General features: G+C 62.1%; 47 protein-coding genes (1 of these 47 running past the window's edge). 18 read left to right on the top strand and 29 right to left on the bottom strand.

Annotation, left to right across the window (positions count from 1 at the left end; translation table 11 throughout):
* From CNQ84_RS11900 to CNQ84_RS11910, 3 genes are all read left to right on the top strand, one after another.
* The coding region (locus tag CNQ84_RS11900; protein WP_165771284.1) for an MMPL family transporter at positions 1–758 on the top strand (758 nt) is incomplete at its 5' end.
* Positions 759–988: 230 nt separating this feature from the next.
* Complete coding sequence (locus CNQ84_RS11905; RefSeq protein WP_096005091.1) at positions 989–2,113, top strand: WD40/YVTN/BNR-like repeat-containing protein; 1,125 nt, start codon at positions 989–991, stop codon at positions 2,111–2,113.
* Between the two features lie 24 nt (positions 2,114–2,137).
* Positions 2,138–4,492 (top strand): efflux RND transporter permease subunit, encoded by a 2,355-nt coding sequence (locus CNQ84_RS11910; RefSeq protein ID WP_096005092.1) that lies wholly within the window; start codon positions 2,138–2,140, stop codon positions 4,490–4,492.
* 546 nt (positions 4,493–5,038) lie between these two features.
* Here the strand turns inward: CNQ84_RS11910 and CNQ84_RS11915 are convergent.
* The 6 genes from CNQ84_RS11915 to CNQ84_RS11940 are packed head-to-tail and all read right to left on the bottom strand — an operon-like array spanning position 5,039 to position 11,862.
* Complete coding sequence (locus CNQ84_RS11915; protein ID WP_165771285.1) at positions 5,039–6,700, bottom strand: BatD family protein; 1,662 nt, start codon at positions 6,698–6,700, stop codon at positions 5,039–5,041.
* The gene (locus CNQ84_RS11920; protein WP_165771286.1) at positions 6,700–8,508 is read right to left on the bottom strand and encodes a vWA domain-containing protein; all 1,809 of its coding nucleotides are present in this window, start codon (positions 8,506–8,508) and stop codon (positions 6,700–6,702) included. Before CNQ84_RS11920 ends, CNQ84_RS11915 begins: the two co-directional genes overlap by 1 nt.
* Positions 8,501–9,496, bottom strand: coding sequence for a vWA domain-containing protein (locus CNQ84_RS11925; protein WP_096005095.1), 996 nt, complete (start codon positions 9,494–9,496; stop codon positions 8,501–8,503). Before CNQ84_RS11925 ends, CNQ84_RS11920 begins: the two co-directional genes overlap by 8 nt.
* Entirely contained in the window at positions 9,489–9,950 is a 462-nt protein-coding gene (locus tag CNQ84_RS11930; protein ID WP_096005096.1) for a DUF4381 domain-containing protein, read from the bottom strand. The genes CNQ84_RS11925 and CNQ84_RS11930 overlap by 8 nt, the downstream gene beginning before the upstream one ends.
* Positions 9,947–10,897, bottom strand: a complete 951-nt coding sequence (locus CNQ84_RS11935) for a DUF58 domain-containing protein (RefSeq protein WP_096005097.1) — start codon at positions 10,895–10,897, stop codon at positions 9,947–9,949. The genes CNQ84_RS11930 and CNQ84_RS11935 overlap by 4 nt, the downstream gene beginning before the upstream one ends.
* A 5-nt stretch (positions 10,898–10,902) precedes the next feature.
* A complete protein-coding gene (locus CNQ84_RS11940) occupies positions 10,903–11,862 on the bottom strand; it encodes an AAA family ATPase (RefSeq protein WP_096005098.1) in 960 nt (319 codons plus the stop codon).
* Between the two features lie 155 nt (positions 11,863–12,017).
* On the opposite strand from CNQ84_RS11940, the gene CNQ84_RS11945 reads away from it, so the two are divergent.
* The 3 genes from CNQ84_RS11945 to CNQ84_RS11955 all read left to right on the top strand — a co-directional run bounded on the left by CNQ84_RS11945 (position 12,018) and on the right by CNQ84_RS11955 (position 18,272).
* Positions 12,018–16,886 (top strand): NAD-glutamate dehydrogenase, encoded by a 4,869-nt coding sequence (locus tag CNQ84_RS11945; protein ID WP_096005099.1) that lies wholly within the window; start codon positions 12,018–12,020, stop codon positions 16,884–16,886.
* A gap of 91 nt (positions 16,887–16,977) precedes the next feature.
* Entirely contained in the window at positions 16,978–17,202 is a 225-nt protein-coding gene (locus tag CNQ84_RS11950) for a DUF2835 domain-containing protein (RefSeq protein WP_096005100.1), read from the top strand.
* Between the two features lie 44 nt (positions 17,203–17,246).
* Positions 17,247–18,272: a quinone-dependent dihydroorotate dehydrogenase gene (locus CNQ84_RS11955; RefSeq protein ID WP_096005101.1), complete on the top strand. Its 1,026-nt coding sequence runs from the start codon at positions 17,247–17,249 to the stop codon at positions 18,270–18,272.
* Between the two features lie 98 nt (positions 18,273–18,370).
* On the opposite strand, the gene rmf is transcribed toward CNQ84_RS11955, so the two are convergent.
* Complete coding sequence (gene rmf, locus CNQ84_RS11960) at positions 18,371–18,586, bottom strand: ribosome modulation factor (protein ID WP_083724237.1); 216 nt, start codon at positions 18,584–18,586, stop codon at positions 18,371–18,373.
* 265 nt (positions 18,587–18,851) lie between these two features.
* Here rmf and rlmKL point away from each other — a divergent pair, with 265 nt between their 5' ends.
* Positions 18,852–21,023 (top strand): bifunctional 23S rRNA (guanine(2069)-N(7))-methyltransferase RlmK/23S rRNA (guanine(2445)-N(2))-methyltransferase RlmL, encoded by a 2,172-nt coding sequence (gene rlmKL, locus CNQ84_RS11965; protein ID WP_096005102.1) that lies wholly within the window; start codon positions 18,852–18,854, stop codon positions 21,021–21,023.
* A gap of 58 nt (positions 21,024–21,081) precedes the next feature.
* Here rlmKL and dacB read toward each other — a convergent pair whose 3' ends face one another.
* The 4 genes from dacB to CNQ84_RS11985 form a co-directional block, all read right to left on the bottom strand.
* Positions 21,082–22,554, bottom strand: a complete 1,473-nt coding sequence (gene dacB / locus CNQ84_RS11970; RefSeq protein ID WP_245841362.1) for a D-alanyl-D-alanine carboxypeptidase/D-alanyl-D-alanine endopeptidase — start codon at positions 22,552–22,554, stop codon at positions 21,082–21,084.
* 120 nt (positions 22,555–22,674) lie between these two features.
* Positions 22,675–23,796, bottom strand: coding sequence for a PDC sensor domain-containing protein (locus CNQ84_RS11975; RefSeq protein ID WP_096005103.1), 1,122 nt, complete (start codon positions 23,794–23,796; stop codon positions 22,675–22,677).
* Between the two features lie 64 nt (positions 23,797–23,860).
* Positions 23,861–24,649: a TatD family hydrolase gene (locus CNQ84_RS11980; protein ID WP_096005104.1), complete on the bottom strand. Its 789-nt coding sequence runs from the start codon at positions 24,647–24,649 to the stop codon at positions 23,861–23,863.
* 18 nt (positions 24,650–24,667) lie between these two features.
* Positions 24,668–26,371 carry a DEAD/DEAH box helicase gene (locus tag CNQ84_RS11985; protein WP_096005105.1) on the bottom strand — a complete coding sequence of 568 codons (1,704 nt, stop codon included), beginning with the start codon at positions 26,369–26,371 and terminating at the stop codon, positions 24,668–24,670.
* Between the two features lie 172 nt (positions 26,372–26,543).
* On the opposite strand from CNQ84_RS11985, the gene CNQ84_RS11990 reads away from it, so the two are divergent.
* Together CNQ84_RS11990 and CNQ84_RS11995 are read left to right on the top strand one after the other, a co-directional pair.
* Positions 26,544–27,482, top strand: a complete 939-nt coding sequence (locus CNQ84_RS11990; RefSeq protein ID WP_096005106.1) for a glutathione S-transferase family protein — start codon at positions 26,544–26,546, stop codon at positions 27,480–27,482.
* 45 nt (positions 27,483–27,527) lie between these two features.
* On the top strand, positions 27,528–29,387 hold the full coding sequence (locus CNQ84_RS11995; protein ID WP_245841367.1) for a cation:proton antiporter: 1,860 nt from the start codon (positions 27,528–27,530) through the stop codon (positions 29,385–29,387).
* A gap of 27 nt (positions 29,388–29,414) precedes the next feature.
* Here CNQ84_RS11995 and CNQ84_RS12000 read toward each other — a convergent pair whose 3' ends face one another.
* From CNQ84_RS12000 to CNQ84_RS12060, 13 genes are all read right to left on the bottom strand, one after another.
* Complete coding sequence (locus tag CNQ84_RS12000; protein WP_096005107.1) at positions 29,415–30,533, bottom strand: ABC transporter permease; 1,119 nt, start codon at positions 30,531–30,533, stop codon at positions 29,415–29,417.
* 1 nt (position 30,534) lies between these two features.
* Complete coding sequence (gene rbbA / locus CNQ84_RS12005) at positions 30,535–33,264, bottom strand: ribosome-associated ATPase/putative transporter RbbA (protein WP_096005108.1); 2,730 nt, start codon at positions 33,262–33,264, stop codon at positions 30,535–30,537.
* A 2-nt stretch (positions 33,265–33,266) separates the two neighbouring features.
* Positions 33,267–34,343 carry an HlyD family secretion protein gene (locus tag CNQ84_RS12010; RefSeq protein WP_425439967.1) on the bottom strand — a complete coding sequence of 359 codons (1,077 nt, stop codon included), beginning with the start codon at positions 34,341–34,343 and terminating at the stop codon, positions 33,267–33,269.
* Positions 34,344–34,552: 209 nt separating this feature from the next.
* Positions 34,553–35,578 (bottom strand): AAA family ATPase, encoded by a 1,026-nt coding sequence (locus tag CNQ84_RS12015; protein ID WP_096005110.1) that lies wholly within the window; start codon positions 35,576–35,578, stop codon positions 34,553–34,555.
* On the bottom strand, positions 35,551–36,135 hold the full coding sequence (pnuC, locus tag CNQ84_RS12020; protein WP_096005111.1) for a nicotinamide riboside transporter PnuC: 585 nt from the start codon (positions 36,133–36,135) through the stop codon (positions 35,551–35,553). Before pnuC ends, CNQ84_RS12015 begins: the two co-directional genes overlap by 28 nt.
* Positions 36,132–37,475 carry a phenylacetate--CoA ligase family protein gene (locus tag CNQ84_RS12025; RefSeq protein ID WP_096005112.1) on the bottom strand — a complete coding sequence of 448 codons (1,344 nt, stop codon included), beginning with the start codon at positions 37,473–37,475 and terminating at the stop codon, positions 36,132–36,134. Before CNQ84_RS12025 ends, pnuC begins: the two co-directional genes overlap by 4 nt.
* Positions 37,472–38,014 carry a hypothetical protein gene (locus tag CNQ84_RS12030; protein ID WP_096005113.1) on the bottom strand — a complete coding sequence of 181 codons (543 nt, stop codon included), beginning with the start codon at positions 38,012–38,014 and terminating at the stop codon, positions 37,472–37,474. The genes CNQ84_RS12025 and CNQ84_RS12030 overlap by 4 nt, the downstream gene beginning before the upstream one ends.
* 23 nt (positions 38,015–38,037) lie before the next feature.
* Positions 38,038–39,810 carry a hypothetical protein gene (locus tag CNQ84_RS12035; protein WP_096005114.1) on the bottom strand — a complete coding sequence of 591 codons (1,773 nt, stop codon included), beginning with the start codon at positions 39,808–39,810 and terminating at the stop codon, positions 38,038–38,040.
* On the bottom strand, positions 39,807–40,739 hold the full coding sequence (locus tag CNQ84_RS12040) for a hypothetical protein (RefSeq protein WP_096005115.1): 933 nt from the start codon (positions 40,737–40,739) through the stop codon (positions 39,807–39,809). The genes CNQ84_RS12035 and CNQ84_RS12040 overlap by 4 nt, the downstream gene beginning before the upstream one ends.
* A 1-nt stretch (position 40,740) precedes the next feature.
* Positions 40,741–42,330: an AAA family ATPase gene (locus CNQ84_RS12045; protein WP_096005116.1), complete on the bottom strand. Its 1,590-nt coding sequence runs from the start codon at positions 42,328–42,330 to the stop codon at positions 40,741–40,743.
* A 97-nt stretch (positions 42,331–42,427) separates the two neighbouring features.
* On the bottom strand, positions 42,428–42,922 hold the full coding sequence (gene greB, locus CNQ84_RS12050; RefSeq protein WP_096005117.1) for a transcription elongation factor GreB: 495 nt from the start codon (positions 42,920–42,922) through the stop codon (positions 42,428–42,430).
* A gap of 4 nt (positions 42,923–42,926) precedes the next feature.
* Positions 42,927–45,455, bottom strand: a complete 2,529-nt coding sequence (locus tag CNQ84_RS12055; protein WP_096005118.1) for an ABC transporter permease — start codon at positions 45,453–45,455, stop codon at positions 42,927–42,929.
* Entirely contained in the window at positions 45,452–46,135 is a 684-nt protein-coding gene (locus tag CNQ84_RS12060; protein ID WP_096005119.1) for an ABC transporter ATP-binding protein, read from the bottom strand. Before CNQ84_RS12060 ends, CNQ84_RS12055 begins: the two co-directional genes overlap by 4 nt.
* 13 nt (positions 46,136–46,148) lie before the next feature.
* On the opposite strand from CNQ84_RS12060, the gene CNQ84_RS12065 reads away from it, so the two are divergent.
* The 3 genes from CNQ84_RS12065 to CNQ84_RS12075 are packed head-to-tail and all read left to right on the top strand — an operon-like array spanning position 46,149 to position 48,057.
* Positions 46,149–46,790, top strand: a complete 642-nt coding sequence (locus CNQ84_RS12065; protein WP_217350094.1) for an arylesterase — start codon at positions 46,149–46,151, stop codon at positions 46,788–46,790.
* The gene (locus CNQ84_RS20595) at positions 46,787–47,119 is read left to right on the top strand and encodes a hypothetical protein (protein ID WP_174704261.1); all 333 of its coding nucleotides are present in this window, start codon (positions 46,787–46,789) and stop codon (positions 47,117–47,119) included. The genes CNQ84_RS12065 and CNQ84_RS20595 overlap by 4 nt, the downstream gene beginning before the upstream one ends.
* A complete protein-coding gene (locus tag CNQ84_RS12075; RefSeq protein ID WP_425220532.1) occupies positions 47,119–48,057 on the top strand; it encodes a L,D-transpeptidase family protein in 939 nt (312 codons plus the stop codon). The genes CNQ84_RS20595 and CNQ84_RS12075 overlap by 1 nt, the downstream gene beginning before the upstream one ends.
* A 25-nt stretch (positions 48,058–48,082) precedes the next feature.
* Here CNQ84_RS12075 and CNQ84_RS12080 read toward each other — a convergent pair whose 3' ends face one another.
* Complete coding sequence (locus CNQ84_RS12080; protein ID WP_083724281.1) at positions 48,083–48,337, bottom strand: Lpp/OprI family alanine-zipper lipoprotein; 255 nt, start codon at positions 48,335–48,337, stop codon at positions 48,083–48,085.
* A 266-nt stretch (positions 48,338–48,603) separates the two neighbouring features.
* Here CNQ84_RS12080 and CNQ84_RS12085 point away from each other — a divergent pair, with 266 nt between their 5' ends.
* Positions 48,604–49,998, top strand: a complete 1,395-nt coding sequence (locus tag CNQ84_RS12085; RefSeq protein WP_096005122.1) for a GntP family permease — start codon at positions 48,604–48,606, stop codon at positions 49,996–49,998.
* 140 nt (positions 49,999–50,138) lie between these two features.
* On the top strand, positions 50,139–50,414 hold the full coding sequence (locus CNQ84_RS12090) for a GNAT family N-acetyltransferase (protein WP_096005123.1): 276 nt from the start codon (positions 50,139–50,141) through the stop codon (positions 50,412–50,414).
* A 56-nt stretch (positions 50,415–50,470) separates the two neighbouring features.
* Here the strand turns inward: CNQ84_RS12090 and CNQ84_RS12095 are convergent, their stop codons facing one another.
* Positions 50,471–51,553: a 3-deoxy-7-phosphoheptulonate synthase gene (locus tag CNQ84_RS12095; protein ID WP_096005124.1), complete on the bottom strand. Its 1,083-nt coding sequence runs from the start codon at positions 51,551–51,553 to the stop codon at positions 50,471–50,473.
* Between the two features lie 238 nt (positions 51,554–51,791).
* Here CNQ84_RS12095 and CNQ84_RS12100 point away from each other — a divergent pair, with 238 nt between their 5' ends.
* From CNQ84_RS12100 to cysB, 3 genes are all read left to right on the top strand, one after another.
* A complete protein-coding gene (locus CNQ84_RS12100) occupies positions 51,792–52,748 on the top strand; it encodes a putative 2-dehydropantoate 2-reductase (RefSeq protein ID WP_096005125.1) in 957 nt (318 codons plus the stop codon).
* A 9-nt stretch (positions 52,749–52,757) separates the two neighbouring features.
* Complete coding sequence (locus CNQ84_RS12105) at positions 52,758–53,675, top strand: 5'-nucleotidase (RefSeq protein WP_096005126.1); 918 nt, start codon at positions 52,758–52,760, stop codon at positions 53,673–53,675.
* A 158-nt stretch (positions 53,676–53,833) separates the two neighbouring features.
* On the top strand, positions 53,834–54,808 hold the full coding sequence (cysB, locus tag CNQ84_RS12110; RefSeq protein WP_096005127.1) for an HTH-type transcriptional regulator CysB: 975 nt from the start codon (positions 53,834–53,836) through the stop codon (positions 54,806–54,808).
* Positions 54,809–54,855: 47 nt separating this feature from the next.
* On the opposite strand, the gene CNQ84_RS12115 is transcribed toward cysB, so the two are convergent.
* Positions 54,856–55,581, bottom strand: coding sequence for a phosphoadenylyl-sulfate reductase (locus tag CNQ84_RS12115; RefSeq protein ID WP_096005128.1), 726 nt, complete (start codon positions 55,579–55,581; stop codon positions 54,856–54,858).
* A gap of 223 nt (positions 55,582–55,804) precedes the next feature.
* Here CNQ84_RS12115 and thrH point away from each other — a divergent pair, with 223 nt between their 5' ends.
* Entirely contained in the window at positions 55,805–56,422 is a 618-nt protein-coding gene (gene thrH, locus CNQ84_RS12120; RefSeq protein WP_096005129.1) for a bifunctional phosphoserine phosphatase/homoserine phosphotransferase ThrH, read from the top strand.
* Positions 56,423–56,503: 81 nt separating this feature from the next.
* Here thrH and CNQ84_RS12125 read toward each other — a convergent pair whose 3' ends face one another.
* Positions 56,504–57,454 (bottom strand): serine/threonine-protein kinase, encoded by a 951-nt coding sequence (locus CNQ84_RS12125; protein ID WP_245841363.1) that lies wholly within the window; start codon positions 57,452–57,454, stop codon positions 56,504–56,506.
* Positions 57,451–57,671: the end of a PP2C family protein-serine/threonine phosphatase gene (locus CNQ84_RS12130; RefSeq protein WP_096005131.1), read on the bottom strand. The gene runs 517 nt beyond the window's last position; only the last 221 of its 738 coding nucleotides appear in the window; its start codon lies off the right edge, out of view; its stop codon occupies positions 57,451–57,453. Before CNQ84_RS12130 ends, CNQ84_RS12125 begins: the two co-directional genes overlap by 4 nt.

Raw genomic sequence — 57,671 nt, forward strand, 5'->3', positions numbered from 1 at the left:
GCCTGTCGCGTAACCAGGACGTACTGAACAACGCCATCAGCCGCGCGCCATCCGGCATGTTCAACGCGGCCTGTTCGCTGGCGCCGGTGATGATCTTCCTGGATGACCACAAAGCCGACACCCTGACCCGCGCCACCGATGCGGTCAAGGAGTTCGCGGCCGAGTACAACACCGACGATATGACCTTCAAGCTGGCTGCAGGCAACGCCGGTATCGAAGCGGCCACCAACGAGATCATTTCCAGCTCGGAGGCGACCATCCTGGTGTTGGTGTATATCTGGGTAGGCGTGATGTGCATGATCACCTTCCGCTCGCTGCCGGCAACCATCTGCATCGTGCTGCCGCTGGTCCTTACCTCGGTGATGGGGAACGCGCTGATGGCCTTCCTCGGCATTGGCATGAAGGTGGCAACGCTGCCGGTGATCGCGTTGGGTGTAGGTATTGGTGTGGACTACGGCATCTACATCTACAGCCGCCTGGAGACCTTCCTGCGTCAGGGTATGCCGCTGCAGGAGGCGTACTACGAGACCCTGCGCTCGACGGGTAAGGCGGTACTCTTTACCGGCCTGTGTCTGGCGATCGGCGTAGCGACCTGGATTTTCTCGGCTATCAAGTTCCAGGCCGACATGGGGTTGATGCTGACCTTCATGTTCCTGGTCAACATGATCGGTGCGATGCTGCTGCTGCCGGCACTGGCGCGCTTCCTGATCAACCCGGAGAAGGTCCGCCGCTCCAAGGGCAGCAAGCTGTCTCACTGAGGCACATTGCTGCGCTGCAGGGCCCGCCAGATCGGCGGGCCTTGTTGTTTTTGGGCAGGTTAAAGTGCGATTACCGGGACAATATTGCAGCTAAAAGTGGTGATTCCGCATCAATATTGTGATTAACAAAAGATAACCGTCAGCCGTTGGCGCTGGCCCCCTTGCCTCGTTACCATGATCTACTCAGCGCACCAGCGCAGAAGATTGATAACAATAAGGGGGATTGGTGTATGCGTGAGCCCACTCGTCGGCGCACTCAAACGACTCTGCCGGCCGTGTCCGGCCACCGGGCGCAGTTACGCAAACTGTTCTTTTCAATTCGCATGCTGTCTGCTGCCAGTCTCAGTGCCGCACTCTGTGCTGCACCGGTAGCGCTCGCTGCTGACACCGTTGCCGAGGCACCCAAACCGGCTGTCAAATCCGAGCTGGCCAGTCACACGCTGCTGCTCGATGTCGCTGCCGCGGGTGATCGCCTGGTCGCTGTGGGTAGCCGTGGCCATATCGTCTATTCAGATGACCAGGGTGCCAGCTGGACTCAGGCCGAGGTTCCGGCCCGTCAACTGCTGACCTCGGTTTTCTTCGTCGATGCCAACAACGGCTGGGCGGTAGGCCATGACTCCGTCATCCTGCACACCTCGGATGCCGGCACGAACTGGGAGATGCAATACCGCGACCCCGAGCTGGACATGCCTGAAGATCCCAACGGCCCCGGCCTGCTGGAACGCCCCCTGATGGACGTCTGGTTCCGTGATGCCAGCACCGGGTTCGCCTTTGGTGCCTACGGCATCTATCTGCGCACCGATGATGGCGGCGAGACCTGGGAAGACCTGTCTTTCGACATCGACAACCCCGATGGCTTCCACTACAACGCGGTCACTCCGGTGAAAGGCGCCGGCCTGTTCCTGGCTGGTGAAATGGGCACCCTGTATCGCTCGCCTGATTACGGCGACACCTGGGAAACCCTGCAGAACTCTCCCTACGATGGCACCTGGTTCGGCGCTGCCGGCAACGGTGAGGCCAGCCAGGTGCTGGTCTGGGGCCTGCGCGGCAACATGTTCCGCTCTACCGACTTTGGCGACAGCTGGGAGCAGGTCGAGCTTCATACACCGAATAACGGTCCGCTGGAAGCCACGCTGCTTGGCGGCACCCTGTCTGCCGGCGACAGCCTGGCAGTGGTCGGTGCCGGCGGCGTAGTGCTGACCAGCAACAACCACGGTGAGAGCTTCGACGTGGCTGTACGCCCCGACCGCGTAGCGCTGGCAACCGCCAAGTATCTGCCTGATGGCCAGATGCTGCTGGTCGGTCAGCACGGTGTGGTCAAGGCATCCCCCAAGGGTCTGCCCAACATTCAATAAGAATTAGCTGCCAGGAGAGTCTGGATGTCCAAGCATCATCAGGAGACGAGCGCTCCCTTTGTGGAGCGGTTGATCTTCAATAACCGCATTGTCGTATTGCTACTGTTTTCGCTGCTGACCCTGTTCTTCGGGTATCAGGCCGCGCAGGTTAAGCCCGACACCAGCTTCGAGAAGATGATTCCTCTCAAGCACCCCTACATCGCCAACATGATCGAGCACCAGAATGATCTGCCGAACCTCGGCAACACCATTCGTATTGCGGTGGCGATCAAGGACGGCGACATCTTCTCCACCGAGTACATGGAAACCCTCAAGCGCATCAACGATGAGGTGTTCTTCCTGCCGGGTGTAGACCGTTCCAACCTGCGTTCGCTGTGGACGCCGAATGTGCGCTGGACCGAGGTGACCGAGTACGGCTTTGACGGCGGCCCGGTGGCCAATCGTCCGGCGTACCTGAGTGAAGCGGATCTGGACGAGCTGCGGGAAAACGTACTCAAGTCCGGTGAAATCGGTCGTCTGGTGGCGAACAACTTCAAGTCGACCATCATCGACATCCCGCTGCAGGAAGCCTATCCCAACCCGGAAAACCAGGGTGAGCTGATCCAGCTGGATTACGGCGATTTCTCGCGTCAGCTGGAAGAGAAGATTCGTACCGAGTTCCAGGGCGAAAACCCGAACATCCAGATCCACATTGTCGGTTTTGCCAAGAAGGTCGGTGACCTGATCGACGGCATCATCAAGGTGGTGATGTTCTTCGGTGCTGCGCTGCTGATCACCTTCGTGCTGCTGCTGATCTTTACCCGCTGCTTCAAGAGCTCGCTGACGACACTGGTTTGCTCGGTGATTGCAGTGGTATGGCAGCTTGGTTTGCTGCGCACGCTTGGCTTTGGTCTGGACCCGTACTCGATTCTGGTGCCGTTCCTGGTGTTCGCCATCGGTATCTCTCACGGTGTGCAGATCATCAATGGTATGGCGATCGAATACACCGGGGCCGACGACGCGCAAACCGCTGCCCGCCGAGCCTTCCGTGCGTTGTACATTCCGGGCATCGTGGCGCTGATCTCTGACGCCGTGGGTTTTGTGACCCTGCTGCTGATCGAGATCGAGGTTATTCGCGAGCTGGGTATCGCGGCCTCTGTCGGTGTGGGTGTGATCATCCTGACCAACCTGATGCTGCTGCCGATTCTGATGTCCTACATCGGTATCAGCCGCGGCGCTGTTGAGCGTAACCGTAACCTGGCCAACCGTCCGCAGAAGCTGTGGCTGACGATCTCGCGCTTTGCCCACCCGACCGTCGCGCCGATCTCCATTGTGCTGGCCATTGGTGCCTTTGCCTTCGGTATCTACCACGGCAAGAACGTCGCCATCGGTGACCTTGATCCGGGTGCGCCGGAGCTGCGTGCCGACTCGCGTTACAACCTCGACAACCAGTTCATCATCGAAAACTACTCCACCAGCTCCGATATTCTGGTGGTCATGGTCAAGACGCCGGCAGAGCGCTGCTCCGCCTACGAGACCATGGAAGCCATCGATCAGCTGGAGTGGCGCATGAACAACCTGGACGGCGTGCAATCAGCAGTATCGCTGGTGACCGTCGCCAAACAGGTGATCATGGGTAACAACGAGGGCAACCTGAAGTGGCAGACCCTGTCGCGCAACCAGGACAATCTGAACAACGCCATCAGCCGCGCGCCGTCTGGCATGTTCAACTCGGCCTGTTCGCTGGCACCGGTCATGATCTTCCTGGATGACCACAAGGCCGAAACCCTGCAGCGCGCAACCGCCGCAGTGGAAGAGTTTGCTGCCGAGTACAACACCGACGACATGCAGTTCCTGCTGGCGGCCGGTAACGCCGGTATCGAAGCGGCGACCAACGTCGTGATCGAAGCGTCGCAGACCAAAATGCTGCTGACCGTGTACGCGGTGGTGATCCTGATGTGTCTGATCACCTTCCGTTCGATCCGTGCGGTGCTGTGTATCATCATCCCGCTGGCGTTGACCTCGGTGCTGGCCAACGCACTGATGGCCTTCCTCGGCATTGGTGTGAAGGTAGCAACCCTGCCGGTAATCGCCTTGGGTGTGGGTATCGGGGTGGACTACGGCATCTATATCTACAGCCGTCTGGAAACCTATCTGCGTCAGGGCCTGCCGCTGCAGGAAGCCTACTATGAAACCCTGAAGACCACGGGTAAGGCAGTGACCTTCACCGGCTTTACCCTGGCCATCGGTGTTGCCACCTGGATCTTCTCCGCGATCAAGTTCCAGGCTGACATGGGTATCCTGCTGACCTTTATGTTCCTGTGGAACATGTTCGGCGCCCTGTGGCTGCTGCCGGCGCTGGCTCGCTTCTTGATCCGTCCGGACAAGCTGCGTAGCTGAGTGAATTGAGCTGCACAAAAAAACCGCCTTCGGGCGGTTTTTTTGTGGGCGATATTTAGGGGGCGGTACGGAGTTTCAGGGTGCGTGTGCTGCTTGGCGCGTCAATGGGGTGGTGGAGTGTGCACCCGGGGTTCGTCCCGTTTACGCGGGCGAGTAGCGCAGGGCTGGCGGGAAAAAGGACGGCAGCCTGTTTGAGGAGCGTAGCGACGAGTTCTGCCGGCCCCCGTCAGACCGAGCAACGCAGCGAACCCGAAGGGCCGCGTAGTCGGGTGCCCGGGGGGATTGCCAAGGGGGGCTGGGCAAGCAGCCCCCCTTGGCTCGCCGTGAAGGCGAAAAGAGGACAAGACGGCAGCGCGTCCGCGACTTGAGCAACCAGAGACAATACGTGAAAACGGCTTGCCAGAAACTGACTGTTCCGGCTTGCCATCGTAGAGGTATGAAAGAGCCTTGCTAGAGCCGGTGTTCAATGCGTGGTTTGAAATGTTTTCGACGCTGGAGCAATGCCAGGCAGCCGTTCAGAGCCGCTGTTGTGCGGATAACCAACGCTCACACATCCGGATACAACGGCTCAATCCCGCCTTCGCCGAGGGCTTCGGCTTCGCGCTGGCGGGTCTGGGTGACTTTGCGGACTGCGCGCCAGAGGGTTTTGCCGCGCCAGGTGCTGTCGATCTGGCCGAACAGGCAGGCGTTGAGTTCGTCTAGCGCGTCGGCCAGCACCGGGTAGGCGTGGCTGAGGGCGATCAGGTCGCTGTCCTGACGCCTGGCCCAGTGTTCCAGTGCCTTGCGGGCGTCGGCAGGGCGGTTGTGGCGGCAGGCGGTCTGCAGGTCGGCCAGCGGATTGTCGGGCTGGTCGCTTTCCAGGCTGACGCTGTCTTCGTCCAGTTGCTGCAACGCATTGAGTTCGCGGCGGGCAGTGCGCAGCAGATGCAGCGCGGCGAGCAGAGCGCAGAACAGCACCGCGCTGAGCAGTTGCCACGGCCAGTGGGGGGAAGCATCTGCGCCCGGGGGCAGGTTCCAGTCCGGCGGTGGTGGCGGGGCGGTGCCGTTGCCGCGTACGTTCAGTTGTACGGCGGCCAGTTCGGAGGTTTCCAGTTGATCTGTCTGGGTGTTCCACCACTGGACTCGGATCGCAGGGATCTCGAAGCGGCCGGCATGACGGGTGACGACTGCAGAGCTTTCCTGACGCAGGCCAAGAATGCCAGCGTCGGACAGCTGATTCTCCAACTGCGGCTGGTCACTGTACTGACGCAGATCGTCGTCGCTGCCACTTAGGGCGCTGAGTTCCGGCAACTGGCTGGCGGTGAGGCCGTCGGCCTGGATCGACAGGGTACGGGTCAGCGGCTCGCCGCGTTGCAGTTCTTGGCTGGGGTCGGGCTGCCAGTTCTGGCTCAGGCGCACCTGACGCGCCGGCAGCCATGGCGTGTCGGCGGGATAGCTGTCCGGTACAGGGCGCACCTCCAGCTGCAGGCTGGGTGAGCGCAGCTGCACAAAACGGGCATTGTGGCCGCTGCCACTGCTACCTGCCTCGCGGGGCTGCAGGGCGGTCGCGCTGAAGAGTTGTGAGGGAATTTCCAACGGACCGCTGCGCTGCGGGTAGATGGCGTAGCGAATTTCGATGACGCCGTGTACCACGCCATCGAGCGTGCGTTCGTAGGTTTTCGGCGCGCTCAGCGCCTCGACCCGGGCATCGGGGATATCCAGCCCGCTGAGGGTAGAGTCATCGTACAGCGAGACCGAATGGAAGATACGCAGGGTCAGCAGCACCTGAGCCTGAACATAAGGGGTGAGGGTGTCGACCTCGGCATCGATAAACACGGGTGCCTGGTTGGCAGGATCGGCGTTGGCCAGTTGTTCGGCAGTGAGCACGCGCAGGCTGACGGGCTCGCTATGGTCGCCGCGCAGGGTCAGGGGCGGGATGACGACAAAGCCGCTCCGTAACGGCCGCAACTCGATGACCCAGCGGGTGACCGGCACGGTGCGGCCGTTGATCTGGCTGACCAGACTCAGGCGACGGTTGCCGAGCACATCAAAGTGTTCGTACAGTGGTGTCAGATCGAGTTGGTCGTCGCGGCTGGCCAGGGTGCTTTCCAGCGTCAGCTCAAGGGTCTGTTCCGGCTCCAGCTGAGTGCGGTTGACGCTTGCCTGCAGCGCCGCCTGCAGCGGCGCGCTGGCGCATAACAGCACGAGGATGAGAAACAGCTGGCGCATTATCGTGGGCGTCCGTCCGGTTGTTGCAGGTGCTGATAGAGAAACTTGCGGCGCAGCAGTTCTGCCGGGTTGTCGTGAATATCGCGCAACCATTGTTGCACAGCCTGCTGCTGTTCTATCTCATGTCGACTGCTACCGCCACCGATGCTGCCGCTTTCACTGCTACTGGCGCTGCTGTCGTCAGGGCTGTTGACCAGCTCACCCGACAAGGCTGCGCCCTGTTCGCCTGGCTGGCCGGTGTCGCTGCCGCCTTGCCCTGTTGCGCTGTTGCTGGCGGCGCTGCTGTTGTCAACGGCCTCCGGGTTGGGGTTTTGCGGGCCTGCGTTGGCGTTGGACTCGGGCTGGCCGTCCTCGGCGCTGCCGGTCTGGTCTGGCTCGCCGTCGCTGCCGGCGCCTGACTGCTCGCTGCCCGAGGCGCTAGAGGCGTCAGCCTGGTCCTCAAGACTGGCCAGATAGGCTTCAACCAATTGGCGGTTGTGACGGGCGGCGGTGTGGTCCGGCGCCTGGGTAAGGGCGGCCTCAAAGGCCTGGAGGGCGGCCCGGTAGTCTTCGGCGAGTGCCAGTGCCGTGCCCTGACTGAAGTGGTAGTTGGCGTTGCTCGGCTCTGCGCTGGCGAGCGCCCCCCAGGCGTCCGCGGCGGCCTGGTAATCACCGCTTTGCAACAATGCCCAAGCGCGCCACTGCGGATCTTCAAAGCGGCTGGCGGCTTCAGCGCTTTTGCCTTCTTGCAGCAGCCGGCTGGCCTGCTGGTCCGGCCGTTGCCACAAATCCTGCCAGCTCATGGCGCTGGCCGGTGGCGGCAGCCATAGCGCCACCAGCAACACCAGCAACCACCCGCGGCGCGCGCCCAGGGCTGCCAGCGGCAACAGCAATAGCAGCAGCCAGTGTCCCTGATCCTGCCGTTGCACGGCCGCGGGGCCGCTGGTGGACTGGCTGTCGGGCGCTGAGAGTAAGTGTTGCAGATCGCTGTCGTCGGCGCTTAGCCGGCGATAGTCGCCGCCCTCGGTGCGGGCGAAGGCGAGCATTGCCGACTCATCCAGGCGCGGTAGCATGATGCGACCCTGTTCGTCGCGCATGAAGCCGCCCTCGGCCAGTGGAATGGGCGCGCCGTCGGCCGTGCCGATGCCGATCACCCGCAGCGCATTGCCCAGTTCCCGCCGGGCAGAGGATGCCAAGGCGTTATCCGCGTCTTCAATGCCGCTGGTCAGCAGCAGCACCTGTGTGCGGCTGTCACCGCGCGAGGCGCGCATGTCTGCGGCCAGCTGCAGGGCCTGATCGAGCTGCTGACCACGGACCGGCATGATGTCAGGGTGCAGCGCGTCGAGCAGGTTGCTCAGGGTCTCGTGGTCGCGGGTCAGCGGCGCAACCAGGTGTGCGCTGCCGGCGTAGGCAATCAGCGCCACACGCCGGTCCGGGTAGGTGCGCAGCAGGTCGCGAATCTTACGCTTGGCCTGCTCCAGGCGAGTCGGTGGCAGGTCATTGGAGAGCATGCTGCGCGAGACCTGCAGCACGATGATCAGGCTGCCGCTGTCCTCGCGTCGCTGGGTGTTGTCTGCCTCCCACGCTGGCCCGGCGAGGATCAGCAAGGCCAGCGTCCAGACGCTGGCCAGCAACAGATAGCGGCCAAGGTAGTGGCGACCGCTGTGCTGCTGCAGCAGTACGCGCCGCAGGTTGGCTGGCAGCAGCGCATCCCAGCCTGAGTGCTGACGCCGGTGGCGGTACAGATACCAGCACAGCAGCAACGCCGGGGCGATGCCGAGTAACCACAGTGGGCGCAGGAAGGTAAAGGGCAGCAGCAATTCAGGCATGCAGCCTCCGGCGCATCGGCCGGCTGCTCCACAAGGCACTGAGCAGCAAGGCGGCCGCGAGCGGCCAGGGATACAGCGGCTGAGCTTCGCGGCTGCTGCGGTCTGCCCGCTGGCTGGGTTCGAGCTGCTCGATACGCTCCAGCATCTGCTCCAGCGAGGTTTCATCACTGACCCGGAAGTAGGCGCCGCCGGTCAGCTGGGCGATTTCCTGCAGGCTGGCCTCGTCCAGGTCGCTGGCGGGGTCGGTATTACCCTCCAGTATGCTCAACAGGTCGGACTGACCGCTGGCCTGAGCGCCGACGCCAACAGTAAATATACGGATCTGCTCCTTGGCAGCGACCCTGGCAGCCTGGATCGGCGACATGCCTCCGGCCGTGTTGGCGCCGTCGGTCACCAGCAGCAGCACTCGGCTATTGGCCGGCTGGGCGCTGAGTCGCTTGATCGCCAGGCCGATGGCGTCACCGATCGCGGTGTCCCGGCCGGCCAGGCCGATAAAGGCTTCATTCAACCACAGGCTGACGCTATCGAGGTCGTAGGTCAGTGGTGACTGCACGTAAGCCTTGCTGCCAAACAGAATCAGTCCGAGGCGGTCGCCGCTGCGTTGGGCGATGAACTCGCTGAGCCAGTGTTTGACCACGCTGAGGCGGTCGCTGGCGGCGCCTTCGAGCTGCAGGTCACGGGTATCCATGCTGGCGGAAAGATCGATGGCCAGCATCATGTCGCGGCCGCTGCTCAGCGGTGGCAGTGGCGCGCCCAGTAACTGAGGGCGCGCCAAGGCACACAGCAGTAACAGCCAGATCAGGATTAGCGGCGCGGCATTGCGCGTTGTTCGCCCCAGCGGTTCCTGCTCCGCCTGAAGTCGCTTGAGACGTGGCATAAAGGCGATCTGCAGCGCGCGGGCCGGGCGCTCGGCCGGTGGCAACAACCAGCGCACTATCCATGGCAGAGGTGCAAGCAGGAGGGCGGCGGGCCAGGCGAACTCAAGCATGGTTGTACCTGATCCAGCGCAGCAGCTCGCGCTGCAGGCTGCGTCGTTGCCGGGGGCTGAGCTCCAGTTCCGCCTGGTAGAGGGCCTGACCAAGCGGCGCCAGCAAGTCGCTGCGGGGGCGGGGATAATGACGGCAGAGATAGTCGATCCAGGCCTGTCCGTACAGGCGGGTGGCAGCCACCTCGCCGCGCGCTTTGAGATGCCGTTTCAGCTGGGTATTGAGGGCGGCCAGCCAATCCTGGTCCGGCAGGTTGTCGCTTACCTCCCAGATGATGCGCTGGGCCTTGAGGCGGTGGCGCTGCCGTTTGCGGTTGAGCAGCAGCAGTAGTGGAACCAACACTACAAGAGTGACCAGCAGGGCGGCCAGCAACAGCCAGCCGGGGGCTGGTGGCCACCAGCTGATCGGCGGCGGTGCGCCCGGCATCAGCAGGCTGCCTTGCAATGCGCTGCTCATGCGCCGACCGCACGCGATGAGCCGCTCAGCGTGTCGCGCAGCTGCTCGTGGGCTGGTTGCCGCGTGTCCAGCGGCAGCAGGCTGCAGCGCAGGCGTCGCGCCAGCCGCAGCCAGGCCTGGCGCTGCGCGATGAACTGGTTGGCGTATCCCTCGCGCACGTTGTCCTGTTGCGTGTCGAGGGTCAGGTGGCGCTCGCCCTGGACAAAATCCAGCGGACCAAAGCGGGGCAACTCGGCGTCCAGCGGATCAAACACCGGCAGCAGAATCAGATCATTGTGTCCGGCCAGCGGCACCAGCAGGCTCTGATTGAGCCCCTCGATAGCGGCGTGATCACAGACGATATAGAGAATGCTGCCCGGACGAATAATCTCGCGGCTGTGGCGCAGCGCCATGTTCAACGGCTCGTTACTCGGCTCGGACGGATCCTGTGATTCGGGCGTCAGTGCCTGGTTGGCATCGACCAGCAACTGCAACAGCTTGAGCAGCGCCTGGCGATCGCGCCGGGGACGCACTTCGTGGCACTCGCGGCTGCCAAACACCATGCCGCCCACCCGGTCGTGATGCGCCAGCGCGGTCCAGGCGATAAGTGCGCAGGTTTCGGCGGCCAGCACCGATTTGAAGCAGCGCTGGCTGCCAAAAAACAGCCTCGGGCTCTGCTCCCCGATCAGAAACACCGGACGCTCGCGCTCCTCGTTAAATACCTTGGTATGTACCTTTTGGCTGCGTGCGGTAACGCGCCAGTCGATGTTGCGGATATCGTCACCGGGCAGATAGGCACGTACCTGATCAAAGTCCACACCGCGGCCGCGCAGGCGAGAGTTCTGCTGGCCGGTCTGCCGACTGTTGCGTACCGGCCGGCTGAACAGCGGCAGCTCGTGACAGTGTCTGCGGGTGGCAAGCAGACTCTCCAGCGTGCTGTGGATGGCCGGGTCGGTTGCAGCACTCATGGCGTTCAGACCACCGGCACCGAGTCGATCAGCAGGTTGATCGCCTGATCGCTGTCGATGCCTGCCGCTTCGGCTTCAAAGCTCAGCAGCACGCGGTGACGCAGTACGTCGTGGGCGATGGCCTGCACGTCTTCGGGGCTGACAAAGTCGCGCCCGGCCAACCAGGCATGGGCACGGGCACAGCGATCCAGGGCGATGGTGCCGCGCGGGCTGGCACCCATCTCCAGCCATTCGGCCAGCTGCGGGTTGTACTGGTCAGGGCGGCGGGTGGCCATCACCAGCTGGATCAGGTACTCCTCCACCGCGTCTGCCATGAATAGTTCAAGCACTTCCTGCCGGGCTGCGAGAATGCACTCTTGGCTGATACGCTCGGCGATACGCGGTTCCTCGCCGCGCGCCTCGCCTCGGGCCAGTTGCAGGATTTGGCGTTCCAGCGCTGCATCGGGAAAGCCGATACGGACATGCATCAGAAAGCGGTCGAGTTGCGCTTCGGGCAGCGGATAGGTGCCTTCCTGTTCGATCGGGTTCTGGGTGGCCATCACCATGAACAGCTCCGGCAGACCATAGGTTTCGCGGCCGATACTGACTTGCCGCTCGGCCATCGCCTCAAGCAGGGCCGATTGCACTTTCGCTGGTGCCCGGTTGATCTCGTCGGCCAGCACCAGATGGTGAAAGATGGGACCCTGCTGGAAACTGAACGTGGCGGTTTCCGGATGGTAGACCTCGGTGCCGGTGATGTCGGCGGGCAGCAGGTCGGGGGTGAACTGAATGCGGTGGAAGTCCGCCTCGATGCCCTCGGACAGCGCTTTGATCGCCTTGGTCTTGGCCAGGCCGGGAGCGCCTTCGACCAGTACGTGACCGCCGGCCAACAAGCTGATAAGCATGCGATCGATCAGATGTTCCTGACCAAAAATGTGTTGGCCCATAAAGGCTTTCAACTGCAGCAGGGAATCCCGGTGGGTCATGTGGTGTCCGTTGTTCTGAGGCACGGGCTGGAATCAGTGGATGTCACTGTAACGAAAAGCCCTTGGTCTAGACTATCCTCACAGACAAAAAACAGTGCGCCCGCAAGGGCCCAAGCCGCCGGTTCAATACACCCAATCCCTAGGAGGGAGGCAAGATGGCGCTGATTACGGCCAGTTCCAAGCAGGCGTTTATCGAGCAATTGCAGGTCCGTTTGCAGGATCTGGTTCCAGGTTGCGACCACAATGCCGTGGCGCAGTTTTGCAGCCAGTTCTTTGGTATCGCCACGCTGGCAGAGCTGGAGGTTCGACAGGATGCAGACCTGCTGGGCTGTACTCTGTCTGCCTGGCGCTTTGTGCAGCAGATGCCGGGGGGCGACGTGAAGTTGCGCGTGTTCAACCCCGACACCGAGCAGCATGGCTGGCAAAGTACGCACAGCATCGTCGAGGTGCTGCACCGCGACTTGCCGTTTCTGGTCGATTCGGTGCGTATGGAACTGACCCGGCAGGGCTATGCCATTCACAACCTGTACAACAGCATTGTGCATGTCGAACGCGACCAGAGCGGCAATCTCAAGAAGCTGCTGGCGCCGGGTGCGCAGGCCGCCGATGCCCGCGCTGAGTCGGTCATGTACATCGAGATCGACCGCGCGACCAACGCCTCCGACCTGAGCGCGCTGCAGAGCGGCCTGCTGGCCGCGCTGGATAACGTGCGTGCCACCGTGCAGGATTTTGCTGCGATGCGTGAGCGGGTACAGGCGCTGATCAGCCAGCTCAACAGCCGTCGCAAGCAATACTTCCCGCGCGACGAGCGGGCGGAGGCCGTCGCCTTTCTGGAATGGCTGCTGGATGATCATTTCACCTTCCTGGGTTACGAGTGCTTCGCCATCAACGAAGGCTTGCCCGAGCAGCGCCTTGGTCTGCGCACCGACGCCAGTCTTGGCGCACTGGCACTGAATCCGCGTGACGAGAATCTCCAGGGCCTGCCGGAGACCGTCACGGCCTATCTGCAGGCGCCGCTGCTGCTGTCCTTCGCCAAGGCCTCTCAGCTGAGCCGCGTACACCGACCGGCTTATCCGGATTATGTCTCGGTGCGTGAGGTGGACGCCGACGGCAATGTGCTGCTGGAACATCGCTTCATGGGGTTGTACACCTCGCGGGTGTATTCCGCGCTGGTCGATCATATCCCTCATGTGCGGCGCAAGGTGGCGCATGTGCGCGAGGTGTCCGGCTTTATCCCGCGCAGTCACCTGGCCAAGGAGCTGGAGCAGGTGCTGCAGGTGCTACCGCGCGATGACCTGTTCCAGACGCCGGTCGACGAACTGGCGCAAACCGCGATCGCCATCGTGCAGATGCAGGAGCGCAACCAGATTCGGGTGTTCCTGCGCCGCGGCAACTATGGGCGCTTCTACTATTGCCTTGCCTTTGTGCCGCGGGATATCTACTCCACGGATATCCGTCGCACCATTCAGGAGGTGCTGACGCGCCGCGTGGAAGCCAGTGAAAGCGAATTCTGGACCTACTTTTCCGAATCCACCCTGGCGCGCACCCAGTTCATCCTGCGCGTTGACCCGACCAAAACCCTGGATATCGACCCCGTGAAAATTGAACAGGAAGTGGTGCGCGCTTGCCGCAACTGGCAGGACGAGTTTCGTGATCGCCTGCTGGAGAGCCTCGGTGAGGCGCGCGCGACCGATGTGCTGGCGCATCTGGGCGATGGTTTTCCGCCGGGTTACAGCGATCGCTTCACCCCGGCTACAGGGGTGGTCGATCTGCAGACGTTGCTGGGCCTGAGCGAGGCCGAGCCGCTGGCCATGAGCTTTTACCAGCCATTGGCGCAGAAGCCGGGCGTACTGCATTGCAAGCTGTACCACTTGAATGAATCGCTGCCACTGTCGGACGTGATCCCAGTGCTGGAAAACCTCGGTCTGCGGGTGTTGGGCGAGTTTCCGTTCCGCGTGGTACAGGCTGACGGCACGCAGTTCTGGATTCATGACTTTGAGTTCACCTTTGGCGCCGGCGCCTCGCTGGATATTCAGGAGACCAACGCGCTATTTCGCGATGCCTTTGCTGCGGTCTGGTCGGGGCAGGCAGAGAATGACGCGTTCAACCGGCTGGTACTGCTGGCCGGGTTACCCTGGCGCGATGTGGCGCTGTTGCGCGCCTATGCGCGTTACCTCAAGCAGATTCGCCTGGGCTTTGAGCTGCCCTACATTGCCAGCACGTTAGTCGCGCACGCGGATATCGCCCGGGAACTGGTGCGGCTGTTTCGCACCCGTTTCTATCTGGCACGCAAGCTCAGCGCCGATGACCTGGCGGACATGCAAGGCAAACTGGAGAAGGCGATTCTGGGTGCGCTGGATGACGTCGCGGTGCTCAACGAAGACCGTATCCTGCGGCGCTACCTGGATCTGATCAAAGCCACGCTGCGCACCAACTTTTATCAAAATGACGATGAAGGTGAGGCGCGCGAGTACCTGAGCCTCAAATTTGACCCGACGCAGATTCCGGAGCTGCCGCTGCCGCGTCCAATGTTCGAAATATTCGTGTATTCGCCGCGTGTCGAGGGCGTGCACCTGCGCGGCGGTAAGGTCGCCCGGGGCGGGCTGCGCTGGTCCGACCGCGAAGAGGATTACCGCACCGAAGTGCTGGGGCTGGTCAAGGCCCAGCAGGTGAAGAACGCGGTAATTGTGCCGGTTGGCGCCAAGGGTGGTTTTGTCCCGCGCCGGTTGCCGCTCGGCGGCAGCCGTGATGAGGTGCAGCAGGAAGCGATTGCCTGCTACCGGCTGTTTATCCAGGGCTTGCTGGATATCACCGATAATCTGGTCGATGGCAAGGTGGTGCCGCCGGCCAACGTGGTGCGCCATGACGGCGACGATCCCTATCTGGTGGTGGCGGCCGACAAGGGCACGGCGACTTTCTCCGATATCGCCAACGACATTGCTGCCGGTTACGGTTTCTGGCTGGGCGATGCCTTTGCCTCCGGTGGCTCTGCCGGCTATGACCACAAGAAGATGGGGATTACCGCGCGTGGCGCCTGGGTATCAGTACAGCGGCATTTCCGCGAGCTGGGGCTGAATGTGCAGACTGATCCGATCAGCGTGATTGGTATCGGCGATATGGCCGGTGACGTGTTCGGCAATGGCCTGCTGCAATCGCGCAGCCTGAAGCTGGTGGCGGCGTTCAACCATCAGCATATCTTTATCGACCCCGATCCGGACCCGGAAACCAGCTATCAGGAGCGTGAGCGCCTGTTTGCGCTGCCGCGCTCCAGCTGGACGGACTATGACAGCAGCCTGATCTCCGAAGGCGGCGGGGTATTCGCCCGCAGCCTCAAGCAGATTACGCTCTCCCCGCAGATGCGCGAATGCTTTGGCATCGAGGCCGAACGCCTGACGCCCACCGAGCTGATTCATCAGTTGCTCAAGGCGCCGGTAGACCTGATCTGGAACGGCGGCATTGGCACCTACGTCAAGGGCAGCATGGAGACCCACGCGGATGTGGGGGACAAGGCCAACGATGCGCTGCGCGTCAACGGCCGCGACCTGCGCTGCCGTGTGGTGGGTGAGGGCGGCAATCTGGGCCTGACCCAGCTGGGCCGTATCGAGTTTTGCCTGGCCGGCGGGGCGCTCAATACCGACTTTATCGACAATGCCGGCGGTGTCGACTGCTCCGACCATGAGGTCAATATCAAGATTCTGCTCAACGAGGTGGTCGCCGCCCAGGACATGACCGCCAAGCAGCGCAACACCTTGCTGGCCAGCATGACCGATGCAGTTGCTGACCTGGTACTGGCCAACAACTACAAGCAGACCCAGGCGATCAGTCTGGCGCAGCGCCAGGCAGCGCAGACGATGGGCGAGTACCAGCGCTTTATCAGCGCCATGGAGAGCAGCGGCAAGCTCAATCGTGCGCTGGAGTTCATTCCGGATGATGAGCAGCTGGCAGAGCGCAAGGCCAACGGCAAGGGGTTGACCCGTGCCGAGCTGTCGGTGCTGATTTCCTACTCCAAGGCGGACCTGAAAGAAGCGCTGGTTGCCTCCGACGTGCCCGAGGATCCGTACCTGGCGCGCGAGCTGGAGACGGCCTTTCCGCAGGTGCTGCTCAAACGGCATGCCAAGGCGCTGGCGAGCCACCGTCTGCACCGGGAAATCGTATCCACCCAGTTGGCCAACAACCTGGTCAACCACATGGGGATTACCTTCTTGCGTCGGCTGGTGCAGTCGACCGGTGCCAGCATCAGCGATGTCGCCCGCGCCTGGGTCGTGGCGCGGGACGTGTTTCATCTGCAGACCCACTTTGCTGGTATCGAGGCGCTGGATCATCAGGTGGCCGCCGAGGTGCAGCTGGAACTGATGGACGAGTTGATGCGTCTTGGGCGTCGTGCCAGCCGCTGGTTTATTCGCAACCGTCGATCCCAGCTGCTGCCGGAGCGCGAGGTAGAACACTTTGCACCGTGCGTCGAGACCCTGGCCAAACGCTTTGACCAGTTGCTTGAAGGTGAGGTGCGCGAACTCTGGGAAGCGCGCTTCAATCGCTATGTCGAGGCGGGCGTGCCGGAGGCCATCGCCCGGGTCGTGGCCGGTACCGGTCACGCCTACACGCTGCTCGGTATCGTTGAAGCGGCCGATGCAACCGGGCAGAATGCCGAGCGCGTGGCGCAGGTGTTCTTTGCTCTTGGCAGTCAGCTGCACTTGCCGTGGTTCAGCCAGCAGGTCAACAGCCTGCCGGTCGACAATCACTGGCAGGCGCTGGCCCGCGAAAGTTACCGAGACGACCTGGACTGGCAGGTCCGCAGCATGACCGTTGCTGCCCTGCAAGGTGGCGATGACGGGCAGCCGGTAGACACGCTGGTAGCCGACTGGATCAGCCGCAATCAGGCGTTGGTACAGCGCTGGCAGGCGATGCTGGCTGAACTGCGCAGCGTTGGCGCCGGTGACTACGCCATTGTGGCTGTGGCCATGCGTGAGTTGCTGGATCTGGCGCAGCACGCGCGTCACCATGGTGGCGAGGGCAGCGGCGACTGAGTACGCGTTGCTTCCTGTCCAGCGCAGCACATGATGCCGGGCGCCAGTCGTCCGGTGTCTCGCTTCAATAATTACTGTGACAGAAGGCAGCATGCAACAACTTATTCTCGACCTGGCGCTGCCCGCAGAGCGTTACCTGGCCTGGTACCAGGGCCGCGCCGAGCGGGTCAGCATGCTCAGTCGTGATGGCCGGCGAGTCAGCCTGCCGGCCCATCACCTGCGACCCTTTCTTACCCATCAGGGCGTATACGGCAGCTTTGTGCTGCAGTTCACCGACGACGGCAAGCTGATCAAGCTCGAACGTCTGGCGGACTGATCAGGTATACTCTGCAGCCTGATTTTTCTGCTCCGGATGCCGCCATGTACGATTTGCTTCGCTCGCTGATGTTTCGCCTGCCCGCAGAAACCTCCCATGACCTCGCACTGGACATGATTGGTGCCGCTGGCCGCCTGCGCCTTGCCGACAAGCTGGTGCGCCCGGTGCCGTCGCAGCCGGTTCAGGTGATGGGGCTGACCTTTGACAACCCGGTGGGGCTGGCGGCCGGTCTGGACAAGAATGCGGTTGCCGTGGATGGCCTGGCCGCCATGGGTTTTGGCTCCATTGAAGTGGGCACCGTGACCCCGCGTCCGCAGCCGGGCAACCCCAAGCCGCGCTTGTTTCGTCTGACCGAGCAGCTGGCGATCATCAACCGTTTCGGTTTCAACAACCAGGGCGTGGATGCCCTGCTTGAACGCCTGGACGGGACGCGTTACCAGGGCGTGCTGGGCATCAATATCGGCAAGAACGCGGTAACCCCGGTCGAGAACGCCGTGGATGATTACCTGTACTGCCTGCGCAAGGTTTACGACCGCGCCAGTTACGTCACGGTCAACCTGTCGTCGCCCAACACGCCCGGCCTGCGCACGCTGCAATACGGCGAGGCGCTCAAGGTTCTGCTCGGGCAGATCAAGCAGTGTCAGCAGCAGTTGGCGACGGATCGCGGGCGCTATGTGCCCATCGCCATCAAGATTGCCCCGGACATGACGGCTGAAGAAGTGGCGCTGGTCGGTGCAACCTTGCTGGAAGAAGGCATGGATGCAGTGATTGCCACCAATACCACCCTTGATCGCAGCGCGGTAGCAGACTCGCCCTACGCCGAAGAGGCAGGCGGGTTGTCGGGTGCGCCGCTGACGGATATGTCTACCGAGGTCATCCGGCTGCTGGCGGATGAGCTGAAAGGCCGCATGCCGATCATCGGCGTGGGCGGCATCTTCAGTGGCGCCGATGCGGCAGACAAGATCGCCGCAGGGGCGAGTCTGGTGCAGCTTTACAGCGGCTTTATCTACCGTGGGCCGGAGCTGGTGCGCGAGTGCGCTGATGCGATTGCGGTGATGCCCGGACGCTGAAAATGGAAGCCCCCGCAGAGCGGGGGCTGGATGGGCCCAGTTGGGCCCGGCGCTGTGGGCGAGCGCCTTGGGGAAAAATAAACTCGGTGGTGGCGGCCTTAGCCGACGGCGTGCATCTCGTTCAGGCGATGTACTCCCGAGATGCCGGTATATCCATCCCAACGGTCCGCGCGGCCTTCACGCCAGCCGTTGATCCAATTCTGGCGGGTAGAGGGGTTGTTAAAAGGGCAGGTGTCCTGAGATTTGCCACTCACTCCATGCTGGTAACCGCGTTGAAATGCTCGTTCCATCGGATCACGCTTGAGTCTTCTCATAAGTTGGCGTCCTCGCTTGCTATGACAGGGTCGGAACGATCAGAGTCGCTCCGCTATCGGATGCGCAGCCATGGATCGGCTACGCTGCATGGAGACCGGGAAAAAGGGTTGTCTGGCCCGGCTCCGAATACTGTCTCACCGCTAACGTCATACCCTGTTGTACCCTATCGCAGGCGAGCACTTCAAAGACCGATTTGGCATACCTTTAGGCATTGGTTAGCTGCCACTGAAATATAAACGTCATCGTTATCCGGAAATCAACGACATGCGCGAGATCCTTGAATTTTTTGTTACCTGTCCAAAAGGCGTTGAGGGGCTGTTGCGTGACGAAGTGCTCGCTTTGGGCGCCGAGTCCGCCAAGGAAACCGTCGCCGGCGTGTCGGTCCAGGGGGACATCGAGCTGGGCTATCGGCTGTGCCTCTGGTCGCGTCTGGGTAATCGTGTGCTGCTGGTGCTCAAGCGTTTTCTCGCGGGCACCGCCGAGGACCTATACGCCGGCGTGCAGATGATCGACTGGCGTGACCACCTGGCCGTGGATGGCACCCTGGCCATCGATTTCACCGGTAGCCTGGCCGGCGTCGACAATACCCACTTTGGCGCACTCAAGGTCAAGGACGCTGTGGTGGACCAATTGCGTCGCCCCGATGGCAGTCGTCCCGGCGTCGACAAGGTACGCCCGGATTTGCGCATCAATGTGCATTGCCATCGTGGCGAGGTGCAGCTGGCGCTCGACCTGTCCGGCGCCAGTCTGCACCAGCGGGGTTATCGCTTGCAGCAGGGCGCAGCGCCGCTGAAGGAGAACCTGGCCGCGGCGATTCTGATCCGCGCTGGCTGGCCGGCGCTGGCCGAGGCGGGCGGGGCACTCACCGATCCGATGTGCGGCTCGGGTACCTTTTTGGTCGAAGCTGCCCTGATGGCCGCCGATGTGGCGCCCAACCTGCAGCGTGAGTACTGGGGCTTCAGCCGTTGGCAGCAGCACGTGCCGGTGCTGTGGCAGAAGGTGCTGACCGAGGCGCGTGAGCGCGCCGAGCGCGGCCTGGCGCGGCCTCCGCTGTGGATTCGCGGCTATGAGGCTGACCCGCGGCTGTTGCAACCGGTGCGCAACAACATCCAGCGCGCAGGTGTTGGCGAGTGGGTAAAGGTCTATCAGGGGGAACTGGCGACCTTTGCACCCAACCCTGACCGCGGACAGCAGGGCCTGGTGGTCTGTAATCCGCCCTATGGCGAGCGCCTGGGGACGACGGCCAGTCTGGTTTATCTCTATCAAAAGCTGGGCGAGGTACTGCGTCAGCAGTGCCAGGGCTGGCAGGCGGCGATCTTTACCGGCAATGCCGAACTCGGCAAGCGTATGGGCATTCGCAGTCACAAACAGTACAACCTGTTTAACGGTGCCTTGCCGTGCAAACTGTTGCTGATGAACCTGGAAAGCGAGCGTTTTGTCACCAAGGCTGCAGAGCCGTCGGCGGGCGGGCAGACGCCGGTAGAAACGGCACGTCTCAGCGAGTCGGCGCAGATGTTTGCCAATCGCCTGAAAAAGAACCTGAAAACCCTGGGTAAATGGGCGCGTCAGCAGGGCATCGAGTGCTACCGCGTGTATGACGCGGATATGCCGGAGTTTGCTGTAGCCGTGGATCTGTACGGTGATCGGGTGCACGTGCAGGAGTACGCGCCACCGTCATCGATCAGCGAAGACAAGGCCGAGGCCCGCCTGCAGGACGTAATGGCCGCGCTGCCGCAGGTACTGGGTGTGGCGCCCGAGCATATCGCCCTGAAGCAACGTCAGCGGCAATCGGGCAAACAGCAGTATCAGCGTATGGCCCAGCAAGGCGAGTTTTTCGAGGTGCGCGAGGGGCAGGTGCGGCTGCTGGTCAATCTGACCGATTACCTGGACACCGGCCTGTTTCTGGATCATCGCCCGATGCGTCTGCGTATCGCGGCCGAAGCCAAGGGTAAGCGTTTTCTCAATCTGTTTTGCTACACCGCCACGGCGACGGTACATGCCGCCGCTGCCGGGGCGCGCTCAACCACCAGTGTTGACCTGTCCAACACCTACCTGGACTGGGCGCGTCGTAACCTGTCGTTGAACGGCCTGTCTGACCTACATCGGCTGGAGCGTGCGGATGTGATGGCGTGGCTGGAGTCGGCGCGCGGGCAGCAGTTCGATCTGATCTTTATTGACCCGCCGACCTTCTCCAACTCGAAAAAGCTCGAAGGGGTGTTCGATGTGCAGCGTGATCACCCGCGCCTGCTCGAATTGGCGATGAAGCTGCTGGCGCCGGGTGGCGTGCTGTACTTCTCCAATAACTTCCGGCGTTTCCGCATGGACCCGGCGGTGGAGGCGCGCTATCTGGTAGAGGACATCTCGGCGCAGACGCTGGATCGTGATTTCCAGCGCAACAGCCGTATCCACCGCACCTGGCAGATCAGTAACCGCTGATTGATTTGCTCGGCGCGACGAGGAATTAAAAACGCCCCTGAATGGGGCGTTTTTTGGCTTACTGCGCGGTCGCGATATCCGTTGGTACGCGCCGGTAGACGTCCTGTAAAACCAGATCCAGCGCCTGGCCGCTGGCCCCGGCACTGACGTGGTTGACGATCGCGGTCACCGCCCAACTCTGGCCGTTGGCGTCGCGGGTGATGCCGGCGATGGCCTTCACGTTACGCAGTGAACCTGTCTTGATATGTGCCTGACCTGCCACCGGGGTATTGCGCAGGCGCCGGCGCATGGTGCCGTCCATGGCCGCCAGCGGCATGGAAGCAATGAACTCTGCACGATACGGGCTCTGCCAGGCCTGGGCCAGCAGTTGTGCCATGTCACGCGCAGTCAGGCGCTCCATGCGTGACAGCCCTGAACCGTTCTCCATCACCAGCGCGTTGGCCTGGATACCTTTGCCGCGCAGCCATTCGTTGATTACGCGCACGGCGGCCTTGTGGTCGTCGCGGTCGGTGGCAATGCGGTTTTCACGGCCGATGGTCAGAAACAGCTGCCGGGCCATGGTGTTGTTGCTCCACTTGTTGATGTCGCGTACCACATCAACCAGATCAGGCGACCAGCTTTGCGCCACCAGCCGAGAGCTGGCCGGAGCGCGGCCAATCTGGGTGCCGCCCTGGATAGTGCCGCCCATCTCCTGCCACAGCGTGCGCAGGGTGCTGGCGGTGTAGGTGGTGGCGGTCAGTGCGGTCAGATAGCGTTGGGCAATGCAGTTCTCATGCAGGTTGCCGGTCAGGGTAATGGTGGCCTGATAGCCCTCATCCTGAATGTCATAGGCTACGTTGGGGCGCGGGCAGTTGCTGGTGGCTGGCAGCAGGGTCAGTTGATTGACCACCTTGACCTCTGGCAATGCCGGTTCAACGTTCACGCGAATACCGTTTTGTTCGCCGTAGCTGCTGACTACCAGCACCTTGAGGTTGGTCAGCAGCGGGTCGGGCTCAACCAGAAACGGACGGTTCTGGTTGCCACTGTCGTCGATAAACGGCGGGATATCGTTAGGCAGACGCAGGTCCGCCGGTTGCAGCACCAGGTCGCCGGTAATATCGCGAATGCCGGCGGCCTTAAGATCGCGCAGCATCAGCCACATGCGCTCCAGCGTCAGCTTGGGGTCGCCGCCGCTGCGGAAGATCAGGTCACCCTGCAGGGTGCCATTGACCACCGGGCCGTCAACAAACAGATCGCTGCGCCATTGATGGGTAGGGCCGAGAATTTCCAGCGCCGCGTAGGTGGTTACCAGCTTCATGGTAGAGGCGGGGTTGACCGGGGTATCGGCGTTAATGAACTGGGCCATGCCCTGGCCTTCCAGCGGAATGACTGCCAGGGCGACGGCGTCAGATGGGATTTTGGCGGACTGCAGGGCGCTTTCTACGCGGGCGGGCAGGGTGCCGCTGTCGGCGGCGTGCAATGGGGTAGTGACAGCAGACACGGCCAGCATGGGCATCAGGCACAGAAGGGCGCGTGCAACGGCATTGGGCATGGTGGGGCAGCTCCCTGAGCAAGTTGGCTGGAGGTAGAACCGCTTTCCTGTCAGTCCTTATTTTTACGCATCATCACTTAAATAGAGGGTTGGGTCGAGAGCTTAAAGTAAACTCTCGGATTAGCGGTCACGTCGCAAGCGCCAGGAGAACAGCCAGGTGACGCCCAGCAGGCTCAGGCACGCAGCCATCGACAGCCAGAAGCCCTGGCGGCGCAGTCGATAGGCGTCACTCAGCAGTTCGGCTTCGGGCACCAGCACGGCCAGATAACTATCGGGTGAGCCGGGTATGCCGATGCGCTGCTGCTGAATGATCCAGCGCTGGCCCTCCAATTCACGGATGGTCTGGCGCTGCAACTGATAGCCCTCCTGGGCGATGGTCGCCAGCAGGGTGCTGCCCAGTTCCTGAAAGCGGCGCGGCTCCAGGGTATTGCTGCCCTGGACTGTGTGCTGCAGCCGCTGCGGATCGTGGTAGGCAATGACGACACCATCACCGGTATAGAGGATCAGCTCCGAGGAAGGGGTCACGCGTTGCTGGTTGAGGGTGCGCGAGAGCCGCTCAAGGGTGAGGTCTGCGCCCAGTACCGCGCGGTCGCTGGCTCCGCGTGCCAGGGTAGTGCCAAATTCCCGGGTAGAAAAGAACACGTAGGGTGTGGTGACCAGTTGTTGGTCTGCCCGGTTGGCGGCGGCGTACCAGGGCCGCTGGCGCGGATCGAAGCCCTCGTCGGTAGCCATGCGCGCCTCGATTACCTTCAGGTCGGCATTGAGGAAGAGATAGCTATTGTGCCGGAGGCCGTCATCGTTGCCGATGTGCCAGGCCATCCAGACGGCGCGCTCGGGTGCGGCAAAGCGCTGCTGGCTGCCTGAGTTGATCAGCGGGCGCAGCATCAGGTAGTCGCCGTCTTGCCAGCCGATGTAGACCGAGTTGAGCTGGGGGTTATCGCGCAGTACCTGGGCCAGAAGGGGGAAATAGTTTAGCCGTTCGGCCAGGCTGTCGGTCTGAATCAGCGGGCTCAGGCTGAGCAGGTTGAGTGCCTGCATCGGCGGGCGATAAACGTTGTCCAGTTCTCGGCCAACCTGTTGCACGACGCGCTCGAACAGTTTGGAGCCGTCGTTGCGCATCACCTTGCTGAGTTGCTCGTAGTGAAACAGGCTCAGCAGCAAGCCAAGCAAAAGAACGGCGATGACGCCCAGAACCAGGGCGAGGATGGGCCTGTACTGCGGTATACCGGGTGTGTTGGGCATGGCTGTCCTTTGACTGCATCCGTGCGAAGACCCAGCCAATATAGCCTAAGAACGCGGTGTTTTCTTATGGCAGCTCGAACAGGGCGCGTGCGGCCCGGCAGCTGCTGTCACTCAGGGTCTGCAGCGATTCGTTGCGGCACTGGGCAACCATGCTGGCAACCTCGGCAATAAAGGCCGGTTCATTGCGACGATTCTTGGGCTTGGGCGACAGGGTGCGTGGCAGCAGCCAGGGGGCGTCGGTTTCCAGCAGCAGGCGGTTGGGGGGTATGTCACGCACCAGCGAATGCAGGTGAGTGCCGCGGCGCTCGTCGCAGATCCAGCCGGTTATGCCGATGTGCAGATCCAGGTCTAGGTAGGCGTAAAGCGCGTCGCGCTCGGCAGTGAAACAGTGCACCACTGCGCCGCTGAGTTGGTCGCGATAGTCGCGCAGTACGGCGAGCAGGGTGTCGCTGGCCTCGCGTTCGTGCAGAAAGACCGGCAGCTGAGTGTCAACGGCGACCGCCAGTTGCTCCTCCAGTGCCCGGATCTGCGCCGGTCGTGGGGAAAAGTCGCGGTTGAAGTCCAGCCCGCATTCGCCCACCGCGCGCACCGCAGGCTCTGCACACAGGGCAGTGAGTTGCCGGCTGCTGTCCGCAGTCCAGTGGCGAGCTTCGTGAGGGTGTACGCCGGCAGTGGTGAACAGCCGTTGCGGCTGTTCGGCGCACAGGGCGAGCAGGCTGTCGGCCTGCTCAAGGGAGGTCATGGTCAGCAGCATCTGGCTGACATTGGCCTGCCAGGCCCGCTCCAGCACCGCTTCGCGGTCCTGGGCAAAGGCCTTGTCGGTCAGGTTGACGCCGATATCAATCCATTCCATCTGCCGCCGACTCCGTGATCAGGCCTTGCGCGGCGGCTTGCCCTTGCCCTTGGCAAAGTCACGGCGCGGCTTGCGCGGGGCGTGATCACGCGGTGGCAGTTCACCCTCGGGCAGCGGCCAGGCCTTGATCTGCAGTGCAATACCATTGATCTCGGCGCCAGCCAGGCGGTTGAGTGCCTGCTGGTCGAGTTGCGGCAGGAACACGCCGGTGTGCTCGTTGAACAGCTTGATGTGACCGATCTGCTGACGCTGAATGCCGCCAACCTTGACCAGTACATCGACCAGCGGCTTGGGCATCAGGCCGCTCTTGCGACCACCCTGCACCTTGTAGCGGGTTAGGCCGCTGTCACGGTCAAACTGGCGATCTTTGCGTGGCGCTTGGGCGGGCAGGTCGGAGACCGGCTCCAGCAGTGTCTTGGCGCTGGGCAGAATGCTCAGCAGCGCGGCGGCCAGTTCGGTGGCGTCCAGGCTGGTGAGTTCCTGCAGGTCGCTGACCAGTTGCTGATGCAGGGCAGTGGACTGGTCGCGGGCATCGTTCAGGCGGCCAGCCAGCTTGTTCAGACGGCCACTGCGTACGGCGTCGGCGGTGGGCAGGGCTTGCGGCTCGATCTTCTGACCGGTCGCGCGCTCCAGTACGTGCAGCAGACGGCGCTCGCGCGGGGTGGCGAACAAAATCGCGGTGCCCTGGCGGCCGGCGCGGCCGGTACGGCCGATGCGGTGTACGTAGCTTTCGCTGTCGTGCGGCAGGTCGTAGTTGAGTACGTGGGTAATGCGTTCCACGTCCAGACCACGGGCGGCAACGTCAGTCGCAACCACAATGTCCAGCAGGCCGCGTTTGAGGCGGTCAACTACCTGCTCACGCAGTTGCTGGCTGAGGTCGCCGTTCAGCGCAGCGGCGGCAAAGCCGCGGGCTTCCAGACGCTCGGACAGCTCCAGGCTGGCGGTTTTGGTGCGCACGAAAACGATCATGGCCTCGACCGGCTCGACTTCGAGCAGGCGCGTCATGGCATCCAGCTTGTGGTGGTTGGAGACTTCCCAGACCTTTTGGGTGATGGTCTCCAGGCTGCTGCTCGAACCACTGTGCAGGCGGATCTCGGCCGGCTCTTTCATGTGGTTGCGCGCAACGTTGCGCACGCCGGGCGGCATGGTGGCGGAGAACAGCGCCTTCTGGGTCTGCTCCGGCACTTCTTCAAAGACCGCTTCAAGGTCGTCGGCAAAGCCCATCTTGAGCATTTCGTCGGCTTCGTCCAGGACCAGGAAGCGCAGGTCCTGCAGCTTCAGGCTGCCGCGACGCAGGTGGTCGGTCAGACGGCCCGGGGTTGCCACAACAACCTGGGCGCCGCGCTCCAGCGCTTTGAACTGGGGAGCAAAGGCCGAGCCGCCGTACAAGGCCAGCACGGAAAAGCCGCGCATGTTCTGGGCGTAGCGCTGGAAGGCTTCGGCAACCTGCAGGGCCAGTTCGCGAGTCGGGGTGAGGATCAGAGCCTGGGTAGCACGCAGGCTGATATCCATGCCGGCCAAGACCGGCAGCGCAAAGGCTGCGGTCTTGCCGGTACCGGTCTGTGCCAGACCCAGCAGGTCCTTGCCGGACAGCAGGGTCGGGATAGCCTCGGCCTGAATCGGGGACGGTGTTTCATAGCCGAGGCTGTTGAGCGCCTCAAGAAGGGGGGCGGGCAGGCCAAGATCGGCAAACTGCGGAGCCGCCGGAGAGGTGTCGGACATAGAGGGAGTAAACCTTGGGGGATAAGATGGGCGCGCATTATACGGGCTTTAGTGGCAAATTACCGCAGCCTTTTGTCTGAGCGTTGCAATATCCGGGCAAAATGTCAGTCTAGACGGCTTATGGCAGCGTATTTCTAGCCAAAACTTGGGCCAGACAACAGGAAACAGCCAGATGGGTCGTCTTGTAGAAGGACGCTGGGTTGACCAGTGGTATGACACCAAGAGCACCGGCGGTGCTTTCAAACGTGAAGATGCCGGTTTTCGCGACCGGATTGAGGCGGGCGGTCGCTTTGCGCCGGAAAGCGGTCGCTACCACCTGTATGTATCGCTGGCGTGCCCGTGGGCGCACCGCACGTTGATTTTGCGCGAGCTCAAGGGCTTGACGCCGCATATTGCAGTAACTGTGGTGCATCCACACATGCTGGAGCAGGGCTGGACCTTTGCCGAGTCCGAACCGCTTTATGGCTATCAGCACATGCACCAGCTTTATACCCATGCACGTGCCGACTACACCGGCAGGGTTACCGTGCCGGTGCTTTGGGATACCCAGGAGCAGACCATCGTCAATAACGAGTCGGCAGAGATTATCGAGCTGTTCAACAGCGCCTTTGACCGTCTGACCGGGAACACCAGCGACTTTGCCCCGGACCATCTGCGTGAGGCGATGGCAGAGATCAACCAGCGGGTCTATGACGATGTAAACAACGGCGTTTACAAGGCGGGCTTTGCCACCGAGCAGGCCGTCTATGAGCATGCCTGCCGTAGCCTGTTCGAGGCCCTTGACTGGCTTGAAGAGCTGCTCACGCAGCGCCGGTATCTGCTGGGCGAGCAGGTAACCCTGGCCGATTGGCGCCTGTTTACCACGCTGGTGCGCTTCGACCCGGTTTACCACGGCCACTTCAAGTGCAACCTCAAGCGCCTGGAAGACTACCCTTGCCTGCTTGGTTATCTGCGCGAGTTGTATCAGTGGCCGGGTGTAGCCGATACCGTGAACTTTCAGCACATAAAGCAGCACTACTATTACAGTCACGACACTATCAATCCGACGCGTATCGTGCCGCTTGGCATGGGCCCGGATCTGACCTTGCCCCACCGCCGCCAGACGCGCTAACGCGTCTGCTATTCCTTCGCTTACAGGGAGATGACATTGAGCGAGATGCACCAGATGATTACCCCGGCGCTGACCCTGTCCGGGGTCGCCCTGGTCAGCCTGGTTTGCCAGCTGACAGCCTGGCGCCTGCGCCTGCCGGCGATTCTGTTTTTGTTGCTGGCCGGTATTCTGCTCGGGCCGGTATTTGGCCTGCTGCAGCCGGATGCGTTTTTGGGCGATCTGCTGTTCCCGCTGGTGTCGGTGTGCGTAGCGCTGATCCTGTTTGAGGGCAGCCTGACGCTCAAGTTTGAACAGCTCAAGGAAACCGGCAGCGTGGTGCGCCGGCTGGTGACGGTCGGTGCGCTGGTGACCTGGGGCGTGATTACTGCAGCCTGTCACTGGCTCATAGAGCTGGACCTGGCGCTGTCGGCGCTCTTTGGTGCCTTGGTGGTGGTAACCGGTCCGACCGTGGTGGTGCCCATGCTGCGTACCCTGCGGGCGACCCAGCGGATCTCCAAGGTGCTGCGCTGGGAGGGCATTCTGATCGATCCGATCGGCGCCTTGCTGGCAGTCCTGGTCTATGAATGGATCGTGGCCCAGAGCGCCGGCGGCAATGGCTTTAGCGCGGGGCTATGGATCTTTGTCGAGGTGATCGCGGTTGGTGCCATTGCCGGTGTGGCAGGTGGTGCGTTGATGGCGACGGCGCTGCGCCGGCACTGGATTCCGGAATACCTCGAGGTGCTGGCCTCGCTGGCGCTGGTGCTGGTTGCCTTTACCGTGTCCAACGAGCTGGTGCACGAGTCCGGTCTGCTGACCGTGACCGTCATGGGCATCTGGCTGGCGAACGCCAAGGGCGTGGATATCGAGGAAATTCTGGTGTTCAAGGAGCACCTCTCGGTATTGCTGATTTCCGGGCTGTTTATTTTGCTGGCGGCGCGGGTAGACCTGGGCGCCTTGCTGGCACTCGGCTGGCCTGCGTTGGCGCTGCTGGCGGTTATCCAGTTTGTCGCCCGGCCGCTGGCGGTGTGGATCAGTAGTATCGGGAGCGAGCTGACCTGGAATGAGCGTGCGCTGGTGGCCTGGATTGGGCCGCGCGGTATTGTCGCCGCTGCGGTCTCGGCGCTGTTCGCCCTGCGTCTGGAACAGGCCGGCTACGAGGACGCAGCCCTGGTCAGCGCACTGACCTTTGCGGTGATCATTGGCACCGTGGTGTTTCAAAGCGCGACGGCGCGGCGCATGGCGCAGCTGCTGGGCGTGACCGAGCCGGAGCGACGCGGGGTGCTGCTGATTGGTGCCAATGCGGTCGCGCGCTCGCTGGCCGAAGTGCTGCAGAAGCTGGAGGTGCCGCTGCTGATCGTCGATACCCACTGGGACTCGATCCGCCAGGCGCGGATGAAAGGCTTGCGCACCCTGCGCGGCAACCCCTTGTCGACGCATTTCGACGACAATCTGGACCTAGCCGGCCTCGGCACGCTGGTGACCCTGACGCCTGAGCGTGAACGCAACGCCTTGCTCAACAAGCACTTTCAGCGTGACTTTCCGGCGCACCGTATCTTCAGCGTGCGCAACGAGCGTAGCGGAGCAAACGAGCGCCTGCAGATTTCCAGTGCGCACGAGGGCTTGTTGATGGGCGCGGAGGGAATGACCTTCAGCAAGCTGTCGAGTCTGATCAGCCAGGGCGCGCGCTTCAAGGCCACCACCCTGACCGAGGGCTTTGGTTTTGAGCAGTGGCAGCAGGAGGCGGGCAAGAACCGCGTGCCGATGCTGGCGCTGACGCCGGAGCGGCGCGTTCGCGTGTTCTCGCCTGCGCAGAAGCTGGAGCCGGTGGCGGACTGGACGGTGATCTATCTGGAACTATCGCCGGAGGCTGCCAAAATCGCCCGTGAGGCTGAGAGTGGCGAGCCGGCGACTCAGTTGCCTGATTGACCGCAGCGGCGGCCCGATCGGTCGCCGTTACTGCAGGGTGCTGCGCAGTCGGCGCAGCGCCGCGTAAAAGAACACCGCACCGATGGCTATCAAGGCCAGCAGTTTTGGCCACACGATACCAAGCCCCGCACCGCGCAGCAGCACGCTCTGCGCCAGTTCAACAAAGTGAGTGGTCGGCGCCAGTGACATGATCAGTTGCACTGGCACCGGCATGCTCTCGCGCGGCGTTACCGCACCGGAGAGAATCTGCAGGGGGATCAGCACGAGCATGATCAATAGCCCCAGCTGAGGCATTGAGCGGGCCACGGTGCCCAGAAATATCCCCATTGAGGTGGTGGCAAACAGGTGCAATGCGGTGCCCGCCAGGAACAGCGCCATCGATCCCTGAATGGGCACCTGCAGCCAGCCTTCGACGATAAAACGCAAGGCAAATCCTGACGCGACCAGCACCACCAGACCCATGGCCCAGACCTTGGCGAGCATGATCTCCAGCGGCGTCACCGGCATAACCAACAGGTGCTCGATGGTGCCGTGCTCGCGCTCGCGAATCAGTGCTGCGCCAGTCAGGATAATCGACAGCAAGGTGATCTGGTTGATCACCTCGGTAATGGCGCCGAACCAGCTGGCGTCCAGGTTGGGGTTGTAGGCAATGCGTACTACCGCCTCGACGGGCTGGGTTGCGCTGCCTTGGTAGCCCTGCGCAAACGCGGCTGTTTCGCTCTGAATGATCTGCTGTATATAGCCTGCACCACTGAAGGCCTGACTCACCTGAGTGGCATCGACGTTCAGTTGAATGCCGGGTTGGTTTCCGGCCAGCAGGTCACGCTGAAAATCTGGCGGGATATTCAGCGTAAAGGTGTATAGCCCGCTATCCATGCCCCGGTCCATTTGTCGGTGGTCGATGCGTGTGGGCGGCAGAAAATACGGGAGCTGGAAGGCATCGATCAGCCTGGCCGAGACCTGTGAGCGATCCTCGTCGACCACGGCAATGGTCGCGCGATGCGGTGTTTCCGGCATCGCGGTGGCGGAGGAGTAGATGCTCAGACTGAAGGCATAGATGATCAGCACAACCAGCGCCGGGTCACGGGCCAGGCTACGCAGCTCCTTGATACCGAGCTGGAGAATATTGCCGAGTGCGCGTGTCATGTCATTTCTCCTGCTTGCTCAGGCCAAGCACACTGGCCAGTGTGAGCACCGGAACGGCTAACAGCAGCGGCAGGAAGTAGCCTTGCAGCTCAGCAAAGTCGAGCGCCTTGGAGAATACTCCGCGGGTAATGATCAGGAAGTGGGTGGTGGGGTAGAGCTGGCCTATGAACGCGCCAGCTCCCTCCATGGCAGAAACCGGATGAAGCATGCCGGAAAACTGGATCGTCGGAATCAGCGTGGCGATAGCCGTGCCGAAAATCGCCGCAATCTGGCTTTTCAGCAGCGACGACACCAGCAGTCCGAGACCGGTCGCGCAGATCAGATAGAGCAGCCCGCCCAGCAGCAGAGTGGGCAAACTGCCCTTGATCGGCACGGCAAAGACAAACACCGCCAAGAGCAGCAGCGCAAGCAGGTTGACGAAACCCAGCGCGACATACGGCAACTGCTTGCCGAGCAGAAACTCGAGCTTGCTGACCGGCGTAACGTAGAAGTTGGTGATGGAACCCAGCTCCTTTTCCCGGACCACAGCCAGCGCTGTGAGCATGGCCGGGATCATCATCAGCAGAATCGGAATCACGGCCGGCACCATGGCCGGCAGGCTTTTCACGTCGGGGTTGTAGCGGTAGCGGGTTTCCACATTCACCAGGCTGGTCGTATAGGTGGTTGGCTGATGAGCGGCCAGGGTCAGCAGGTAGTTGAGGTGTATGCCCTGGGCATAGCCGCGCAGGGTATCTGCGCGCATCGGCATGGCGCCATCGACCCAATAGGCCACCTGGGGAGCGTCGCCGCGCAGCAGATCGCGGCCGAATCCCGGCGGGATTTCCAGGGCGAGGCTGATGTCACCGGCGCGCATGCGCTGATCCAGTTCCGCATGGCTGTACAGAGGCGGCTTTTCGATGAAGTAGCGCGAGCCAGACAGTTCCAGCGCATAGTTCTGGCTGTAGGTTGTCTGGTCGCGATCCAGCACTGCAAAGGTCAGGTTCTCGACATCCATGTTGATGCCGTACCCCATGATCAGCATCAGAAACACCGTGCCGACCAGCGCGAGCAAACCGCGCACCGGGTCACGGCGCAGCTCCATGGTTTCGCGTCGGGTGTAGCTCAGCAGCCGGCGCAGGCTGAAGCGTGGCACCTTGGCCGGCGCACTTGCCGACGTGGTGGGCGCTGTGGGGGCGACCTCCTCGGACGCGTTGTCATCCGGGCCACTGGCTTCGCGCAGCCAGTCGATGAACGCTTCTTCCAGCGTGGCCTTGCCGCGCTGCTGACGCAGCGCTTGCGGTGCGCCGCTGACGAGTACCTTGCCTGCGTGCATCAGTGACATGCGGTCGCAGCGTTCAGCTTCATTCATGAAGTGGGTGGAGATGAAGATGGTCACGCCGTCTTCGCGCGAGAGTTTGACCAGCAGCGCCCAGAACATGTCGCGGGCGACCGGGTCGACGCCGGAGGTGGGCTCGTCGAGGATGAGGATTTCTGGCTTGTGGATGACCGCAACCGCCAGCGACAGCCGTTGGCGCACGCCCAGCGGCAACGCCATAGGCAGGCTGTCGGCAACCTCATGCAGGTTGAATTGATCCAGCAGTTCAATAATGCGCTGTGGGCCTTGGTCTGCGGGCAGGTGGTACAGCTTTGCATGCAGCGCCAGGTTCTGGCGCACCGTCAGTTCACTGTACAGCGAGAAGGCCTGGGACATGTAGCCCACACGCATGCGCACGCCCATGTCGTTCGGGTCGACCGGCTTGCCGAGCACCGAGGCTTCGCCTTCGCTGAACGGCAGCAGCCCAGTGAGCATCTTCATGGTGGTCGACTTGCCACACCCGTTGGAGCCGAGGAAGCCAAAGATCTCGCCGCGTTCGATGCGGAAGTTCACCCTGTCCACCGCTACGAAGTCGCCAAAGCGGCGGGTCAGGTCGTGGGCTTCAATGGCTATGCCACTGTGCTCGCCACGCGGCGGGATGACCAGTTGCTGATGCTGACTGCGCTTTTCCTCCGGCAGCAGTGCAACAAAGGCCTGCTCAAGGCTGCTGGACTCGGTTCGCTCAAGGATCTGCTGCGGCGTGCCGGTCGCCAGTACCTTGCCGGCGTCCATGGCGATGAGCCAGTCAAAGTTCTGGGCTTCGTCCATGTAAGCGCTGGCAATCAGCACGCTCATCTGTGGTCGGCTGGCGCGAATGCGCCGAATCAGATCCCAGAACTGGCTGCGTGACAGCGGGTCGACGCCGGTGGTGGGTTCATCCAGGATCAACAGGTCCGGGTCATGAATCAATGCGCAGCACAGCCCGAGCTTTTGCTTCATACCGCCCGACAGCTTGCCTGCCGGACGATCAATGAAACGGCTCATGCCGGTACTGGCGAGCAGGTCACTGATCCTCGTCTGGCGTTCCTGCCTGTCCTGGTTGAACAGACGGCCGAAGAACTCCAGGTTCTCCGCGACGCTCAGAGTGGGGTAGAGGTTTTTGCCTAGCCCCTGTGGCATGAAGGCAATGCGTGGGCAGACTCGACGGCGGTGGCCGGCGCTGCGCATATCGCCGCCCAGTACCTGAAGTTGTCCCTGCTGCAGGCGACGCGCGCCGGCTACCAGTGACAGCAGGCTGGATTTGCCAACGCCATCGGGGCCGATCAGGCCAACCATGCAGCCGGCCGGTAACGTCAGTGTCAGGGCGTCAAGGGCGGTTACCTTGCCGTATTGCAGGCTGATACCGTCCAGTCTGGCGACCGGATCGTGCGCGTCCATGCTCAGTGTCCGACGTTGACTTCAAGGTCCGCCGGCCAGTCGGCGTCGGCGTCCAGCTTCAGCCAGGCGACGCCGGGCAGGCCGGTCTTGACCTGCTCGATGTGCTCCTCCAGCAGGGCAGGGTCGATGCGCGCGCGGATGCGGAACATCATCTTTTCGCGCTCCTGTTCGGTCTCGACCGACTTGGGCGTGAATTGAGCCACGCTGGCGACATAGCTGATAGTGGCGGGGATGACGTATTCGGGCGCGGCATCGATGATGATGCGGGCATCGGAGCCCATGGCAACGCGCCCGGCCAACCGTTCGGGCAGAAAGAAGGTCATGTAGACATCAGTCAGATCGACCAGGTTGAGCACGCGCCCACCGGCGCCCAGTACTTCGCCTGGCTCTACTGTGCGAAATTGCACGCGGGCGTGACGGTCCGCGCTCAGGGTGCTGTCGGTGATGTCGGCGGCGATGCGGTCCGCTGCGGCGCGTGCGGCGTCCAGCGCTGATTCGGCACCGATCACCTGTGAGCGAGCAGCGGCGATACCGGCCTCGGCAGACAAAATCTGGGCCCGTGCAGACGCGACAGCGGCTTGTGCACTTTGTAGCGCCGCTTCTGCGTCGTCGAGTTGCTGGCGCGACATCGCATTACGCTGAACCAGTACCTTGATGCGGTCATAGCGTTTTTGCGCCGCATTGGATTCAGCTTGGCGTTGCAGCAGCAATGCTTCGGCGGTCGCGTGTTCGCTCTCACGCTGGCTGACCAGAGCCTGCGCGGTTTGAATGGCGTTCTCGGCCTGCCTGGACTGGGCTTGGGCCTGCTGCAGCTGCGCTTGCAGCGTAGTGGTATCCATCTCGGCGAGGACGTCGCCGGTATCCACAAAGTCGCCTTCGTCCACCAGAATACGGGTGACACGACCGCCCAGCTTGGTGGCGACGTTGATCTCGGTTGCTTCGATGCGGCCATTGCCGCTAACGAACCCTTCACCATAACCAGAGGGTTTGAGCTCAAGCCAGGCGATAATGGCAAGGGCTGCGACGATGGCGACGACTATGAGGCCACGGACAAGTTTGCGGGGAGGTTTCTGCACGATGATTCCTTTTCCTGTGTGCGGGCAAATCACGGATGATCGCTGCTAGAAAATCCATTCTAGAAAGTACCGGCGCAAGGGGTGTTGATACCGGTCAATGTGCTCGGGAACTGTCTCGGTTTTGAATCAAGCTAGCCTGAAGAGTACCCGATTTTCAAGCTTCGGGGGCACTAGATCGGCGTTTTGTGACCTGCTATTGAGGTTGGGCGCCGTCAGGCGGCGGGGACGTTACGCAGTAGGTGCGCCCGTCTCTGCTCAAGCGAGCCGTGTAATGTCAATGCACAGAGTTGCCTGTTGGTTAGTTCAGACTCGTACAGCGCCTGTTGCTCTTGGCGAAATGCCTCAGGGCTGCGGGTGCCGTCCTGCACCAGAGGGAAGTCAGCTGCACACAGCCAGAGCTGATGATAGGGGCGCTCGGCCAGGGCGATAAGCTCTGGCGGAGGAGGCTCAGGGAACATCAGCTGATGGTAGATCAGCGTGGTCAGCGGGGTGGTATCGCAGATCACCGCACTGTGTCCCTCTCTTATAGCGAGGGCAACGGCTTCGTTTTCCAGGTCGACTTGGGTGCGGGCGATGGTCAGCAGATCGCCAGAGCTGAGCACGCCTCCGCAATCTTCCCAGTGCTGGCGGCCGAATTCGGCAACCCAGGGCCAGCCGCGCTGCTCTGCCAGCCACTGGCCCAGGCTGGTCTTGCCGGTGGATTCTGCGCCGATCAGGGCGATACGCCGACAACGCTGTGCGGCCAAGACATCAGCGGTTTGCCAGTCGGCGCTGGGCGCCGCCCGCAAGGCGGTACCACTGATGGGGTGGCGAATACGGTCGCGGTCGACCAGCACTGAGACCACCGGTCGTTGCCAGTGCTGGGCGAGATGGTCGGCGAACCCCTGCCCGTAGTCTTCGCTGCTGAACACGGCGTCGATGGGCTGACCAAGCGTGCGATCAATCAGCTCGGCACAGAATTGTCGCTGCTGCAGATCGCTGGCGTTGTTGTCAGGCATCGCCAGCCCAAGCCGGCAGGCTTGCGCGGCATCGACCACCACACACTGATGCTGCGGCCAGCCGTCATTGAGCCATTGCTGGCGCAGGGCGCTGGTGCAGCCGGCAAACTCCGGCCGAGAGTAGCTCAGGATGAGGACCTGCTCGCACGCCGCGGTCGCGGTATCGATCAGGTAGCGGTGGCCGCTGTGCAGCGGCGAAAACTTGCCGACGACTAGGCCGGTTCGGTAGTGCTTTGACATGGTCTGTTCAGTTCTCGGTGCCAGCGCCAAAGGCCATAGCAGGCGTTGATCCAGAAGCCGACATACACCAACGAGGTCAGCATCAGCTCGCGGGAGGCGTACAGCGGTACGGCGATGCTGTTGACGATCAGCCAGAACCACCAGGTTTCGATGCGTCGCTTCATCAGCAGTAGCTGGGCGGTCACGCTGAAAGTCAGCACCGCGGAGTCGACAAAGGGCGCGTAGGCATCGGTATGCAGGTGCAGCAGCGCCCCGTAACCCAGTAGCGTCGCTACCGCGATCAACAGGTAGAGCGCGAGTTGCGACCAGGAGCTGCGGCTGATCGCCTCGGCGCTGGCGCCGCGTTGCCATTGTTGCCAACCAATGATGCTGGTGCCGATAAAGAACAGCATCAGCGTGGCGTCGGCGTACAGCTGGACCTGAAAGAACAAAACGGCAAACAGCACGCAGCCGATGATGCCGAGTGTCCAGGTGTGACGATGATTGCGGGCGGCAAGGAAGACGCTGATCAGAAAGAAGGCGTTGGCGCTGTATTCCAGCAGGGTGAGACTGCTCATCCGTCGTGGGCTCCGGGATAGTCGCTGGTGTATTGAATGAGTTTGTCGATGCCGAGCGGGAAGGGCTCGATGCTTACCTGGCAACCGTGACCAAAGGTGCCGGCGATGGCACGGCGCAGCGCCTGCTCATCGGTATTCCCCTGCAGACGCAGCACCAGATTGCCGTCGGCTTGTTGGTGCAGCTGATACTGAGCCAGTTCAAACGGCTGCATCAGATGGGTGATGTCGACGTTGTTGAGCCAGCGCCCTGCCGCGTAAAAGCGTACCGGCGGGCGACCGTCGAGTTGCTGCAGGTACTGGTGCCCGTCAGGGCTTTGGTACAGGCAGGCGTAGTCGCCGGTGCGGTAGCGCAGCAGCGGCATGCAGGGGTTGAAGCCCCCGGTGATGGTGATTTCCCCGCGCGCACCTGCGGGTACTGCGCGGCCTTGACGGTCGAGCAGCTCGACCTTGAGCGTGCTTTGCACCAGACGCAGGCCGTTGCCGCTGCCGTCGCAGGCGGCAATCGGACCCGCTTCGTTCATTGAATAGAGGTTGATGACCGGGCAGGCAAAGCGCTCGCGCAAGCGTGCCTTGAGGCCGTCCAGCAGGGTCATGGAGGTCGAGAGGATGGCGGAAGGCTGGTGCGCGAACTCGACGGTCAGCAGTGTGCTCAGGCTGCGCGGATCGCCGGTCATCAGCAGCGGTTTGACCGTGTCCAGATAGCGCCTACGCGCGGCGGCGCTGGGCCAGTCAGCGGGATTCATATTGAGCTTGAGCAGTACCTTGTCATCCCAGTAGGGCAGTACCGAGGCATAGGTAAAACAACGCTGCTGATCACCAACCAGCATGACGCCGGTATCGCCCGGCAGGGTTTGCAGATCGATGCCGTGCCAGCCGACGATGCGCTCATGGAAGCAGTGATAGCGCGCGGCAACCAGCGGCAGTGACGGCACGCGCAGGGGGTGGCCGGTGGTGCCGCTGGTCTCGAAGACGATCAACTGCTGCGGATCAATGTCTGTCGGTACAAAGGCCGCCACGTCGCTGCTCAGGTCTTGCCGGGAAGTACAGGGCAGGGCGTCAAAGCCGAGGTGCCAGGGATAGCTACGATAGCGCGGTACCCGCCGCCGGCAGTGGTCGAGAAAGGCGGTCAGCCACTGGGAGTCCGGGCATTGCAGCAGCTGTTTGTCGCTCTGCAGTTGGCACAGCGCCGCTGCGTCCAGATGATGGCCGCTACGGCCGCTCAGCCTGGGCGCATCCGGGTGCTGCAGACAGCGTTGCAGCCGCTGTGCGGCGCGTGGGCTTAGCTCGGGCAGGCGCCGGGTATCGAGCCAGGGGGCGAGTTCCGCAGCGTTTGCAGTCATTCGCGGGTGTACTTGTCGGCGGCTTCGCGGGCACGCTTTTCTGCCAGCGCCTTGCGAATGGATTCGGCACGTTCTTCGGCGGCTCTGGACGCCGCGATGACCCGAACCCGTTCGCTGGAGCTGACCATCAGCAAGCGATCCTGCGCTTGCTGGTCGGTTTCGTTCTGCGGCTTGAGGCGCAGGCCGCTGAGCGTCAGGCGGATCAGCTCCTCGCGCTGGTCTTCATCGTTCAGATTCGGGTGAGCGCTGTCCATCAGCGCGTTGCTGGATGCGAGCAGAGCGACGACTTCATCGGAATACAGCGTCAGGCCGCAGAAAGGGTCATCCGCCAGCAGCCAGATCATCAGCAGTAATGTGTCCGGTCGCTCCCTCTCTTCCGGCTCTTCCCATTGGGGCAGGTCGTAAATCGGCAGCAGGGTTGGCGCCGTGACAGCCGGTGCCAACCGCGCGATCAGGTCATGCAGCAGTGCGATTAAATCCTGACCGATCGGCACCGGGCCGCCGGGATAGGCCAGCAGGCGCTGATGCAGGTGGAGCATGGACGGTCCGGATTGCAGGTGGCTCATGGGCGGGTCGCTCGCTGGGCGGTGGCGTCATCGGCTTGGTAGTACTGCCGCGAAAAGCGGCGGGCGAAGGTGAGCATCGGCTCCAGCCCGCTGACGCGATGTACCTGCCAGCCCTGATCTCTGCCCACGCGCATCTTCTCATAGGCGCCCTGCAGCCAGGGGTGCCCGGTCTGGCTGTCCAGCTCCATCGGCAAATCCAGTACCCAATGACCTGCGCCGCCGCAGTGTCGCAGGGTACGTGCGCTGATCTCGGCGCCCGGTGTGCCTTCCTCGTCATCAGAGAACATTGAACTGACGCCGTCATCGGACAGCACGACCACCTGAGTTGGCGTGCGGCGCGGCTGTGCGTAGGTATCGCGCAGCAGTTTTAACGGGAAGCTGGTACTGCCGCCAAAGAAGCCGGTCAGTACGCGCAGCGCACTGGTTTCATCGCGAATGAAGCCGTCGGTGGTCAGGCACTGGCGCGCACCGCTCCAGAGCGTGACCTGTACCTGCGCTCCGGCTCGCAGCGCCGACATGCACAGCAACACGCCGGCGAGCGCCGGATAGGACAATTGATACTGCGGATTGGGCATGGAGCCGGAGCTGTCCACGTAGAGGTCCAGATCGCAGACCTGCTGGCGAGGTTGCTCGGTGCCGTCGAGGCTGAATACCGCCTTGTGTGTAGTGATACCGGGAATGGGGTTGCCGCCAGCCAGCAGGGTTGCAAACCAGTCGATCTCGCCCGGGTCATCGCCCGGCTCCCACAGGGTTGTGCCTTCGCGTTCAGGTTCGCTGGGCGCGGCTGTCGACCGGGCAGGGAATGGCAGCAGGTAGGGGCGCACGGCGTCGCGGTAGTAGTTGACCGTGGCATCGTGGCGGGAGATGTCGACGCCGGCGGCGCGCAGGACCTCGTAGTACTCCTGCGGCTCAAGCGCCTGGCCAGCTGAGCGCGTGGCGCTAGCTGCACTGCAATCGTCGTCCGCGTCAGCTGTGCCCGGCGTCTGTTCGCTCAGCTCCGGGTCGAGACTGGGGTGTAGTACGTCGATGGCCGGCAGCGCGGGCACGCCCGTACCCGTGTGGCCGTTGCCGGCGTCGGCGGTATCGGCCAGCACGCCGAATGCGTTGTTGGCTGCTTGTTCGTCATCTTGCAGATAACGCAGCAGCAGGGTGGCGAAGCGGCTGGCGCCGGTCAGCCAGTCTTTGCCGTAGACCTTGATGATGCGGCTGCCCAGCCAGGCGTCGCCTTCCTCCGAGCTACCGAGCGGGGCAGAGGTCAGGGTCTCTGGCGGTAGCTGCCAGAGACGCTCATAGATGCGCATGTACAGCTGCCACAGCGCCGTGGCGGTGGTTGGCTTGAGTCGCTGGTAGACCGCATCCATCTGGCAGGGAGTATGGCGCTGCAGGTGCTGATTGATCAGCAGGTCGGTATAGAGGTTGGCGATCAAGGGAGCCAGTTGCTCGCTGCCCGGCAGCGCTTGGCGAATGACCGCCAGCAGTTGCAGATGCTGGGTCATGTTGGCGGGCGCATAGACGTGGTGACCGATTTCGTGGGCGAGCACCTCAAGCGCATAGTCGTCCAGCCCGCGCTGGCTGATCTCCTGCAGGTTCACCATCACGCGCTGTGAGGTCAGGCGAATGGCGGCAAAGCTGTTGGTCAGCCCGGCCTGGTTGGCGGCCTGCACGTCAAACAGCCACAGCGGCTCCTGCAGCTGCAGATGATCGCTCCATAGCTGCAGGGCACGTTGCCATTGGGCCTGCCAATGCTCCAACTGTGGATCTGCGCTCATGGCTGGCCCCCGACTTTGGGGATGATCAGGATGCGGAAACTGTTGTGGAAGCTGACGACCCAATCGTACGGGCGCTCAAGGCACTGGCGCGCCAAGTCGAAACTGCGCCAGTTGTCGCTCAGGCCGGGCGGCAATTGCTGCAAGTCCTGGATTGGGACAGGGGCGGCGTGCTCCGGCGTATGGGCAAGTAATTTGTGCCCCCAGGCGTCGGCGTGTAGCTGCCAGCAGTCATTACCAGCCTGAATCAGCGTCTGATCTGTTGCGACCAGCAATACCGGCAGCGTCGCAAACTCGCCTCCCAACCAGGTTGATGCGCCCAGCTCTAGCGGCGCTGTCTGCCAGCCGGCAGCGACACCTTGCCACCAGGGGTGGGCAAGCTGCTCAGGCTTGCCCAAGTGCAGGTGTTCGGCCAGCGCGGGCTGACGGCCGAGTGCAGTCACGGCGGCGCTGCGAAACTCCGGGAGGCCTGCCGTCCAGCCAAGTATCAGCAGATGGTCCGGCGTGGCATCCGGCGCAGGGTTGCAGCGTTGCCAGTGCTCCAGCAGTGTGCCGCGCTGCGCTGCTGATGGCAGGTGAGAAAGGGTATTGAGCAGTTGCACCAGCAGCCTGGGAGCGTCGGCCGGATACGGCGCGAGCCAGCGGGGCAGGACCGTGGTAAACAGGTCGACCGTCAAGGCGCGTTGCTCTGCGGCCAGCCAGCCGCGGCGCACCAGCGTCAGGCCTGCCTGGTAGGCTGTCTCGGCCAGCGCGGCCTTGTTGGCTGTCGGCCAAGGTTCCAGAGCCAGCAGCAGCGGGTCGAGCGCATCCAGCACAAAGCCGCTGAAACTGCGGGCAAACTCGGCCTGATCGCCCTGACGCGCCAGGCGATAGGCATGATTGAGCGTATCTGCCTGCTGAACCAGATACTGTGCGAGCCAATCGGAGCGCATGTCAGCTCTGACTGGTCAGCCAGCGCTGGTAGTTGCTGTAACGCTGGTGCAGGTATTTCAGCGTCATGGCGTCGTCGTGCACTGCGCCGGACAGTTTGTTGCCGGTGGCCAGTTGTTGCAGTGTGCGCTCGATGTGCTGCAGGCGTTTGCGGCACTCCTTGAGTGACAGCCCCTCAAGCCCTTCATCCAGCTCGGCCTTGAGCGCGGCTACCTCGTCGTTGCGGTGGCGGCCCTGACGCTCGAACTCGCGACAGCTGAGCTGGAACAGATGACGCAACCAGCCGATCTTGTCGCTCAGGAAGGCGGCATTCTCCGGTTGCTGGAAGAACGGCGCGTCTTCATCGGCAAACAGGTGAGAATGCAGCACGAACGGTAGCATCTGGGTCAGGTCATTCAGCTCGACCTCGCTATTGCCGCGGAAATACGCCATGGCCTTGGCGTAGACAATCAACGACATCAGGCTGCGCACCGACAGCCCGTTGCGGGTCTGGCAGCCCAGATCGGCGAGACGGTCGCGGCCATTTTCGAGCATCGCCAACTGGTGGCGGGCAACGCCGGCCAGACGAGAGGTGTCTTTGCTCTTGTACTCGAACTGCTGCCCCGAGTACTCGCTGAACTCGAACTGGCTGGCGAAGAATTCAAGGCGCTGGCGCAGGGCTGGCGGCAGGTTGACCGCGCGGATGTCGGCTTCCATCTGCGCCATGTCCGCTTCGCTGAACTGCAGCACCTGCGGCAGGCAGTCCGCCGGATCAACGCCTTCTTCGATACGGATCAGCAGCTCGTCGAGAAAGCGCGGGTTGAACGGCAGCGCTTGCACCACGACGTCGATACGGTCTTTGAGGGCCTCAATCACCGGATACGTGCCGCCGCCCTGATCATCGTTGGCGGTCAGGTACCAGGCCGCGGGCGGGCACTCGTGGATCTGGTTGAACATCTCGGCGTAGTTGTCACCCATCACGGTCAACAGCGCGCTCTGGGTGCGGGTGGGGATGCGGTTGTACTCGTCGACAATCTTCACCCGCATGTCCAGCCAGCTGCGCCAACTGATGCGGATATCCGATTGCTCCTCGGCTTTCATGATGTCCATGGGCATGGGGTTACCCAGCAGATCCGCCACGGTCATCTGCGGGTGGCCGTGCTGCATCGCCCGGCGCACTTGCTTGGGGGTGTATCCGGCCAGCAGGCCCATGAGCAACGCCGACGCGGTTTTGCCGCGGCCTGGGCCGCCGATAAACAGGCATTTGCGCCGCGCGGCAAAGGTCAGGATCGGCAGCAGGATAAAGCTGGAATAGCTCTGGTCGGTCGGCAGGTAGAGTGGCGTCTGGCTGTCACCAAACTGGATCGGCTGCGGCGGCGAGAGGTTGTACTCCACATCGTAGTGGGGGCTGATGACCGCGTGATTGACGATCCAGAAGTAGGCTTGCCGCAGTTTTTCAGCCAACGCAGCGGATGCCGGCTGCACGGCCTGATCCGGGTCACCAAAGGGGCCGTTGACCAGTGCTGCCACATCAAAGCTGGCGCTGGATGTCGATTGCGCGGCGGGGCGGGTGGGCGATGCCGAGATGCGGGAGAACGGGTTGAATCCTTTCATGAAGAGCCGGCCCTGACTGCGAAACAGGACGGCAGTATGCCAGAGATGGCCCGCGCCGGGTTGTGCACCGCGTCACCGGCGCGCTATCCGCTGGCCCTCAGTACCGGATGTCGGTGACCCAATAAAGACGCTCACCGCCAGGTGCCATAACGCAGATTTCGTCGTCCAGCTGCTTGCCGAGCAGGGCGCGAGCCATGGGACTGTCGATGCTGATGTGTTGCTGTTTGGGGTCGATCTCGTCAGGGCCGACAATGCGTAACTTCAGTAGCTTGCCGTCTTCGTCTTCCAGCTCGACATGGGCGCTGAAATAGATGCGGCTGGGATCGCTTGGCGGCTGATCCACGATTTTCAGTGCCTCAAGGCGCTTGCGCAGAAACCGCACACGGCCGTCGATTTCGCGCAGCATCTTCTTGCCATAGATGTACTCGGCATTCTCCGAACGATCGCCCAGGGCGGCCGCTTCGCTGACGGCCTGGGTAACCGCCGGGCGCTTGCGTAGCCAGAGTTCATCCAGCTCGGCGCGCAGGCGCTCGGCGCCAGTAGCGGTGATCAACGGGGTGCCGGCGCGGCGCGGTGGGCGGTAACGGCTCATTGCATCAAGCTCCCCGGCTGATCAGGCGCATGGGGCTCTGGCGCACCACTGCACGGGTGCCCCAAACGCCAGCGCAGCCAATCAACAGGGCAGCGGTCAGCGGCGTGAGCAGCCAGAACAGCAGATGCGGCGCCCAATCCAGCTCAAGTGCAAAACGGTAGAGCGCCCAGGTAGCCAGCTCGGCGGCTACCACCGCCATCACGCCGGCGAGCAGCCCCAGCAGGAGAAACTCCAGCCAGGTGGCGCGGCGCAGCAGCGTCCGCTCAGCACCCAGAGTACGCAGCAGTGCGCCCTGGTACAGACGCTGATCCAGGGTTGCCTGCAGGGCGGCAAACAGCACCGCCAGTCCCGCGAGCAGGACAAAGACCAGCACATACTCCACCGCCAGGGTGACCTGCTTGAGGATGCCGCGAATCTGCTCCAGTACCGGTTCCACCTCAAGTAGCGTCATCGCCGGAAACTGGCGGGTCAGACCGCGCAGCGAGGCACGCTCGCTGGCAGGCAAATGGAAACTGGTGAGCAGGGTGGCGGGCAGCCCATCCAACACGCCGGGGGCGAAGACCATGTAGAAGTTGGGCGTAAAGTTGTCCCACTCGACCTGGCGAACGCTGGTGACGATGGCGCTCAGAGACTGGCCTTCAATGACAAAGCCCAGTTCGTCGCCGAGGCCAACGCCCAGACTCTCCGCCAGCTCGGATTCGATCGAGACGGCGTTATCAGGCGTGCTGTCGCTCCACCACTGGCCGGCGGTCAACTGGTTGTCGGGCGGCAGTGTGGCAGACCAGGTCAGGCTGAGGTCACGATTGATGGCACGGGTGCCGCGGTCCTGTTCGCCGCGCTGGCCGTCAGGCTCTGCCTCCTTGCTTACCTCCTGGCGCACCGGCTCACCGTTGATGCTGACCAAGCGCCCCGGCGTTACTGGGTAGAGGGGGGCGCTGCGCGCACCTATCTGTTCCAGCTGCTCGGCAAAGGCCTGCTGCTCACTGGGCAGGATATTCAGTGCAAAGTGGTTGGGTGCATCGGCCGGCAGCTGGTCCTGCCAGTCGCTGAGCAGCTCAGTGCGCAGAATCAGCACCACCAGCATACTCATGAAGATCAGCCCAAAGGCGAGAATCTGTGTCGCTGCTGCGGCCGGGCGTTTGAGCAGCTCGCCACTGCCCAGACGCCAGGCCAGGCTGAGGTTGTGCAGTTTGCCGGCAACACTGCGCAGCAGCAGCCAGGCCAGCAGGCCCAGTAGCAGCGCCGCCGCCGCGCCGCCAAAGATCATCGCCAGGGTGATCTGCAGGTCACCGGTGAACTGCCACATCAGCAGGCTCAGCACAGCCAGCGCCAGACCATAGATCAGCCAACTGCTGCTCGGCATGGGGGCTAGATCCCGGCGCAGCACGCGCAGCGGGGCGACCTGGCCGAGGCGCAGCAGTGGCGGCAGGGCAAAGCCGAGCAGGGCGCACAGGCCGGTCGCGCCGCCGACCAGCAGGGGCGTCAGTCCGGGCTCGGGCAGGCTGCTGGGTAATAGCTCGCGCAGCAACTGCAGCAGCCCCCATTGGGCCAGCCAGCCAAAGGCCAACCCCAGCAGGGTGGCCAGCGCGCCCAGGTACAGCAGCTGCAACAGGAACAGCCGCATCACCTGCCGGCGTGAGAGCCCGAGGCAACGCAGCATGGCGCTGGTATCGAAATGGCGCAGGGCAAAGCGGCCAGCAGACAGGGCCACGGCAACGCCGGCCAGCACCACCGCCGCGATACTGGCCAGGCCAAGGAACTGATCCGCCCGGCCCAGCGCACGGCCTACCTGACGATTGCCGTCCTTGACCGAGGTGACCCGTTGGTTGGGTTCCAGGCGCGTCTCCAGCCACTGCTGATAGGTGCTCAAGTGCTGGTCTTCCCCAGACAGCAGCAGGCGATAGCGGACGCGGCTGCCGGGCTGCACGATGCCAGTGGCTTCCAGATCCTGCAGGTTCATCAGTACGCGCGGCGTCAGGCTGTAAAAGTCGCCGGCACGGTCCGGCTCATGAGTCAGCAGCGCGCTGATGGTCAGGCTGGCGTAGCCCACCTCCAGTGCATCGCCCACCTCCAGCTCCAGCTGGGTCAGCAGGCGCGGCTCGATCCACAGCTCGCCGGCGGCCGGGCCGGTACTGACGGTTTTTTCTGCGGCAAAGGGCTGTTCGGCAATGCGCATCTGGCCGCGTAACGGATAGGCTGCATCCACCGCCTTGACGCTGGACAGCTGCATGGTTGCATCGCTGGCCATGACACTGTTGAAGCCAACTTGTCGGCTGATCTGCAAGCCCTGGTTCTGTGCGTGCTCAGCGTACAGATCGGGTAACGGACTGCCGGAGGAGACTACCAGGTCCGCGCCGAGAAACTCGGCGGCCTGGACGGTCATGCTGCGTTCCAGGCGCTCGGTGAAAAAGCTGATGGCGGTGCTGATGGTGACTGCAATCAATAATGCGCCGAGCAGTACGCGCAGCTCCCCCGCGCGCCACTCCCGACGCAACAGGCGCCAGGCGAGGCTGGCCAGCGGCGCACTGTTCATACCGCCTGCTCCGCCTGCAGTTGACCTGCCTGCATGTGCAAGGCGCGCTCGCAGCGGGCGGCCAGGCGTTCGTCGTGGGTGACCAGAATCAGGGTGGTGCCGTGTTCCCTGTTCAGGTCAAACAGCAGATCGGTGATCTTCTGGCCGGTGGCGGCGTCCAGGTTACCGGTCGGCTCGTCGGCAAACAGAATGGCGGGCTCGCTGGCAAAGGCGCGGGCGATGGCAACCCGTTGCTGCTCGCCGCCAGACAGTTGCTGCGGATAGTGGCTGAGACGCGCCTTGAGACCGACCCGTTCCAGCAGCTCGGTGGCATGCTGACGGGCATCACGGCGGCCGGCCAGCTCGAGCGGCAGCATCACGTTCTCGACCGCATTCAGGCTGTCCAGCAGCTGGAAGGACTGGAACACAAAACCGACCTCCAGGCCGCGCAGAGCGGCGCGCTGGTCTTCGTCCAGCGCAGTCAGTGACTGACCGGCCAGCAGCACCTCGCCACTGCTGGGCAGATCCAGGCCGGCGAGCAGACTGAGCAGGGTGGATTTGCCGGAGCCCGAGGCGCCGACAATGGCCACACTGCTGCCGCGCTGAATGCTCAGGTTTACGTCCGAGAGGATCTGCAGTGGCGCTTCCGAGGTGGTGACGACTTTGTTAAGGTGGCGGGCAATTACGACAGCGTCTGACATGGTAACGGGCCTGATGAACGTCTTGAGAAACTGGCTGGGAGGGCTGTTGCTGTGTCTGCTCTCCCTGCCCGCAGCAGCACAGGGGATTTTGATCCTCGGTGATAGTATCAGCGCCGCTTTCGGTCTGGAAATCAGTGACGGCTGGGTAAGCCTGCTGGAGCGCCGTCTGGAGGCGCAGAACCTCCCCTTTGAGGTACACAATGCGTCGGTCAGTGGCGACACCACCGCAGGTGGTCTGGCACGCCTGCCGGCCCTGCTGGCGCGGCATGAGCCCAACCTGGTGGTGATTGAGCTGGGCGGTAACGACGGCCTGCGCGGGCTACCCACCGATAAAATGCAACAGAATCTTGCGGCCATGGTCGAACGCTCACGCGCGGCCGGGGCGGAGGTGGTGTTGCTGGGTATGCGCATTCCGCCGAACTACGGCGTGCGCTATACCAGCGCCTTTGAACAGGTCTTCCGTGATGTCGCCGAGCAACAGCAGGTGCCGCTGGTGCCCTTTGTGCTCGAAGGCGTCGCGGGCGTACCAGAGCTGATGCAAGCTGATGGTGTGCACCCCAACGCACAGGGGCAGCCGGGCATTCTGGATAATGCATGGCCGGTGATCCTCGATTGGGTCCAGTCGCCACAGTCGGCCGATGAGGTCGACAATTGAGCCTATCCTGGATGGCCAGGCGCTGGTGTCTGGTGGAGCAGGATGAGCAGTTGGATCTTTTTGTCGAAGACTCCAGGCATGTTCATCTGGTGGATATCAACCTGCGCCTGGATGTGCCCCGCGAACGCACCCTGTGCGCGGATCTGCTGCCGTCGCGCCCGATTTATCGAGAACTGACCAGGGCCGATCTGCGCACGCTGTGCCCGGCCTGCGTCAGGTTGGCTGAACAGGCGCGCGCGGCCGGACAAAGACGCACGGTGTCACGCTCGCGGAGCGAGGCTGCGCCGGTGCAGCAATTTGACTTGAACATGATGCTGAGTGGGAGCTGATGCGGATGAAAGGTCCGATGCTGTTAAAGGGTGTGCTGGTGGCACTGATGGCGGGGCTGGCGACAACGGCGACGGCCAACGAGTATCCGTTGCTGTCTCCCGAGCAGGACATGATCGGCGAGGTCGAGCGTTATCAGGCCGCGTATGAAGACACCTTTGCGGACCTTGGCAGCGTGCGCGGTTTTGGCTATCTGGAAATGACGGCGGCCAACCCTGGCGTTGACCCATGGTTGCCGGGCGCGGGTGTCGAGATCATTCTGCCGGGCGAGCATGTGCTGCCTGAGGGCGTGCGAGAGGGGGTGGTGATCAACCTGCCCGAGTTTCGCATGTACTACTACCACAAGGATGCGCAGCTGGTGTCCAGCTACCCGGTGGGTATCGGCCGCGAGGGCTGGTCTTCGCCCATCGGTGAGACGCGCATTCTGCGCAAGGAAGCCAACCCGTCCTGGTATCCGCCCAAGTCCATTCTTGAAGAGCACGCCGCCAACGGCGATCCGTTGCCCTCGGTCGTGCCGCCCGGGCCGGATAATCCGATGGGGCCGTTCAAGATGAACCTGGCGCTCAGCGGCTACGTGATCCATGGCACCAACAAGAAGTTTGGCATCGGGACGAGGGTTAGCCACGGCTGTTTCCGCATGCGTAACGAAGACATTACCGAGCTGTTTCCGCAGGTGCCGGTCGGTACACCGGTGACGATCGTCAATCAGCCCTACAAGCTGGGTATCAAGGACGGTCTGCTGTATCTGGAGGTGCACACGGCGCTGGATGAACACGGTATGCCGTCAACCCTGGACAAGCAGGCGGCAATTCAACGCTTGCTGGCTGAGCAGCAGGACAAGGTGCAGGGCTTTCGTCTGGACTGGAAGGCAATCAGAGATCTGGTATATGCCGAGAGCGGCATTCCCGGTGTGATAGGACAACCGATCCGGACCATGTGATCCGGATCGGCTGCAGGCAGCCTTATTACTTCTGGCTAGCCTTTTCGAGCATGCGCAGGGCGCGCTCGTTGGCTTCATCAGCAGTCTGCTGGGCGCGTTGAGCGGCAGCCAGAGCTTCATCAGCCTTGCGGTAGGCTTCGTCTGCACGGGCCTGGGCGCTGGCGGTAGCGTTTTCGTTGGCGGCAACGCGAGCGCTCAGTTCCTTTTCCATGCTGTTGCTGCAGCCAGCGGCAACCAGAGCTGCCAGTGCTACGGCGGATACTTTCAGTGCAGTTTTCATAACTTTCCCCTTGTGTAAAAGTTCCTTGCTTCAAGAACGCACAGCAAAAGACCCAAGGTGGCTACATGAGTTCCCTGAATGGTCTGCTGGGCCTTCCCGGCAGCGCTGTTAATAGTAGCAGTTGCTTGCGAGCTGAACAGGGGAGTGGAGCTAATTCTGTTACCAATAAACAACAATAAACTCCCCTGATGGAGGTGTTCGGGTCTTTGTCCGTGTTCGGCGCTGCGCTAATGTAGCCTGCGCTGTTCATTACAAGGATAAAAATAATGCTTGGAAATCTGGGTCTCATCGCCGGCGTGACGCTGCTTATCTATCTGGCGTTGCGTGGTATCAACATTTTTATTGCTGCGCTGGTCTGCGCGCTGGTGGTCGCCCTGACCAATGGCATGCTGATTTCGCAAACCTTTCTCGAGTTCTTTCCGTTCGGTCCGCTGGGTGCTTTCACCTTTGCCGGCAAGTTCTTCCTGCTGTTCCTGTGTGGTGCCATTTTCGGCAAGGTGATGGCTACCAGTCAGGCAGCCAAGAGTATCGCGCTATCCATTACGCGGGCTCTGGGCGTGCGTCACACGCTGCTGGTTGGCATGGTGGTTTGCGCCTTGCTGACCTACGGCGGGGTGGTGGTGTTTGTCGTGGTGTTCACCATGTATCCGTTGGGTATCACGTTGATGCGTGAGGCCAATCTGCCCAAGCGTCTGTGGGCGGCTGCCACCTCCGTTGGCGCGGGTACCTTCACCATGACCGCGCTGCCGGGCACGCCGTCGATCCACAACGTGATCTCCGCCAGCTCGCTGGGGACTGACCTGTTTGCCGGCGGCTGGATTGGTATTTTTGCTGCGTTGCTGATGGCCGGTCTGGGCATGTGGTACGTGGAGAGCCAGTGGAAGCGCGCCCAGGCGCGTGGCGAAGGGTTTGTCGAGAATGCCCAGGATCGTCGCATGGAGCAGCTCATTGGCGATCCGAACGACGCCCCGGTGTGGTGGATGGCATTGATTCCGATGGTGGTGGTGCTGGGCTCGATCATGTTGCCGCGCGCCTTCCTGGGCATGGCAGATTGGTCCGAGAGCGACGGTATTGTGGCCCGCGTGCTGTTGTTCAGTGCGTCGCAGCCGATCATCTGGCCCAGCATTTCGCTGATTCTCGGCTCACTGACCTGCGTGTTGCTGTTCCCTGCGCTGCGTCGCACAGCTGCTCAGGCCTTTGGACAGGGCGCCGATGACTCGATCATGCCGCTGCTGAACACGGCTGCCGTGATCGGCTTTGGTGGCGTGGTCACCCAGACCGCCGGTTTTGCCCAGTTTGCCGACTGGATCCTCAACGTTGATCTGCCGCCGCTGCTGTCGGTGTTTGCGTCGGTCAGTGTGGTCTCGGCGATTGTCGGGTCGTCCTCCGGTGGCCTGCAAATCTTCATGCAGTCGCTGGGTCCGCATTACATCGAGATGGGTGTGGATCCGGAGATCCTGCACCGTATTGCAGCGATCGCTGCCGGCGGTCTGGATTCGCTGCCGCACTGCGGCGCGGTGATTGCGACCTTTATGATCATGGGTATTACCCACAAGGAAGCCTACCGGGACATCTTTGTTGTCACGGTCGCGGTGCCCGTCATCGCCTGTCTGGCATCCATCGCCCTGCTGATGTCGCTAGGTATGGGCATGGTCTCCTGAGGCCGGCGGAGCAGGTGGCGCCTGATGGGCGCCGCGTGCTCCAGTGCACAAAATTTCATCAGATGGGGAACATTCCTGCCGATCAGGGTCTATAGTGGATGACTCCTCGCTCGGAGTTATATCTGCCTGGGGGACTGACAATGAATATGAACGCCACCGTCCAGCATGATCAGGAAGGCAAGCAGTTCTATATCGCATTGGAAGGTGCACGGGCTTATCTCGCCTACATGGATCTGGGCAAGAAGACACTGGATATCTACCGCACCTTCGTACCCAATGCCTTGCGTGGCAAGGGATTGGCGGCCAAGCTGACGGCGCATGCACTGACGTTCGCCCGTGAGCACGGTTACACCGTCATCCCGTCGTGTTCATACGTTGAGCGTTACATGGATCGTCACGCGGCGAACATTGAGTAGCCAGCCAAACGCAACAAAAAACCCGCCAGATTGGCGGGTTTTTTGTGGGCTGCAAATCAGCGTTGCAGACGGGGGCGGCGAGGCAGTACGTCTTTCAGTTTGTCGCGCATGCTGCGCACGCTGTGCTCGGTGGTAGCCCAGTCGATACAGGCGTCAGTCACCGAAACGCCGTATTGCAGCTGCGACAGGTCTTTCGGAATGGACTGGTTACCCCAGCCGATGTGGCTCTCGACCATCAGGCCGATGATTGAGTCGTTGCCTTCGAGGATCTGGTTGGCGACGTTGTCCATGACCAGCGGTTGCAGGCCCGGGTCCTTGTTGGAGTTGGCGTGGCTGCAGTCGACCATGATGTTGCTGGCGATGCCGGCCTTTTCCAGGTCCTTTTCGCACAGGGCGACGCTGACCGAGTCGTAGTTGGGCTTGCCGTTGCCGCCGCGCAGCACGACGTGGCCGTAGGGGTTGCCTTTGGTGGTGACGATAGAGACCTGACCCTGCTGGTTGATGCCCAGGAAACGGTGCGGGCTGGAGACCGACTGCAGGGCATTGATGGCAACCGAGAGGCTGCCATCGGTGCCGTTCTTGAAGCCGACGGCCGAGGACAGGCCCGAGGACATTTCGCGGTGGGTCTGGGACTCAGTGGTGCGAGCACCGATGGCCGACCAGGAAATCAGGTCCTGCAGGTACTGGGGCGAAATCGGATCGAGCGCTTCAGTGGCGGTGGGCAAGCCCATTTCCGACAGGTCACAGAGCAGCTGGCGGCCGATGTGCAGGCCATCTTCAATCTTGAACGAGTCATCCAGGTAAGGGTCGTTGATCAGGCCTTTCCAGCCGACAGTCGTACGCGGCTTCTCGAAATAGACGCGCATCACCAGATAGAGGGTGTCGCTGACTTCTTCGGCCAGTTTCTTAAGGCGCGCGGCGTAGTCTTTGGCGGCCTCGATATCGTGGATCGAGCAGGGGCCGATGACGATGAACAGGCGGTGGTCCTTGCCATCGAGAATGTCACGAATAACCTGGCGGCTTTCGACAACGGTCGCCTGGGCAGCTGCGCTGAGCGGAATCTTCGCTTTGAGCTGCTCGGGGGTAATCAGAATCTCGTTGGAGGTAATGTTCAGGTCATCAATAGGTAAATCGGCCATCAGTCTTCCCGGAAGTGGTACCGGCCGCGCGGTGCGGCGCTATTTTGAGTGCGTCACAGCTTAATCAAGGTTGGCCGCTTAGGCTACCCCGCAGGCCGCTATCGCTCTGAAAAACAAAATTAATTGGCGCGCGGAAGGACGCCACCGTGCCATTTTGTCGTGTTGTTGACTGTCTTACCGGGCGCCTGCCCCTTACCATTGCCGAATACCAATAACAGATCATCCAAATGAGGGTTGTATGGACCAGAACAAACTGCAAATCGGCATCATCGGCACGGGCGCAATCGGTGGCTTCTACGGCGCCATGCTGGCCAACGGCGGAAATGATGTGCACTTTTTGCTGCGCAGTGAATATGACGCTGTGGTGGAGAAGGGCATTACCATCAACAGCCTGGTCAATGAACAACTGCATCTGCACCCGGTGCAGGCGTACCAGGATGCTGCAGACATGCCGCCCTGCGACTGGCTGTTCATCGGCGCCAAGTCGACCGCAGGCAACCTGGGCGACATCATCACCCGCGCTGGCAAGCCCGATGCCAAGGTGGTGCTGCTGCAAAACGGCCTGAGCAACGAAGACCAGCTGCGACCCCACCTGCCCGACTCTATGCATCTGATTGGCGGTTTGTGCTATGTCTGCCTGTTCCGCGAAGGGCCGGGCCTGGTCAAGCACCAAGCCAATGGTATGGTCGATCTCGGTTACCACTCTGGCCCCGCTACCAGTGTCGAAGCGCAGCAGGCGCTGCTTAAAGAAGGTGCAGAGCTGCTTGCTTCTGGCAAGATTCCCACACGCCTGCTGCCCGGGGTAGACGAAGCACGTTGGCAGAAGCTGGTCTGGAATGCGCCTTTCAACGGTATTTCCGTGGTGCTGAACTCCGGTACCCAGGCGTTGCTGAAAGACCCGGCAAGTAACAAGCTGATCAAGGAAATGATGGAAGAGGTGATCAGCACGGCTCGGGCCAAAGGTGTCAGCATGCCTGACGGTCTGGCGGACAAGCTGTTGATGGGGACTGGCGCCATGCCCGACTACCAGCCAAGCATGTACCACGACTGGCTGCACAAACGCCCCATGGAGCTGGATAGCCTGTACGGTGAGCTGCTGCGTCAGGGCCGTGAGGCAGGTTGCAGCCTGCCGAAAATCGAGGCAATGTTGGATCAGCTGACGTTCATTCAGAACCGATACCTGTCCAATCAATAGGAAGGCCGCATGCCCAGCCAGCTCGGCGACAAACTGGTTATCGCCATTTCTTCCAGAGCGCTGTTTGATCTGGACGATAGCCACGCGGTCTTCGAGCGCGAGGGGCTGGAAGCCTATCGCTTGTATCAGATAGCGCACGAAGACGAGCCGCTGGAGCCGGGCGAGGCCTTCCCGTTGGTGCAGAAGCTGCTGCGCATCAATAGTCTGCTCGAGGGTGATAGCCGGGTCGAGGTGGTTTTGATTTCTCGCAACAGCGCCGATACCGGCTTGCGCGTGTTCAACTCCATCCAGCACTACGGCCTGGGTATCACCCGGGCCGCTTTTGCCGGCGGTCGCAGCCCCTTTACCTATATCCCGGCCTTTGGCTGCCAGCTCTTTCTATCGACCCACGCCGAGGACGTTCGCGCCACCTTGGATGCCGGTTTTGCTGCGGCAACCATCCTGCCGGCCAAGCGCCGCCCAGAACAGCGTGATGAGCTGCGTATCGCCTTTGATGGCGACGCGGTGCTGTTTTCCGACGAGTCCGAACAGGTGTTCCAGCGCGACGGACTGGCAGCCTTCCAGGCCAGCGAGCAGGCGTCAGCCCATCAGCCCCTTAGGGGTGGCCCGTTCAAGGCGTTCCTGGCTGCACTCAATCGCATTCAGACCGAGTTTGCCAATGAGCAATGTCCGATCCGCACTGCGTTGGTGACGGCGCGCAGTGCCCCGGCCCATGAGCGGGTAATTCGTACCCTGCGTGAGTGGAATATTCGGCTGGACGAGTCCCTGTTTCTGGGCGGCCTGGACAAGTCCGAGTTTCTGCAGGCCTTCGGCGCTGATCTGTTCTTCGATGACCAGGAGGGGCACTGTCAGCGCGCCGTGGGTGTGGTGCCGACTGGGCATGTCCCGCACGGTATCAGCAACCTCAAATCGTCCTCGCCGGTCTGATAATGGCGCAGGTGTGAGACACACTGCACTATTTCATTCCGTTGCCGGAATTTATGGACTAACCTAACTGTCAGAACAGGCGATCTGGTTATAAGCGCTTAACGCGTTGCCGCGCCAGCCAAGCCGCCACCGGGCTTGGATCGATAGAGGAAGCATTCATGAAGCTGCAGCAACTGCGCTATATCTGGGAAGTGGCCCACCATGACCTGAACGTCTCCGCCACCGCCCAGAGCCTGTACACCTCCCAGCCCGGTATCAGCAAACAGATTCGCCTGCTTGAAGACGAGCTGGGCGTAGAGGTGTTTTCTCGCAGTGGCAAGCACCTGACCCGCATCACGCCGGCCGGTGAGCGCATTATTGCGACCGCTGGCGAGATTTTACGCAAGGTCGACAGCATCAAGCAGATTGCTCAGGAGTTCAGCAACGAGCGCAAGGGCACGCTGACGCTGGCAACCACGCATACCCAGGCGCGCTACGCCTTGCCCCCGATCATTCAGAAATTCATCAAGAACTATCCGGACGTCTCGTTGCACATGCATCAGGGTACGCCGATGCAGATCTGTGAAATGACCGTAGACGGTACCGCCGATTTCGCCATCGCCACCGAGGCGCTGGAGCTGTTCGCCGACCTGGTGATGATGCCGTGCTATCGCTGGAATCGCTGCGTCATCGTGCCCAAGGGGCACCCGCTGACGCAGTTGTCGTCTCTGAGCCTGGAGGCGTTGGCAGAGTGGCCACTGGTAACCTATGTGTTTGGTTTTACCGGGCGTTCCAAGCTTGATGAGGCCTTCAGCAATCGCGGGTTGTCGCCGAAAGTGGTGTTTACCGCCGCCGACGCGGACGTGATCAAAACCTATGTGCGACTGGGGTTGGGGGTTGGCATTGTGGCGCACATGGCGGTCGATCCTGTGGCAGATCCGGACTTGGTGGTGGTTGATGCCAGCCAGCTGTTCGAGTCCAGTGTGACCAAGATCGGCTTCCGCCGGGGCACTTTCCTGCGCGGTTACATGTACGAGTTTATCGAGGCGTTTGCCCCGCATCTGACGCGCGAGATGATCGATCAGGCGCTGCTGTGCAGCAACAAGGTGGAGCTGGAGGCGCTGTTCGACGGGGTCGAGCTACCTGTCCTCTGAAACGAAACGCCGGCTGTTGCCGGCGTTTTCGTGTTTGCAGCCTGGTGTCAGCTGCGTGCAATCAGATTGCCGGCGTGCAGACCGCATTCCTTCTTGGTGGACTCTTCCCACCACCAGCGGCCTTCGCGCTCGTGCTGGTTCGGCAGCACGGGGCGCGTGCAAGGCTCGCAGCCAATACTGATAAAACCTTTCTCGTGCAGCGGGTTGTAGGGAATCTCCAGCATGCGGATGTAATTCCAGATGTCCTCACTGCTGTAGTTGGCCAACGGATTGAACTTGACCAGTTGGTGTTCCGGCGTCGAGAACGCGGTGTCCAGCTGAATCACCGGTACGTCGGCGCGGGTGGGGCTTTGATCCTTGCGTTGGCCGGTAATCCAGGCGTCGACTGTGCCCAGTTTGCGGCGCAGCGGTGCAATCTTGCGCACGCCGCAGCAGCCGCCGTGGCCATTTTCGTAAAAGTCGAACAGGCCGTTTTCACGAACGTACGCTTCCAGCTGCTGATGATCAGGGGAGAGCACTTCAAGCTGAATGCCGTAGTGCTTGCGTACCTGCGCCAGGAAGCGGTAGGTCTCGGCGTGCAGGCGGCCGGTGTCGAGGGTGAACACCTTGATTTCGGGGTTGATCTTCCAGGCCATATCCAGCGCAACGATATCGTCGGCGCCACTGAACGATAGCCAGAGATTGTCGAACTGGCTGATTGCCAGTTCGAGGATCTGCTGGGGCGACTTGCTGGCGTACTCGCTGGCCAGTTGGTCGATGTCGACATTACTCATTGCATCAGGCTCTCAATCCGGCGGTGGATCGGTGTGCCACCGTTTCTGGTTTCAGGCGGGCAGTCTAGCAAAGGGCGTCTTAGTCCATCCTCTTTTATTTAGTTATATTTTTATGCCTTTTTTCGAGGTTGCTCGGCGCTTCTAGCGTCCTTCTCGTTGCGCCTGACAGCGCTTGCCGGTAGATTGTGCGCCAGCCTCAACTATTGAAACTCAGGAGTATCGCGTGGAAATTGCTTGCCTTGACCTGGAGGGCGTACTGGTCCCGGAAATCTGGATTGCCTTTGCCGAAAAGACCGGCATTGAGGAACTGAAGGCGACCACCCGTGATATTCCGGATTACGACGTACTGATGAAGCAGCGTCTTTCCATTCTGGACAAGCACGGCCTCAAGCTGTCGGACATTCAGGAAGTTATCGCGACTCTCAAACCGCTGGATGGCGCCGTAGAATTTGTCGACTGGCTGCGTGAGCGCTTCCAGGTCGTGATTCTGTCTGACACCTTCTATGAGTTCTCTCAGCCGCTGATGCGCCAGCTGGGCTTTCCGACGTTGTTGTGCCACCGTCTGATCACCGATGAGAACGACCGCGTGGTCGACTATCAGCTGCGTCAAAAAGACCCCAAGCGTCAGTCAGTCATCGCCCTGAAGAGCATTTACTACCGCATCATCGCCGCCGGTGATTCCTACAACGACACCACCATGTTGTCGGAGGCGCATGCCGGTATCCTGTTCCACGCGCCTGACAACGTGATTAGCGAATTCCCGCAGTTCCCGGCAGTACATACCTATGAAGACCTGAAAAAGGCCTTTATTGCTGCCTCCAACCGCGAGCTGTCGCTGTAAGACAACGCTGATCTGCTTGCTCGGCAGTGATCTGCGCCGAGCCAGAGCCTGTCGACGCCATCTAGCGTCAACAGGCTTTTTTCATTGGCTGGTTCGCCCCAGTGGCAAGCTCACTGCGGCCCATTGCGGCCAAGGCCACCAGCGCCGTATCGGCTGGCCGAATACCTGCCTCAACTCGCTTACGCTGCTGGTTCTCTGTGCCGGCTCGAACGCGAGTGCCCGGCGCAGCGCTGGCCAGCAGTGGGCGGGCAGGTGCGCCGGCTTTTGCAAGCTGCGGTACTGATCCATGCGCATTGCCTGCCGCGCTGTCAGGCGGCTGAACGGATGATGGCCGCTGGCCAGTTCATAGAGTACGCACGCCAGTGCATACAGGTCGGTAGCCGGGCTTAGGTCGCCGCCATCGAGCAGCTCCAGAGCAGCGTATCGCGGGGTCCAGGCCGCCAGGCGGCGACGCGAGAGCCGGGGCAGACGGCTCAACAGGCCCTCGTTGCCCTGGCCGAGGCCAAAGTCAAACAGCCGTACATCACTCTCACACAGCATCACGTTGGTGGGTTTTATATCGCCGTGCAGCACGCCGCGCTGGTGAGCGTGTTGCAGCGCGTCAAGCAGTGCCAGTGCCAGGGGCTGCAAGTCACTCCAGGGCAGTCCCTCAGGGTGTGAGCTCATGATCTGGTCCAGCGTCGGCCCGGCGAGCAGCTCCAGGGTCAGAAACGCGCGCTTGCTCTGCGCGTCTACGTGGAAGCTGTGGGGGCGCACGATATGGCGGTGGTGCAGGCGGCTGGTCAGAGCAAACTCGCTGTAGAGCAGGGCATTGGCGTCGGGATGGCGAGAGAACGTATCGTTCAGTGTCTTCAGCGCAACCCAGGGTTCCGGGTCGCCAAATTGTTCTCGTACCAGGTCACGGGCCCGATAGACCGCACCCATGCCGCCGACGCCAAGCAGGCGTTCGATACGATAACGTTTGCCCATCAGCGCCGGTAGATCACTGGGGGTCTGCAGGGGGGCGCCTGCTGGCGCGGTTGTCTGTTTCACGGCGGGCTCGTCGCGGGTGTGGGGCGGATGACAATAGCAGTGAGGTTGTCCTTGGCGGGGCCTTGCAGGGCCAGATTGAACAGCAGCTCAATGCTGGCCTGTGCTGTCGGCAGTCGCAGTGATTGGGCCAGTTGTCTAAGGCTCAGGCTGCGATACAGGCCGTCGCTGCAGAGCAGCAGGCGGTCGTGATCCTGTAGCGTGAATTCGCTGGCATCCA

The organism is Pseudomonas abyssi (genome assembly GCF_002307495.1).
Taxonomy (GTDB): Bacteria; Pseudomonadota; Gammaproteobacteria; order Pseudomonadales; family Pseudomonadaceae; genus Halopseudomonas; species Halopseudomonas abyssi.

Excerpts from the sequence above, each read along its gene's own strand:
- CNQ84_RS12105 (WP_096005126.1), top strand. The coding sequence starts at position 52,758 with ATGCCCAGCCAGCTCGGCGACAAACTGGTTATCGCCATTTCTTCCAGA.
- dacB (WP_245841362.1), bottom strand. The coding sequence starts at position 22,554 with ATGCCCAATGCCGTTGCACGCGCCCTTCTGTGCCTGATGCCCATGCTG.
- rmf (WP_083724237.1), bottom strand. The coding sequence starts at position 18,586 with ATGAGAAGACTCAAGCGTGATCCGATGGAACGAGCATTTCAACGCGGT.
- CNQ84_RS12095 (WP_096005124.1), bottom strand. The coding sequence starts at position 51,553 with ATGGCCGATTTACCTATTGATGACCTGAACATTACCTCCAACGAGATT.
- CNQ84_RS11930 (WP_096005096.1), bottom strand. The coding sequence starts at position 9,950 with ATGAGCAGCGCATTGCAAGGCAGCCTGCTGATGCCGGGCGCACCGCCG.
- CNQ84_RS12080 (WP_083724281.1), bottom strand. The coding sequence starts at position 48,337 with ATGAAAACTGCACTGAAAGTATCCGCCGTAGCACTGGCAGCTCTGGTT.
- CNQ84_RS11935 (WP_096005097.1), bottom strand. The coding sequence starts at position 10,897 with ATGAGTGCTGCAACCGACCCGGCCATCCACAGCACGCTGGAGAGTCTG.
- CNQ84_RS12060 (WP_096005119.1), bottom strand. The coding sequence starts at position 46,135 with ATGTCAGACGCTGTCGTAATTGCCCGCCACCTTAACAAAGTCGTCACC.
- CNQ84_RS11990 (WP_096005106.1), top strand. The coding sequence starts at position 26,544 with ATGGGTCGTCTTGTAGAAGGACGCTGGGTTGACCAGTGGTATGACACC.
- CNQ84_RS12115 (WP_096005128.1), bottom strand. The coding sequence starts at position 55,581 with ATGAGTAATGTCGACATCGACCAACTGGCCAGCGAGTACGCCAGCAAG.
- CNQ84_RS12045 (WP_096005116.1), bottom strand. The coding sequence starts at position 42,330 with ATGAAAGGATTCAACCCGTTCTCCCGCATCTCGGCATCGCCCACCCGC.
- CNQ84_RS12035 (WP_096005114.1), bottom strand. The coding sequence starts at position 39,810 with ATGAGCGCAGATCCACAGTTGGAGCATTGGCAGGCCCAATGGCAACGT.
- CNQ84_RS11910 (WP_096005092.1), top strand. The coding sequence starts at position 2,138 with ATGTCCAAGCATCATCAGGAGACGAGCGCTCCCTTTGTGGAGCGGTTG.
- CNQ84_RS12075 (WP_425220532.1), top strand. The coding sequence starts at position 47,119 with ATGCGGATGAAAGGTCCGATGCTGTTAAAGGGTGTGCTGGTGGCACTG.
- CNQ84_RS11955 (WP_096005101.1), top strand. The coding sequence starts at position 17,247 with ATGTACGATTTGCTTCGCTCGCTGATGTTTCGCCTGCCCGCAGAAACC.
- CNQ84_RS12025 (WP_096005112.1), bottom strand. The coding sequence starts at position 37,475 with ATGACTGCAAACGCTGCGGAACTCGCCCCCTGGCTCGATACCCGGCGC.
- CNQ84_RS11975 (WP_096005103.1), bottom strand. The coding sequence starts at position 23,796 with ATGCCCAACACACCCGGTATACCGCAGTACAGGCCCATCCTCGCCCTG.
- CNQ84_RS11925 (WP_096005095.1), bottom strand. The coding sequence starts at position 9,496 with ATGCTTGAGTTCGCCTGGCCCGCCGCCCTCCTGCTTGCACCTCTGCCA.
- CNQ84_RS12000 (WP_096005107.1), bottom strand. The coding sequence starts at position 30,533 with ATGACACGCGCACTCGGCAATATTCTCCAGCTCGGTATCAAGGAGCTG.
- CNQ84_RS12055 (WP_096005118.1), bottom strand. The coding sequence starts at position 45,455 with ATGAACAGTGCGCCGCTGGCCAGCCTCGCCTGGCGCCTGTTGCGTCGG.
- greB (WP_096005117.1), bottom strand. The coding sequence starts at position 42,922 with ATGAGCCGTTACCGCCCACCGCGCCGCGCCGGCACCCCGTTGATCACC.
- rlmKL (WP_096005102.1), top strand. The coding sequence starts at position 18,852 with ATGCGCGAGATCCTTGAATTTTTTGTTACCTGTCCAAAAGGCGTTGAG.
- CNQ84_RS11985 (WP_096005105.1), bottom strand. The coding sequence starts at position 26,371 with ATGTCCGACACCTCTCCGGCGGCTCCGCAGTTTGCCGATCTTGGCCTG.
- cysB (WP_096005127.1), top strand. The coding sequence starts at position 53,834 with ATGAAGCTGCAGCAACTGCGCTATATCTGGGAAGTGGCCCACCATGAC.
- CNQ84_RS11915 (WP_165771285.1), bottom strand. The coding sequence starts at position 6,700 with ATGCGCCAGCTGTTTCTCATCCTCGTGCTGTTATGCGCCAGCGCGCCG.
- CNQ84_RS11940 (WP_096005098.1), bottom strand. The coding sequence starts at position 11,862 with ATGACCCACCGGGATTCCCTGCTGCAGTTGAAAGCCTTTATGGGCCAA.
- CNQ84_RS11905 (WP_096005091.1), top strand. The coding sequence starts at position 989 with ATGCGTGAGCCCACTCGTCGGCGCACTCAAACGACTCTGCCGGCCGTG.
- CNQ84_RS11980 (WP_096005104.1), bottom strand. The coding sequence starts at position 24,649 with ATGGAATGGATTGATATCGGCGTCAACCTGACCGACAAGGCCTTTGCC.
- CNQ84_RS11920 (WP_165771286.1), bottom strand. The coding sequence starts at position 8,508 with ATGCCTGAATTGCTGCTGCCCTTTACCTTCCTGCGCCCACTGTGGTTA.
- CNQ84_RS11950 (WP_096005100.1), top strand. The coding sequence starts at position 16,978 with ATGCAACAACTTATTCTCGACCTGGCGCTGCCCGCAGAGCGTTACCTG.
- CNQ84_RS12065 (WP_217350094.1), top strand. The coding sequence starts at position 46,149 with ATGAACGTCTTGAGAAACTGGCTGGGAGGGCTGTTGCTGTGTCTGCTC.
- CNQ84_RS12100 (WP_096005125.1), top strand. The coding sequence starts at position 51,792 with ATGGACCAGAACAAACTGCAAATCGGCATCATCGGCACGGGCGCAATC.
- pnuC (WP_096005111.1), bottom strand. The coding sequence starts at position 36,135 with ATGAGCAGTCTCACCCTGCTGGAATACAGCGCCAACGCCTTCTTTCTG.
- rbbA (WP_096005108.1), bottom strand. The coding sequence starts at position 33,264 with ATGGACGCGCACGATCCGGTCGCCAGACTGGACGGTATCAGCCTGCAA.
- CNQ84_RS12085 (WP_096005122.1), top strand. The coding sequence starts at position 48,604 with ATGCTTGGAAATCTGGGTCTCATCGCCGGCGTGACGCTGCTTATCTAT.
- CNQ84_RS12090 (WP_096005123.1), top strand. The coding sequence starts at position 50,139 with ATGAATATGAACGCCACCGTCCAGCATGATCAGGAAGGCAAGCAGTTC.
- CNQ84_RS12040 (WP_096005115.1), bottom strand. The coding sequence starts at position 40,739 with ATGCGCTCCGATTGGCTCGCACAGTATCTGGTTCAGCAGGCAGATACG.
- CNQ84_RS11995 (WP_245841367.1), top strand. The coding sequence starts at position 27,528 with ATGCACCAGATGATTACCCCGGCGCTGACCCTGTCCGGGGTCGCCCTG.
- CNQ84_RS11945 (WP_096005099.1), top strand. The coding sequence starts at position 12,018 with ATGGCGCTGATTACGGCCAGTTCCAAGCAGGCGTTTATCGAGCAATTG.
- CNQ84_RS12030 (WP_096005113.1), bottom strand. The coding sequence starts at position 38,014 with ATGCTCCACCTGCATCAGCGCCTGCTGGCCTATCCCGGCGGCCCGGTG.
- CNQ84_RS12015 (WP_096005110.1), bottom strand. The coding sequence starts at position 35,578 with ATGTCAAAGCACTACCGAACCGGCCTAGTCGTCGGCAAGTTTTCGCCG.